The following is a 57671-nucleotide window of genomic DNA, read 5'->3' as shown; positions in this document are numbered from 1 at the left end:
AGATCGACGCGCAAGCCCTGCTCGGCGGCTCGGACCTGCTGCCTGCCGGGTTGACCGAGCGGCTGCATGCCTTCGCGAGCGCCGTCCGGCTGGCCCTGCCCGCCGCAGGCACCGCCGCCCCCGACCTGGTCGCCGCTGCACAGCGGGCGCTCGGCCCGGTCGAGCAGCACCGCGCGGGAACACCCGGCCGGATCGAGACCGCGCGGATGGCCGTACGGCTGCTGCGCTGGCTGTCCGACCCCGACGCTCCCGCCCCGCCGACGCTGCTCGCCGCACTCGACCGCCAGGTCATCGACGACGGCTGGGTCGACCGGGCACGCCTTGACCTGTTCGCCGGCGACATCGATCCGCACGTCGCCGACGCGTACCGGCAGCTGCACCAGGTCGTCGACGCACGCCGTGCCCGGCACGACGAGCAGTTCGCCCGGCTGCTGGCCGCCGACACCGCCGCCGATGCCGAGCCCGGCAAGCTGCTGCGTGTCGAGGATGTGCTGGACAAGGTCGTCCAGCCGATCATCGCCAACGGGCGCAGGGTGCTGCTGCTGGTCCTCGACGGTCTCAGCGTCGCCGCCTCCACCGAACTCGCCGAGTCCCTGACCCGCTCCGGTTCCTGGCTGGAACTCACCGACGCCGGCGGCGCCCGCACCGGCGTGCTGGCAGCGCTGCCCACCATCACCGAGGTCAGCCGGTGCAGCCTGTTCTCCGGCCGGATCGCCGTCGGCGGCCAGGCCCAGGAGCAGGCCGCGTTCCGGCAGCGTTTCCCGAACGGGGTTCTGCTGCACAAGGCCGACCTGCGCGCCGGTGCCGGCGCGGCCCTCGACGCCGAGGTCGTCACCGCCATCGGCGACGCGTTCACCCCCGTCGTCGCAGCTGTGGTCAACACCGTCGACGACGCCCTCGACCGCAGCGACCCCGGCGTGATCGTCTGGGGCGAGGACACCATCCTCGCGGTCAAGGACCTGCTCGCCCTCGCCCAGGACCGGGTCGTGGTGATCGTCTCCGACCACGGGCACGTCATCGACCGCGGGCCCGAGGCCGTCGTCCGCACCACGGCGGACCGTGACAACCGGTGGCGCGTCGCCGACCAGGCGCCCGGTGACGGCGAGATCGCCGTCACCGGCGCACGCGTGGCCAAGGGCGGCGGCAGTGTCGTGCTGCCCTGGCGCGAGCAGCTGCGGTACGGGACGCGCAAGGCCGGATACCACGGTGGTGCCGCACCCGCCGAGGCCGTTATCCCGCTGATCGTGCTCGCCACCGACGAGACCGCGGTGCCGGGCTGGTCCGGGGCGCCGGTCGCCAGCCCGGCCTGGTGGCGCGAAACCGTGCCGGACCTCGAACCCGCCGCACCCGTGGCGCCCACGCGGTCGCGCGCTGTCAAGCCCTCGAAGCAGCCCGTTCAGGACACAGCACTGTTCGACCTCACCCCCGCCATGGCGCCCCTGGCAGCGGCCCCAGCCGAGCCGCCGGCAGCACCGGTGTCCCTGGTCGAGCAGCTCCTGGCCGGCAAGGTCTACCAGCAGCGCAAGGACACCCGGGCGCCGCTACCCGACGAACGCGTCGCCGCCCTGCTGAACGCCCTGCTCGCGGGTGGCGGCCGGGCCACCATGGACACCCTTGCCGCCCACGCGGGCGTCCCCGCCCACCGCATCAACGGCACCGTCACCGCGCTGCGCAAGCTGCTGCAGATCGAGGGCTACCCCGTCCTCACCGTTGACGCCGACGGTCAGACCGTCAAACTTGACACCGGGCTGCTGGCCGAGCAGTTCGAGCTGGACCAGCCGTGAACCCGCAGCACCAGGAGCCCGTGCCATGACCGCAGACGTCTCCGCCCGGCGCAGGCGCGACATCATCGATGCGCTGCGCCGCGGCGCCGTTCCCGGCAACGGGCTCGACGTCCTCGCCGTCGGCCTGGACCGGTTCACCGCCGCCACCGACGACGACCTCGACCGCGCCGCCGAGGGCGGAAGCGTCTTCAAAGCCGTCCGCGGGGAGTACGGCGCCGGCAAGACGTTCTTCACCCGCTGGCTGGCCGAACGCGCCAAACGGCGCGGCTTCGCCGCCGCTGAGGTGCAAATCTCCGAGACCGAGACGCCGCTGCACCGCATGGAGACCGTCTACCGCCGCCTCGTCGAGCACCTGTCCACCGAGCAGTTCCCGCCCAGCGCCCTGCGGGCCGTCCTCGACGGCTGGATCTTCGCGCTCGAAGAGGACGTCCTCGGCAGCGGCGCCGCTACCGAGGACGACGCGGAGGGGCTTGACAAGGCAGTCGGCGAGCTGCTGGAACGCCGCCTGGCCGACATCTCCCGCAGTACCCCGGCTTTCGCCGCCGCGCTGCGCGGATACCGCACCGCCAACTCCGCAGGCGACCAGCCCACCGCCGATGGCCTGGCTGCCTGGCTGGGTGGCCAGCCCCACGTCGCAGCCGCCACCCGTCGCTACGCCGCGGTCAAAGGCGACCTCGACCACTTCGGCGCGCTCAGCTTCCTCCAAGGCCTGCTCACCGTGCTGCGCGACAGTGGCCACCCCGGCATGCTGCTCGTGCTCGACGAGGTCGAAACTCTCCAACGCGTGCGGTCCGACACCCGCGACAAAGCGCTCAACGCGCTACGCCAGCTCGTCGACGAGGTCTACTCCGGCCGCTTCCCCGGCCTGTTCCTCGTCATCACCGGCACCCCCGCCTTCTACGACGGGCAGCAAGGCATACAGCGGCTCGCCCCGCTCGCGCAGCGGCTGGCCACCGACTTCGGGTCCGACCCGCGCTGGGACAATCCCCGCGCCACGCAGATCCGCCTTGCTGGCTTCACCCCCGACACCCTCGTCGAACTCGGCGACAAAGTCACCCGCCTCTACGCCGACGCGTACGCCAATCCGAGAGTCGCCCAAGTCGTAGACACCGCCTACATCGCCGACCTCGCCACCGCAGTCACCGGCAAACTCGGCGGGCAAGTCGGCATTGCGCCCCGGGTGTTCCTCAAGAAACTCGTCGCCGACGTACTCGACCGCGTCGAGCAGTTCTCCGACTTCGACCCCCGCCGCGACTACGCCCTGACCGTACGCGGCGACGAACTCACCGACGTCGAGCGCAACGCCACCACGGCCGACGACATCCAGCTCCCGATGTGAGCGCCATGCCGCTGGACAGCCTCGACCCGGTACTCGTACATCACATCGTCAACTCGCTCGGCTGGTCCGACCTACGCCCCCTCCAGAAGGCCGCGATAGAGCCGCTGACCGATGGTGGCGATGCGCTGCTGCTCGCACCAACCGCCGGCGGCAAGACCGAAGCCGCGATATTCCCGTTGCTGTCCCGGATGACCGGACAACGCTGGCAGGGCACCTCCGTGCTCTACCTCTGCCCGCTCAAGGCCCTGCTCAACAATCTCGAACCGCGGCTTGAACGCTATGCGGGCTGGCTCGGGCGGCGCGCGGCCGTCTGGCACGGCGACGTTCGCGGCAGCGCCCGGCGCAACGTGCTCACCGAGCGCCCCGACATCCTGCTGACCACCCCCGAGTCGCTGGAGTCCATGCTCGTCAGCGTCAACGTCGACCACCGGACGTTCTTCGCCGGCCTGCAAGCCGTCGTTGTCGACGAGGTGCACGCATTCGCCGGCGACGACCGAGGCTGGCACCTGCTCGCGGTGCTTGAACGTCTCACCAACCTCGTCGGCCGGCCGCTGCAACGTGTTGGCCTGTCGGCAACGGTGGGCAACCCTGGTCAGCTGCTGGAATGGCTGCAGGGCTCCAACGCCGGCCGACGCTCGGCAGCAGTCGTCGCGCCGGACCTTGCCGCTGCGTCTGCCTTGCCTGCAACGGCCAGCCCGCCACCAGGCGACATCGAGCTGGACTATGTGGGCACTTTGGCCAACGCCGCCACCGTCATCGCGTCGCTGCACGCTGGACAGAAACGGCTGGTCTTCTGCGAATCCCGGCAGACCGTCGAGGAACTCGGCCAGCTGCTGCGCGAACGCGGACTGACCACTTTCCTCTCCCACGCTTCGCTGTCCGCCGATGAACGGCGCCGCTCCGAGCAGGCGTTCGCCGATGCACGCGACTGCGTCATCGTGTCCACCAGCACGCTCGAACTCGGCATCGACGTCGGCGACCTGGACCGGGTCATTCAGATCAACACTCCGTCGACCGTGGCGTCGTTCCTGCAGCGCCTCGGCCGCACCGGGCGGCGGCCAGGCAGCACACGTAACTGCCTTCTCCTGGCCGTTGACTCCGGTTCGTTGGTCAAAGCCGCCGCACTACTGCTGCTGTGGGGTAGGCACTGGGTTGAACCGGTCGCTGCGCCGCCCGAACCACGGCATATCGTGGCCCAGCAGATTCTCGCCCTGTGCCTGCAGCAGCACCGGATCGGCGACCAGAGCTGGCAGCAGTCGTGGAACGGCCTGGCTCCCTTCGGCCCAGGTGCCGCACCGATCGTGCGTTACCTGGTCGACAACGATTACCTCGACTGTGACGACGGCATGCTCTTCATCGGCCCAGCCGCCGAGCTGCGCTTCGGGCGCCGCAACTTCATGGACATGACCGCCGTGTTCACCGGACCGCCGGAGTTCAGTGTGCTGACCGGGCGAACCGAGCTCGGCCGGATCGACCCCAGCCTGCTCACCGAGGAGGTCAAGGGCGAGCGACGGCTCCTGCTCGGTGGGCGCAGCTGGACAGTTACCTTCATCGACTGGCGACGCCGCCGGTGCTTCGTCGAGCCGGCCGACGGCGGCGGCCGTGCCCGCTGGATGAACCTCGGCTTGGCAGGGCAATCCTTCGAGCTCACCCGTGCCATGCGTGACGTGCTCCTGGGTGCGGACCCCCCGGTCCGGCTGACCAGACGTGCCGTGGACCGGCTCAAGGTCGCACGTGACGAACAGTCTTCCGTCGTGCACCCGGGCGGCAACGTTATCGTGCGCGATCGACAAGGCGACGACGTCCGATGGTGGACATGGGCCGGCTACCGCACCAACGCGACCCTCGCCGCCACCCTGGGCGACATCGTGGACCCTGCGCAACGCTTCGACGACCGCCAGGTGCGCCTACGAGAGGATCTCACACCTGAGATGTGGCGTACGGGCATCGCCGACGCCGCGGACAGGATCTGTCTGCCCGAGGTGAACGAGAAGGCCTTGGTGGGCCTCAAGTTCAGCGATGCATTGCCGAAACGCTTGGCCATCGCGACGCTCGCAGCCCGGCTGGCCAGCACAGAGGGCGCCAAGTCTGTGCTGGCCGAGCACCACCGCTACGTTGTCAAGCATGTCAGCTGACCCGCAAGGTCACCGGTCACAGCCTGGATGATCGGCCGGTCCCGCAGTCTGTGCGGTGAGATCATCCGCGACGAGACGCTAGCCGTACCTTTCGACCTCGGGGTACGCCCGCCACGGCGGCAGAACTCGCCCGTGACCGTCGAGTTGCGCGCGAACGGCTGCATCGAGGATTTTCCGCGTCCGGTCGGCCACGATCGGCTCGTGATCACGACAACGGCACCACTCTGGAGCATCGAATCTACCGACGAGCACGCGCCGCAAACCGAAGAAGCCCATCTGCAGCAGATGCGAATGAGCTTCGTGGGGTATTTACGTGTCCGAGGGGCTACATGAACCCTAAGTACATGATCACGATGGCCGGTGAGCTGCTGCTGTCATGATCGTCACGGCCGCGTGGCTGGGGACAGCGCCATCCCCTGCACGGCTCGCCGCAGTTGCAGCTTGCAGCCTCCAAGTTTTTCCTGGCCGCACCGAGGTCGCCGCCGTGGACATCGCTACAGCCCGGGGCGATGTCCTCCTCCAGCCCTGCGCTCACGCCCGCAGAATCCGAACAACCGTGTCGGTCACACCGGCGAAGTCCGCCTTGAGCACATCGCCGCCCTGCTTCCGCAAGACGGACGGTGCCCCGCCGCGCGTGACGGCGGGACACCTCTCCCATGGCTCGCAGGCTAACCTTAAGCGACCAAGTTAGCCGTAGGCCAGGCCCGGGCGTCGGCCGGCTCAGCACCTAGCCTCACCACGCGCGGGCCTTCTTGCTCGTGATGTGCCATGCGCCGGGATGGTCGGTGAAGCATGGATGGATCGCTCGGGCCTTCTGGCCTAATGCACGGAGTTTCGTGAGAGCTCGCGTCGCGAGCCAGCGGTCGGCGTACGGAATCTTGGTGCACATGGCGCCCTCCAACAGATGCGACTGATTGGAGTGGCGCCTCACCTCTATCGGCGAACGACACGACGGCGGTGTGCACTGATGTGCCCGACTCACCCGCATTCCAAGGTCCACGGAGCCGGAGGGACGTCTTGAAACTAGCAGAGCAGGTCGAGCCGACGGGCCGGTGCCGGACGGCACAAACCCGGCCGACACGATCGCCGGCAACCCGGAGGACTTCCCGCCGCACGTGCAGGCGGTCCTGGAGGCGGCGGGCTGGACGTGCGGCGTTCCCCCGGCACTCGCGCGCCAGGCCGGTCACGAGTTCCTCCGCACCGGTGAGCGGCCCCGCCGAATCCTGCGGATCACAAACCCTGGCCGTGGGATACGCAGCGGACGTCTCGCCGGCCTGCGCCGCGTCAGGCGGTGCCGCCGGGCGAGCACGCCGACCGCGAGCGCCGCGATCACACCGGCGACCAGCAGCGTCATGGCCGGTCGCCTACGGGCGGACGCGGCTTGCGGGGCGGCCGCGGTTTGGGGCGCAGCACGTGGGATCGTCTGGGGTATGCCCTCGGCGGCGACCCGAAACGAGACGGGGCAGTAGCCCACGCCGGGGGCGGCGACGTCCACGGTCAGCGACCAGCCGCCGGGGCCAGCGCCCGCGGGCAGACTGGATCCACCGGTTAGGCCAACGCCCGTAGCCTGCCCGCATGACCACGGAAGTCAGTCGAGCTCAGGTTCCTGATCCACACACATTGCTCAGAGACACAGCATGGGGCTCTATCGGTCACGCGATGGGATCAGCGGACGACACTCCGTTGGAGCTGGTCAAGCTACTGAGCGAGGACTCCCACCGCATCGACGAGGCAGTCGATCACATCGAAAGAGTGGTCTCACACCAGAACAGCATCTACGAGGCAACCGCGCCGGTCGCGCTCTACATCGCCGGAATCCTGCCCGATCCTCGCCTGGCAGCTGCGACGACGCGGGTTGATGCCGGCCAGGCCCGCCCGTTACGTGCTGTGTTGCTGAACTGGCTCCTCAACACCGCCGACGACGCCACAGACGAGGTCGTCACCATCAACGAACGCGCCGGATTCCCACTGGACGGCTACGCGGCAATGAAGGAGCTTCGATCCTGGCGTCCGGCGATCTTCCAGACGGTGTCAGCCTTCCTGCACGACCCTGACCCCGACATCCGCCATACCGCTGTCATCGCCGCAGTCGTCCTCCTGGACTCGCCTGCCGCAGTCAACCGACATGGACTGGTCCCCATGGTGACGGAGGCGCTTCAGACCAGCACCAATCAATACCACCGCCGTCTAGCCACCGAGGCTCTCAACGGCCTGTACCGGTAGCGGCACTCCCCGCTACCGGTACAGGCAAAACGGCCGAGGGTAGCGGGTAGCTGCGTGCTGGGAGGGGGCCGGATTTCCGGGGCGTACACGCGGCCGCCGTGTAGGCGCCGACCCCTTGCACATCGCCCGCCACGGTGGCTGGGCCGACGACTCCCCCTGCTCAACTACGTCGAAGACGTCGACTGCTGGAATGCTAACCCGCTCATCGGTGTCGGCCTCTGACAAATCCGGGCCTGCCCCCGGGCAGCCTCGGGATGCGTGCGCGATGTCCTGCGGGGGCCAACGCTCGCGTTGCCGTCGTCACCGCATCAGAGGCGCGACCTCCCCATCTTCCGCGCGACACGCGGGCCAGCCGTGCCGCAAACACGCTCGGCGACGGCGGTCTGCCGCGCCTCAGGCCAACGCTGACCGGCGCCACCAGCTCAGCCATGGTTCTGTCGGTCGCCGATGCCACAATGCAGCGCAATTGACCTTGAGGAGGACAGCGTGGGGACCTGGGACAGCGGACCGTTCGACAACGACACTGCCGCCGACTGGTGCGGCGACCTCGACGACGCCAGCCCCGACGAGCGCCCGACACTGATCCGCGCCACCCTGACCCGGACCGCAGACGAGGACGACTACCTCGACTCCTCCGACGCCTGCGAAGCGATCGCCGCAGCAGCCATCGTCGCCTCGCAGTTGCCTGGAGGCCAACCGATCACCTCCGCGTACGCGCCCGACTTCCTACTCGACGGCGGCAGCCTTCACCTGCCCGAAGACCTAGCGGCACTCGCGGTAGCCGCCATCGACCGGATCATGGCCGACAACTCCGAATGGCACGACCTCTGGCATGACGCCGCCGGCACACACGCCAACGCCGCATTCGACAACATCCGCAGCCTTCGAGCAGTGCTGGCACAACCGCGCAATGGCGAGCAGATCACCGACACTCCCCCACCCCTGTTCTAGGCAGCGAAGAACTCAGCGCTGGGCACCCCCTGTTCCGCGGCGCAGCAGCAGCGACCCACTCGCCCAAAACCTGCTCAGGCAGTCGAAGGCTGCCCACACTTCGAGAAGTCAGCCGAGACGCACCCCGAAACGCGCCCTCCAGATGGCCGCCGACCAGGATAAACAGCTTCGAGATGAAGTCTGGAGTCTCCGGAACTACATGAACCCTAAGTACATGATCACGATGGCAGGTGACCTGCTGCTTTCATGATCGCTCTCGGCGGGCGGCGGTCATCGCGCGGTCGCTGCCCTGCCAGCGTGGCCACACGTTGTCGCACGCCGCCATTGCGGCGCTACTGGTGGTTATCGAGCTTGAGGGTCCTGCCGGAGGGTCACAGCATTGCCGCCCGCTGATCAGCGGCCTTGGCTGTTGGCCTGCGGCGAGCACATCGATCACCACCAGGCCGATCGCGCACGGTGCGCAGCTCCACTCACATTACGAACCCGGACCCATGGCCAGTCGTTAGGTGTTCCGACCTCGAGCAACGCGCGGGTTGTAGGTGCCCTCCAGGAAGGCGATGAATCGCTCGGGATGTTGAACGTACGTCCCGATGGTGCTTGGGGTGTGGTTGCCGGCCGCCACGAGTTCGCGATGGTAGCGATGAAGTTCGTCGCGAAGCTCCGCGGTCGTGTAACTGCGCTCAGTCATGAGGTCATGATGTAGGTACTGGGATAGTCGGCGGCATCGGTCATTTACCCAAAGTCTCCAGCCGAGGTTGAGGTGCGGGTCATGTATGTCCAGTACACACCGGCGGACATGAACCGAGACATGATCACGATGACCGGTAACCTCCTTTTCTTATGATCACACGGGCGGCGACGGACGTCTCCCATCGCCGCCGGACCGACCCGGGCACTACAGTAGCAGCGGTGGGCTGCTTGGGTCGTCAACTCGTACACCACGCGCGCCTGGACATAACCCCGGCCGGTAGCCCTTGGCTGACGCAATACAGCCAAGGGCTACAGCCGGCTTGCGATTCATTGAATGCGAATGGCCTATGCGGCCTCCGCAAGGTGGTGCGCTGGCACTACCTCGCGGTGATCATACTGAAGATCCACGCGAGTGCGGCATGGACCGCACCAGTGACCGCGCCACGTACTACTGCCGCCCACATGAACGTTCGTCGATCGAATGCCGTCTGTTCGCTGCGTTCGGTCATTGTTCCTCCTGGATTCGCTGTGAGGCCTGCCCACCTCCAGAATGAGTGACAGCTGGAGCACCCGATCGATATCTGACACTCATTGCCGATGTCTGACAAGATTTGGCGACTATCGACAGGCGCCCCGGAACAAGCGACCTTGGATCTGACGGTGCCCAACGATCCTGTACGGAGTTTGAGGACTCAGCCGGAAGCCGGCTGGAAGAGCCTTGGATCTTGAATTATTCTGAGTTCTCCAGTGAATATCAGGGTTCTGCCTAGACCCCGACGCCTCCACACGACAAGATCCTTAGGGTTGGTATGAGGGACACATCTGCGCCACAGAGCGATTTGGCACCAGGGCCGCTGCAAGAGCTCACCCTCGCGGTTCAAGCGCTGCATTTGCGAGCAGGAAAACCAGGCGCGCGCCGAATCAGCGATGCAATCGCAGAGGGCGACTACATAGACACGGTCAGCCATGACACGGTCTTGTCGATATTGCATGGCCGTGGCGTTACCCGATGGAGCAAACTTCAATGCGTTGTACAGCAACTGGCACAGTGGTCGATTGATCAGCCCGATCCCGATACGGTTTCACGTCGGATGCACACCCTTTGGGTAGCTGCCGAGCGGGAAAGCCGCCAATCGTCCGAAGGAACCCGATTCAACCCTCGCGTGCCCGCCGAGGTCAACGAGCCGACACTCAGCCGCGCGGCGGCGCGCGGCGCCCTCGATGATCCGCCTAGCGTCCCGGCACCCCGTGGGCCCAGGTCTCCCGGGCACTACCCTAGATTGTTCGACGGAACGGCGGGAGCCAGGAGTCGATGGGCATCAGACGAGATGATGCCGACATCGACAGTCGGCCTGGCAATAATATTTACCGCATATGGAACGCAGGCTGGCGCGAGCTACGTTCTGGACCGCGACCGGATGTTCATCGGGCGCAACCACAGTTGCGACATCGTGCTTGATGACAACACAATCTCTGGCACTCATGCGCAACTCGACTGCGACGAGGGAACGTGGTTCATCAGAGATCTTAATAGTCTTAATGGTACGTACGTTAATAGAGCGCGAGTTCAGCTAGCGCGGCTCTCTCACAATGACCAAATCCATATAGGCAGCATGACGTTCGTGTTTCTGGAACACACGGCGAAACACAGGCAGGATGAAACTCAGCCTAAAAAGCATCAGAGGCGGCGATCCCATGATTGACTTCGTTGGCTCTTTGGATAATTTGAGAGCTGGCCCGATTGCTACCTTGCCGATTCCCTGCTAGACACTACCTCTGCCACACCTCCGGCACCGCCTGCCAACTGGCCGGTACGAAGCGGCAGTCACCGCGAGTTCGTCGTCTTCCGTGGCGCAGCAGCAGAACCAACGCTCGGACTCGCTCAGGCAGTCGAAGGCTGGCTGCTCAACTTCGAGAAGTCGGATCACGATGGCCAGTGAGCTGCGGCTTCCATGATCGCCAAGGCCGGGTGGCGGCGGACAGCGTCAGGTCGTCGCCCGGCTAGTCTGGCCGTGCGGCCTCACATTGGCGGTCTTCGCTCATACCGTCACCTGCCGGCCGTCGCGGCGTATTACCTGGCCGAGGGCCTCATGCAACTCGGCTTCGACCAGGTCCAGGAGGTTGCCGCCGAAGACGCACAGCGACGGCTCCCACGGGTGGCCAAAAGTGCCGAACCGGAAGTCCTCCGCGAGGTAGACGAAGTAGTCGCCGTCGGGATATGGCGACAGCGGCCAGCCTGGTCCGCCGGGTGGGTCGATGTTGTCAGGCCCGACGAGGCTGGGCCAAACGCGGTAGCTGGGATGCTGCCAGTCCAGGCACAGGATCGACCCGTCACCGACCAGCGCGGTGAGCCCGGCGTGCAAGGCCTCGACCAGCCGTGTATAGCCGGGATCATCGTCGAGGCTGCTCAGGCTCCAGGTGACCGACGGAGTGGGCTCGGTGATCGCCGGATAGCGGTGCATGCTGGGCCTGAAGTCGAACTGTGCATAGAAGCGGTCCCACACCGCCGCTTGCTCGGTGCCCAGGTCCTGGTATGCCCTCGTCGCCACCGCCGCACACTACTCGATCAACGGTCAGCGCCCCGACGCGATATCGCTGCTGGCGGCAACTACGAGTGCGCCCGGCGGACGAGCGGCCGGGGGCTCATGATGGCCCGGTGCTGGCGGTCTTCGGCCGCTTTATGCCGATCAGCACGTCCTTGCCTAGGTGTTCCTTGATGAGGTGCACCAGCCGCGGACCGTCGACCAGTTCGATGCGTCCGTGCTCACGGGCCTTCTGCCACCCCCCAGCGGTGAACCACGATGTTGTCACCAGGACGCCGTGTCCGGCCTTTTTCTCCTCCATCGCCCCGGCCAGCTCGCGGATGTGGTTCACGCCAACGACGTCCTTGTACCGCTTCGCTTGAACGATGGTGAGACCGCCGACGAACGGCGTGGGATTGAAGACCACGCCGTCAACGCCGTCGTCCTTGCTTGGCGTCGTCGTCCAACCCTGCATGCCCATCGCCTCGAAAACCTGGCGTACCAGGTGTTCGAATTCACCGGCACTCAGTTGCATCAGGTCGGGTCGCGAGTCGAGCATCGCTACGGCGTCCATGCCCTCGACAAACGCATACTTGCTGCGCTCGAAGTCCAGGATCGGGGTGATCCCCTTGAGCTCGTACGGGTGCTGCGAGACCAGCGCATTCAAGTGCCGCAGGCAGTCCTCCGGATTGACCTGGCGCAGGTTCAACGAGCTGAATCGATCCCTGTCCACGGTCAGGCTGATGAGGCATGGATACACGCTCTGCCCCGTGGCGGGATCAACGGTGTCCACGTGTCCGTTAAAGCCGACCTCCCGCAGCATCTGGTCGGCGTCGAACAGGTCGCGGGTCACCAACAACGCGACCTGCGCGATCGTGGCACGGTAGAGCTCGGCAACTTCCTTCGCCGGCCGCGGTGCCGGTCTGATCTCGTCCTTCGACTGGATGTAGCTGTAGCCCTTGACTACGGGAACGACGTCACGACTCGGCAACTGCAGCTTGACCACAACCTGCTCGGCGTGCGGGCTGTAGATCACTTCGCTGCGGCGCGTGAACGCGGCTGGCAGGGGCATGCGGCGCAGCACTGTCTGCAGGTACTTTTCCACCGCGTCTTTGCGCCTGCTCCGAACGCCCGACGCCAATTCATCGATCGTCCTGTTGTGAGCGTCTGCCGCCTGTTGCTTGGTGGCCAGCAAACCGAGGTGCTCCCGCCTCAGCGCCGCGAGCTGTTCGAGCCGGACATGCTCGCTCTGCTCCCATGACCGCTGGGCTGCCTCGTACTGCCGCTTTGCAGCGAGCTCCCGCTGTTCCTGCCTCGTACGGCCTTCGAGAACTGACTTGATCATTCCTGGACGCGAAGGTGCAAACATCTCCCATGACGGACGCTGCGCCGGCACACCGACTGCGCCCGGCGCGAACGGCGGGTTCTCAGGCGCCTTCTTCAGAGACACGAGATCGACGCGCGCTGAACGCCGCAGACCGACTTCCAGCAGACTCTGCAGGGAAAGCACCCGCTGCTGGACTTCATGGGTCTTGTTGTCCGCCTCGCGGCCTCTGCTCGCAAGGTAATTCTCCCGCTCCGCGCGCTGCGTCGCCTTGGCCGCGTTCTCTGCCGCTCGCTGCTGCCGGGCGGCCTCCTTGGCTTGAGCCTGTTGCCGGCGGTGGTACTCGGCGGCACTTGGCGATCTCTTCGCCATCTACTCCCCCAGACGGACCACCAGGCAAATGGACGGGCCCAGTCATGCTACTGAATGCGAGGGCCTCAGTCGAGAGATCCGTAACGGAGACATGACGATGAGTGACTATGGGATGAACCCGTCCAATCTCGCTCCACCAGCCACGGAAACGTCGTCCCCGGCTCACGTGGCGCACCGTTCCAGCAGGTCAGCGGTGATGGTGAATCCTCGGTGTCGCTGACATGTGAGCGCGACACCAACCGACATCGACAGGAATTCGATCAGGTCCGCGACCCTTCTGGGGGATTGCCTCTAATCGAGCCAATTGATGATTATTTGCTCAATGTAGCGCGAAGCTCTCCCGAAGGGAGCCGCCGCATGGCTGACTCGGTTCAGCCCGGTGGACCAGATCTGCTGGGCTGGTGGATCCGTCAAGCGCACGGTGCAGCCCGGGCGCCGCGCATGAACCGTCGCTCGTCACCTTCGGCCGGCGAACTCCGGTTCGTGTTCTACGGCCGGATCTCCACCACTGGCTTCCAGGACTGGATATCGTCCGCCCGGTGGCAGCGCGACTTCGCCGCGGATCTGATCGAGGGGCGCGGCACGATCGTTGCCGAGTTCTGCGACGTCGGCTGCTCGCGCCGCCTGGAATGGAGCGAACGGCCGCAAGCTGCGCTGCTGCTGGAAGCCATCGCTGACCCGCAACGGCCGTTCGACGCCATCGTGGTCGGCGAGTTCGAGCGAGCCCTCTATGGTGACCAGTTCCTACGCTTGGCGCCGTTGTTCGATCGCTACGGAGTGCAGGTGTGGCTACCGGAGCTCGACAGGCCGGTCGACGTCGACAACGAGCTGCACCTGTCGTTGCTGATGCTGCTGGGCGTGCACTCGCGGCGGGAGGTGCTGCGCTCCCGCTTCCGGGCCAAGGCGGCCATGCAGGCACAGGTCGCGTTGCAGGGCCGACATGTGGGAGGCCGCCCACCTTACGGGTATCAGCTCGTGGATGCCGGCCCCCGCCCGAACGCGAGGCATGCCCGATGGGGTCGCCGTGCGCACCGGCTGGAGCCGGATCCGGTCACCGCGCCGCATGTGCAGTGGATCTTCGTGCAGCGCTTATCGGGCCGTAGTGTCGCCGGCATCGCCCGGGAACTCAATGAGCTGGGCGTTCGGTGTCCGTCTGGTGTCGACCCGGTCCGTAACCCGCACCGCAGTGGCGCGGCCTGGACCCTACGGACCGTGGCGGCGATCCTGGCCAACCCGCGCTATACCGGTCGGCAGGCATGGAACCGGCAGCGCACCGACTATGCTCCGCTGTCGGGAGCCGATGATGTGCTCGGCCGGTCAGAGGCCCGTCGCTGGAACGCGATCCAGCAGTGGGTGATCTCCGAAGACGTCGCGCATCCACCGCTGGTCAGCGAACAGGACTTCGTCGCCGCCCAGCAGGTCAACGCGGTTCCGGAGGGCGCACCCACAGACTCGCTACTCGCTGACCGGCCTGATCAGATGCCACCTGTGTGGCCGGGTCCTGGACGGGCACCGGGTGCATGGCCGGGCCGCGTACCGGTGCCGACATGGTCGACGCAGCAGCAGCCAAGCCGACTCGGGCCTGCCACGCAATGTCTACGTGCACGAGCGCAAAGCCGTCACGGAGGTGGCGGCCCAGCTCGGCCTGCCCGACGATCCCAACACCGTATCCGCCTACCTGCGGGCGCATCAGTTTGTGATCATGTGCGGACTCGGCGGTACCGTCACGATCGAAGACGCGAATCCCCCAGTCGTCCCGACCGCTGCGAACATCCCACACCAGCGCCGAGCAGCAGAAACCCCCACCGAGGCAACCTCGCGTGGGGGTTAACGTGTCCGAGGGGCGAGTTGAACCCTACGTACATGATCAGCATTGCGGCTGAGCTGCGGTTATCCTGAAACGGCGGACCGCAGGCATGCCTGTTGATGATCAACCAGGCTCGCGTTACACGGCGTCGCGCACCCGGTGAGCGAAGCGGGTCACGTTGCATCCGGCGAGGCCGTCGAGAACGTCTTCCACCGTGAACTTGGTGTGCCCGTGTCGCCCGTCGCGTCGGCCTGCTGGTGCAGGATCTGCACGATGCGGCGGGGCGACAGGTCCAGGAGGTCGCACAGGAAGTCGTCGGGGTGCTGTGCTTCGATCGCGTGCGGGTCGAGTGCGTGGACCGGGAAATCGCGCAGATTCGCGGTCACGACGAAGTCCGCGCGGGCTGCCACGGCCGCTGCCAGCACGTGCCGGTCCTTGGGGTGGTTGGTCATCTGGTCCACGAGGTCCTGATGCCCGTCGACCTCCGCCTCGGGGAAGAACGCGCGCATCGCCTGGATCCGCCGGTCCGCAGCGGCCGCGCTGACCGACTGCGGCAGGTTGCGCCGCACCTCGTCCAGGATCTCAGCGGACCACAGGGGCCGGTAGTGCTCGTCTTCCGCGCATCGCAGCAGCGTGTCGGCGAGGACGCTGGGCACCAGCACGCAGGCGTCGAGAACTGCGCTGATCATGCTGCGGCGTCGTCGCTGCCGCGAGCCTTGCCGATCGCCTGGTCGTATACACCCATGTCCACGGCTTCGGCGGTCATCTCGTCGAGCGCTTCGCGCCTTTGGCGGGACCGCTGCTCCTTGTATGCCAGGACGTCGTGTAGTGCGATGCGCCGGCTGGAGTTGGGACGGCTGAACGGCAGGACGCCGTCCTCCATCAGCTTGACCACCGTCGGCCGGCTCACGCCGAGCAGCTGCGCCGCCTCACCCGTGGTCAGCTGGGTGTTCTGCGGCACGACGAGCACGGGCCTGCCCTCGCCCAGGATCGCCACGACCTCAGCGAGCGCCTCACCGACCGCCTGCGGCATGTCGACCGGCGCCTCATCGTCGACGACCAAGCGCAGACGGCGGCCGCGAAGCGCGCGGCGCGCGAAACGACGCAGTTCCGCTGCATCCGGCACAGCCCCACCCATGGGTACTACGGTCACGACGGCCTCCTCCGTCAACCAGCTTACCGCGTTAAAGCGAAAAAAACGCAAGGCGGTCGTCGGGCGATTTCGTGGTGCGGCCGTCGGTCCCACACCGTCCGGATGGTGTGGCGGTTCGCTGTGCCGGTCATGCTGCAATGGCTGGGCATCGACGACGGTCGTGACTTCGACCCGGCCCGGTTCGACGTGGACGAGGCCGACCGGCGACTCGACGCGACGGTGCGCGACCTGTCGAGCGCCGCCTGAGATGCCCGCCCGGCCGGGCCTCCCGCTCGCGTCGCGCGGCACAATGCAATGATGCGGCACGAGACTGCGGTGCGCCGGCTGCGCACCATCACCGACCGGTGCGAGCAGGCCAGCGGCCTGTGGGACGAGCGGTTCATCCTCGGCGCGTACGCTTTCGGCACCGTCCTGAACTCCCGCTCCGATCTGGACGTCGTGCAGGTTGCGTTCGTGCTCGACCTGCCGCCGGACGACCTGACCTGGCAGGCGCTGCCCCCGTCGTGCGTGGGCCTGGCCCGCCTCCTCGACCTCGACAAGACGCCGGTCGAGTGGCACCTGAGGCCGTCCGTGTGGCCGGTGTCCAACCACGTCATCCGCCGGCCGTTGCGTATCTGGTCCGCCGACGGACCGGATGTCGCCGCCCTGGACGCGCTCGGCCGCGGCGACGCTGAGCCGCTGCGCCTGCCGGAGCCCGACGATGCCACAGCCCGCGAGCAGCTGGCCGCCGAGTTGGCGGCGAGCCTCGCCCACCTGCACCGGGTGGAGCAACGCTACTGGGAGCCCGACTGGCGCAGAGAGCACCGCGGCTCAGGACTGCATCCAGAGGACCATCTCTGGCGGGCGGTCCACGGTCACCTCGACCTGCTGGCCGCCGACCGGGAGCTGCGCGGCCACGCCGCCTGACGCACGGAAGCCGCCAGCCGTCAAGCGGTTGCAGCACTCAGGACGGCCGCCAGTTCACGGTCGGGACTGATGTTGCGGCCGTATAGCGGACTGCACGGCGTCGTCGCCAGCCGTAACGCCAGGCCCAGCAGGTCAGGATGCGGCTCCGCACGGTAGATCTCGGCCAGCCGAGCAAACTCGACCATGACACCCACGACGCTGCGATTCACGGTCACACCGAGCCGACAGTCCCGCATCCGGCCTACTTCCGCATCAACGAACGCCTGCGGCGCTCGGTGCGCGCGCAGGACGGTGGCGACCTCATCGGCAACCCGTACCGGGAGCGTGGCAGCGGGTGCCAGCGGCATCAGGACCGGCAGCAGCGTCGACTCGTTGACCAGCGGCACAACCCGGGGGCGCCAAAACAGCGCCGTGGCGTACCACTGACCCAGCAACGTGCTGCCACGCTCACCGTCACCGGCGGATGGACGGCCGACGAGCTTGAGCAACTTCGCTGTCGCGCGCACAATGAGCACCCAGCCATTCTCCTCCAACTCGGTGAACCGGACGGCCAGCAGCGGCCCGCCAACCTGCAAGTCGCCAAGCACTGTCAGAAGACGGGTTCACGCCCCGAATCCGACCACACCAACCCCGATGGCAGCTCTCGGCCGTCACGTCGTCGCCTGGATCGCAGGTCAAGCCGTCGGCGAAGGGCACAAGCAGGGCACTCCAGCGAGTGAACTGGCAGCCTTTGCGGTCATCGCCCGCATGCCGTGCGGTCTACCTCCCAGAAGTACAGACGACTGTAGGGCGGTCCGGATGGCAGGCAACGAAACTCTCCAGCAGGAAGCACTCGGCACGTGGGTTCGTACCCATGGCGAGCGCCTCCCTCGTCAGCGCGGCCACCGTCAGGGCGTCCCTGTCCGGCGACGGTTCGCGTTCTACGGGCGGATCTCCACCGACGGCTACCAGGCTCCGGACTCGTCGCACGAATGGCAGAGACGCGCGGCGGTGGAGTTCCTCGCCGACCGCGGGGTGATCGTCGCCGAGTACTTCGACATAGGCCACTCGCGGCTGGAAGAGTGGCCCGACCGACCACAGGCCGCCGCGCTGCTGGCAGCAGTCGTCGACCCGCATCGCGGGTTCGAGGCGATCGTGGTCGGCGAGTATGAGCGCGCCTTCTGCGGCAGCCAGCTGCTGCGGCTCATGCCGCTGCTCGAACGGCACGGCGTGCAGCTGTGGCTACCCGAACTCGACGGCCCGTTCCGCACCACTGACGTCGAGCATCGCGCCACCATCCGGGCACTGGGCGCGTACTCCTGCCGGGAAATCCTGCGGGCGCGGTTCCGCACCAGCTCGGCGATGCACGCCCAGGCCCGCCTACAAGGCCGAAACCTCGGCGGCCGACCGCCATGCGGCTACGGGCTCGTCGACGCCGGACCAGACCCCAACGTCGTGCACGCCGAGTGGGATTCCGCATCGGTTGACAACCCGGCCAGGACTATAGATCACCCGCATTCGATGACCTCTGATGGTCAGCGGACCTCGAGTTCGTAGAGCGAGTATCCGTACTGGCTGTTGCGCGCTGTGCCGACCATTCGCACATACCGGGCAGTCCTACCTCCGACTGGGATGGTGACGGTGCCACCGCTGCCCCGGTCGGTCGAGTAGGCGGTAGACCACATCGAGCCGTCGCGCGACAACTCCACTCGGTACGCCGTGGCGTGCGCGGCCTCCCAGCTCAGCCGGACTTCGGTCACCGTCCAGTAGCCGCCGAGATCGATCGAGATCCACTGCGGGTCCGTCCCGAACGCGCTGCCCCACCGGGACAGGGGGTCTCCGTCGACGGCGAAGGCAGCCGCCCAGGGTTCGCTCTCGATGCTGGACGCCTGCGCTGGACGCCTCAGCGCGAGGTTGCGGCGCGTCGGGTTCGGCTGGCCGTCTGCGGCAGGCGATGCCGGTTCACCCGACGCAACTGGGCTTCGATCGACCACTGAAAGGCTCGGTGCCGGCCGGGCCGCCGAGGGCGTCACCCGGCTGGTGGGCCCGGCGGCGGGTGTCGGTGTGCTGCCCGAGGTGGCGGTGGCTTGCGGCGTCGTGGCAGCTGCCGTGCCCGCCGACGGCGTGTCATGGGTGCCCGCCTCGCTCGGCGACAGCGCCGACCCGATGCCCACGCCGAGCGCGACCAGTACGGTGGCTGCGCCGGTGAGCAGCGGCGTGCGCCTGCGGCGTCGATGCACGGCGATCCGGGCTCCGGGCGGTTCGGTCGTGGCGGTGGGCGAGACCGGGCTGGTCCCTTCGCTCAGGCCAGGTGTGGTGTCGCGGGTAGCGGGGACCGGCGTGGGCGGTGCGGCGAGTCCGGTCCTGGTCCGCGCAGACCTTGCCAGCGCGGGCAGGGCGGACCGAGCGGGCGGGCCGTCTGGCCGGGTGCCGGCGTTCATGCTGTTGAGCGCGCGGCGTAGCAGCGCTGATGCCTGTGCCTGGTTGATGCGTTCGGCAGGGTTGCTGCGCAATAGGCCGTCCAGGGCGGGAGCCAGTGCGCCGGCTTGCACGGGTCGCGGTGGTGGCTGGCTCGTCAGCGCGGCGATCGCCGCGGCGGGCGTGGGGCCGTCGTACACCGGTCGTCCTTCAACCGCGGTGTACAGCGTCGCGCCGAGCGCCCACAGGTCTGCGGCCTGGTCTCCCCCATTGCCGTCGACGTGTTCGGGCACGAGGCCGAAGTCGGTGAGCAGCACCCTGCCGTCGGCGGCGACGAGCACGTTGGAAGGTTTGACGTCACGGTGTGTGATGCCGACCCGGTGGGCCGCGGACAGCGCGCCCAGCAGGGCCAGGCCGATGGCAGCAGCCTCCTGCGGCGGCATCGGTCCGGCGTCGGCGAGCACCTCGTGCAGCGACTGCGCCGGCACGAGTTCCATGACGATCCAGGGTCTGCTGTCGGCGGTCAGGACGTCGAGTACGCGGATGACGTTCGGGTGGTCGAGCTGTGCGACTGACCGTGTCTCCCGCAGGATACGTTCGCAGGACGCGGCCTGTTCTTCGCCCCTGGGGTCCGACGGCGCCGAAAGTTCTTTGACCGCGACGAAACGCTGCAGCTGCTCGTCCCTGGCACGCCAGACGCGTCCCTGACGGCCCTGGCCGATGACTTCGAGAAGCCGGTAGCGGTCGGCGAGCAGTTTTGGTAATGAGTCGGGCACCAGACGGAGCTTACCGGCAGGCTTTGCTCGTACATGCGCTGTTCTTGGCGATGTCGCTCATTTGTGGACATGATCACATCGTGCGTCAACCGTGGCGGAACGCGGGAGGAACAGCGTTTCAGCGGGCCTACTGTGGACCCGGAACCGGCGACCGCAGCGCGGCGAAACGTCAAGTGGCACAGCCGCAGACGGCGGGCACGCCACTTCGTCGGGACTGGTGTGTGGCACCTGCGCCGTGTGGCCAATACGATCTGGCGGGCGCTCGGGCAACGATCAACGGAAGAATTTTCGATGAGGCGAAAGGACCCCCGGGTCTGGATGGTCGGCGCGGCGGCCAGCACGGTTGCGGGAATCGCTGTGCTGGCCGTACTCGTGAAGACCGACGGCGAGCAGCCGACCACCCCGCCGGGGCTGGCCGCCGCTGTGCCGGTGAGCGGCGTGCCGGCGGTGGCCGTCGCCCCGTCACCGGTCTTGCAGACGCCTTCCGCGCGCGTCACTGCCGTCGCGTCGCTGCGGCCGTCGGGCACACCGAGCCCGCGTCCCGCGGCTTCCGCCCGGCTCGCCGCCAGGGCCGGGCTTGCCGGCCCGAAACTCAAGGACGTCGCGATGCAGTTGGTGTCCAGTGCGACCTGCTGGAGTTCCCGCCGCTGGATCCCGAGGCCGACGATGCCGGCGAAGTCCTCGCCGAGGTCGATGGCGCCGTCGAAGCCCTCGCCCCCGCCGAGCGGGCCACGGACGCTGTCCGGGAGCGGTGGGCGAACTTCGGCGTCGCCGCTGAGGACTACTTCGATTACGTGCGGTCCGGTCGGCTGCCTGATCCGCTCACCAGGAGGCCGCGACCGACGTGGTGCGCACGCTCCTTGCCACCGGTGGCGGCGACGAGCGAACGGTCTGCTGGTGGTTGGACGGCCTCGCGCGTCGTACCGGGCCCGTGCTCACCCGGTCGTAGCAACTGATCTTGTGTGTCGTTGGTCCTCTCGGCGAGGGATCGTCGAGAGGACGGTGGAGTGTGGCTGACCGGCAGCCGTTGCGCGACAGGTGAGGCTGGGCAGGTGGCTGGCGGCTTGTGCCGCCAGCCACCTGCGACGTCGTTCCCAGCCTCGACGTCGTCAGACGGCGTCTGCGCTCATGTCTGCCACCTACGCCGGTTCGAGAACTTGGCGGTGAAATGCGTGTGCAAGTCGTCGTCCATGGCCATGTACTGGCCGACAGCCAGGACGCGCTGCTCGCCGATGGCATCCGCTACTTCCCGGCTGAGGCGGTGGCCTGGCACCACCTGCGGCCAAGCGGTCGGCGCAGCGTCTGCCCTTACAAAGGCGTCGCTGAGTACTACACGGCGGACGTCGGCGTGCAGCTATGCCGCGATGCAGCCTGGGTGTACCGGTGGACGTGGCCCTGGTCCGACCGGCTTCGGCACCGGGTGGCGTTCTGCCCCGACCTCGTCGTCGAGTCCGCATCATGACCAGCCCAATGACGCCGTCGAAGAAGAACCTGTTGGAGGAGGTGACCGGCAGTGAGCGGTGAACCCGCGGTGGCGTTCCTGGTGAGCCGGGAAGGCATCGAACAAGTAGAGCTGACCGAGCCCTGGCGGGCGGTCGAGCAGGTCGGCGCGACCCCGCGGCTGCTGTCGCCCGAGCCTGGCAAAGTCCAGGCCTACCGACACCTCGAGCCGGCCGACACGTTCGCCGTCGATGAGGTCGCCGACGACGCCGATCCAGCCGCGTTCGCGGCACTAGTACTGCCCGGTGGGGTCGCCAACGGCGACCTGCTGCGCTGGCAGGAACCGGCCCGCGAGTTCGTCCGCGGCTTCCTGGCCACCGGCGGACCGGTCGCGGTCATCTGCCACGGCGGCTGGATCCTCATCGACGTAAACGCGGTCTCCGGACGCACGATCACCTCGTGGCCCAGCATGGCCGCCGACTTCCGCAACGCTGGAGCCGAATGGACCGACCAGGAACTGGCCGTGTGCACCAACGGCCTGTTCCCACTCATCAGCAGCCGCAAGCCCGACGACCTGCCCGCCTTCTGCACCCAACTCGTCGCTTCACTACCACGTTGACGCGCCAACAAAAGCCGATCATGCAGCGAGGCTGGACGAGCAGGGACCAGCCCAGCCAGCAAGACTCGTGCTGACGCGCCAGCGGCGAGCTGACGCAGGCGTCGGCCCTGGCCAGCTGCAGTGTGCCGCTACCACCGGCACCCCGCACGTACACCATCCAGCCCACACGTAGCAGCGCGGGCTCACGCTGCTGTCCAGCAGTACGCCGTCGGTCACATCGTCATCGCTGCGGTATCCCAACGTTGAACATGTACGGCGCTCATCACGCCTGCTGCCGAGCGATAGGGCCACTTCTCATGATCACCTCTGATATCAGCGCCCAGGCGACCGCGTTTCTGGCCGAGCACACGGCTACATTTCACGCTGCGGTTGCCGACGCGACCGCGGCTGCTGGCGCAGGGCGGCTTCGGGAGGTGTCGCTGGCCGCCGAGCGGCTGCGTGACGGCGGCCAGTACCTGTTCATGGCAGTCCTGGAGGACGCGCTGGCCGCGGGGATGGACTGGTGGGCACTGGGCGACATGGTCTCACTGCACCCGCAGGCAGCGTGGGAGCAGTACGGCAAGAACCGCACGGCGCCTGCCGCCGCCCCTGCGCGTCAGCGTCCGCACCTGGCGATCAAGCTGACCGCCGGCCTTTCCGGAGTCCACGAGCACTCCGCAGAATACGGCCCTGACATCGCCGACCTGGGCACGCCGTGCAGCTTCGCGTTCGACCCGACCGTTGACCGGATCCGCCGGGCCGCCCAGACGTTGGGCGAAGACGTGTGGATCGCGGTGAACCTGCCCGACCGTGCCCGTCCGGCGGCCGAGCCGATCGACGGCGTCGATGCGGTCAAGCAGTGGATCTCGGTGCTGACCGACGATGACGACGTGGCCTGGCTGCGCGAAGTCCTGGACGTATACGCCGTGCAGTATGACAGCGACGAAGATCTACCCGTCGGCTGACCCCGGTAACCGATCCGGTTCATCAGGAGCCAGCCCGCGGCAGCGGCACCGGGTTTGCGGGGCGCTCACCACATACTCGACGTTCAGTTACGAGACTGTGCGGCTCATCCAGGACGGCTTCCGCCGGCTGGCACTGCTCAACGTCGTCGGCAGCGTCGCCACGGGCCTCGCCGGCGGAATGCTGGGCTTCGTGCTGGCCCGTACCCTCTTCGGTTGACCCGTGGCCCACCGTTGGCGGCCAGGTCGACACGGGCCTGAAACACCAGACGTGTCCCAGGCCCTGCCGACCGTGTCAGCGCTGCCGGGTGACCGTCTTGTGCTCGACGTATCCCGTCAGGCCGACCGCGCCGTACTCACGGCCCAGGCCGCTGGCCTTGTAGCCGCCAAACGGTCCGTCGAAGCTCATGGGCGAGCCGTTGAGGGTGACAGTGCCCGTGCGCAACCTGCGGGCGACGCTCATGGCTCGATCGGCGTCGGCTGACCAGACACCTCCCGACAGACCGTAGTCGCTGTCGTTGGCGATGTTCACGGCGTCGTCCTCGTCGTCGTAGGCGATCACGACCAGAACCGGGCCGAAGATCTCCTCCCGCGCGATACGCATGCCATTGTCGACGTCGGCGAACACGGTGGGTGTGACGTAGTTGCCGCTTTCCAGGCCCGGCGGCACCTCGGGGCCGCCGGTCACCAGCCGGGCGCCTTCCTCAATGCCCAGCTTGATGTAATCGATCACACGCTGCTGCTGGTCCCGGCGGATCATAGGGCCGATGAACGTATCCGGCGCCGACGGGTCGCCGACCCGCAGCGACTCCACCATCTCCTTGAGCGCCGCGACGACCTCGTCATAGTGGCTGCGCGGTGCCAGGATCCGGGTCTGCAGGATGCAGGCCTCACCGTTGTTGCCCAGCGCGCCGAAACGTAGCCCCTGCATCACGTCCGCCAGGTCCGCGTCATCCAGGATGATCGCGGCGGACTTTCCGCCCAGCTCCAGGCTGACCCGCTTGAGCCGCTCACCGGCGATCGAAGCGATGCGGCGACCCGCCCGAGTCGAGCCCGTGAACGAAATCTTGTCGACGTCCGGATGCGAGACCAGGTACTCGCTGGTCTCCCGGTCCGCCGGCAGGACGCTGAGCACCCCGTCGGGAAGACCGGCCTCGTGGAAGAGGTCCGCCAGCAGCGCCATGCTCAGGGAGTTCTCCGGGGATACCTTCAGCACCACCGTGTTGCCCGCAAGCAGGGCGGGGGCCAGCTTGGCCATCGCCGCGGAGAACGGCGAGTTCCACGGGATGACCGCGGCGACCACACCGATCGGCTCACGCCTGACGATGGTGTCGAAGGCGACCGACTCATCCGACGGGTCGACGACCGTCTCCCAGCCGAACTCCTCGGCGGCCTTGAGGTAGGCGTTGGCCTGCCGGGTCAGGAACGGCTGACCGGCCCTGGTGAACCAGCCCGCCGATCCGTTCTCGGCGGAGATCGCCGCGGCGACCTCGTCGGCGCGGGCCTCGCGCAGTTTGTTGAACCGCCGGATCACTTCCTGGCGCTGCCCGGGGTCGGTGCGCGGCCACGGACCGCTGTCGAACGCCAGGCGGGCGGCGGCAACGGCCGCGTCCACGTCGGCGTCGGCCGCCTGGGCTGCCAGGCCCAGCACGGACTGGTCGTGCGGCGAGCGGATCTCCAACAGGTCGACGTTGCTGGGCGTTACCCAGGCACCGCCGATGTACAGCTTGTCACGAACGATCATCAGGGGCTTCCTTCTTGCATGATTTGACGGCAGGTGCGCAGCAGGCGCACCGCCAGCGGAGCGGAGAGGGTCAGAGGAGAGGGCCCAGAAAGGTCAGGGACGTACCAGCCGCGCGACCGGGGTGTGGGCGAAGTCGCCGAGTCCGTCAAGGTCCGTGGACAGACTCACGTCACGCCATACGGCGTCTTCGGCCGCGCGGGCGTGGGCGATCAGCGGTGCGAGCCAGGCTGCGTCGGACCCCAGGAGCAGGCGCACGGGAGGGTTCGGTTCCGTGACGACCCGCAGGATCACCTGCGCCATCTTCAGCGGGTCACCGCGCTGTACGTCCGGGTTTTCGTTGTAGGTCCGGACGAAGGTCCCAACCGTGGTGTCGTACTCGTCGTGTAGCTCTGGCATGGGTATCGGTGTGGCCGCCCACGGCGTGCGGATGCCGCCTGGCTCGACCAGCGTGGCCCGGACGCCGAGAGGCTGGACTTCTCGAGCGAGGATCTCGGTGAAGCCGCCCAGCGCCCACTTGGCGGACTGGTACGCCGCGAGCCCTGGCTGGGCGCGCCGGCCACCGATCGTCGAGACGTTCACGATGTGGCCGGAGCGCTGCGCGCGCATCACGGACAGCGCGGCCCGCACCATGTTGACCACACCGAAGAAGTTGACGTCCATACTGGCGCGGAACGCCTCGTCGGGCATGTCCTCGATCGATCCGACAGGCCGCCGGCCCACACTATTGATCAGGACATCCAGGCCGCCGAACTCGTCGACTGCCCACTGCACCGCCGCTCGGGCGGAATCACCCGAGGTCACGTCGAGCGCGCGCACTCGCAATCGGGCATCGTGCCCGGAAGACATGGCCACAACCGGAGGTTCCAGATCGGCCGCCAGCACGTTGTGTCCGGCGGCCAGAGCGGCCGCGACCAACTGCTGACCCAAACCACCAGCAGCTCCGGCTATCAATAGGGTCTTCGTCATCGGTCACTCACACTCCATCCGGGTCGGCTCTGCGGCCGCTGCCGGCTGCGTCGCGGTCCTTGCGAGCACGCGACGCGGCCCAGCCTGCGGAGCCGGACCGGCCGCGACGGCGGACGGGCACGTTCAGGCCCCGGCCGGATGGTCCGTGGACCGGCTGACCGCAGCCCACTTCGTGGCCTCAGCGATCCGCGCCTGCTCGGCGTTCAGGGCGATCTCCAGAGCGTCGCTGCCCAGCAACAGTCGGCGCGGAGGCTCGGGCTCGCCGACAACGTCGATGATGGCTTTGGCCATGCGTGCGGGGTCGCCGGGCTCGTTGCCGCTGTAGGCGGCGAAGCGCTCGAGCCACAGCCCGACGGTCGGGGCGTAGTCGGGATTCATGCTCCCGGAGGCGCTCGCAGCACCAGCGGCCCAGCCCGTGCGGATGCCCCCGGGTTCGACAATGATCACCTTGATCCCCAGCGGGGCAACCTCGCTTGCCAGCGCCTCGGAGAAGCCCTCGACGCCGAACTTGGCCGTCTGGTAGGCGCTGAGTCCGGGTGTGCCGCCGACCCGGCCTCCGATGGATGAGACCTGCACGATGTGGCCGGAGCGCTGACGGCGCAGGACGGGCAGCGCCGCCCGCGTCACGTTGATCACCCCGTACAGATTTGCATCGATCTGTGCCCGGAACTCGTCCTCCGGGAAGTCCTCAACCGAGTTGCTGGTCGCGTAGCCGGCGTTGTTGACCACCACGTCGAGCGCGCCGAACCGATCGACCACCGCTGCGACCGCTTCCCGGGCCGAGGCGGGCGACGTCACGTCCAACTGCAGGGCCTGAAGCCTGTCGGGAAAGGCCTGCTGCAGTTCATCCAGTGTCTGCGGCTGCCGGGATGCCACTGCTACGCGGTCGCCCGCGTTCAGCGCTGCCACCGCCAAGGCCTTGCCCAGACCCTGCGAACCACCGGTGATAAGCCACGTTTTCATACCACTTCTCCGATTTTTGTGATCGCTCCCCGAGTCCGATCTTGAAGGGGTCACCGGGAAGCAGGACTTAAATGCAACACCAACGTAGCACTTCTGGCCTAAGGTGCAGCGTGATTGACGTCATCAAGGGCTTGAGTGCCACCTGGTGGTAGCATCTGCGCATCATGAGAGCCGATGCCGCCCGCAATCTCGCCGTGGTGCTGCGCACCGGCGCCCGACTACTGGCCCAGGACCCTAGGACCTCGCTGGCCGCCATCGCGACTGCGGCAGACGTGGACCGCACCACGCTGCATCGCCATTTCGCTACACGCAAGGCCCTACTCAGCGCAGTCTTCCAGGCGAAACTCGACTCGTCAGAGAAAGTCCTCGACGAAGCCCGGCTGACAGCGGCACCCGTGGCGGTCGCACTGCACCGCTACGTGGAAGGCATCATCCCGGTCAGCCGCGAATGGCCGGTCGACACACGGCACATGATGCAGCAGGACCCGGCCGCCAGCGTCAGGCGTGACCAGCTCAGCGCACGGGTGGACGCGTTCGTCCAGCGCGCGGCCGACGAAGGTCATCTGCGGAGCGACATCCCGCTGTCCTGGGCGAGAGCAGTGCTTGATCAACTGGTGGACACCGGCGCTCACCGGTTTCCGGAGATCGACGCCGCTCAGGCGGCGGACCTGGTCGTCGACACCTTCCTCAACGGGCTCGGCAACCGCTGAGTGCCCGACTGGTGATCTCGATCCGGCCGCGATCGACGCGATCTCCTCGCTACCGGCGGCGTCCGGCATCCGTGGAAGGTGCGAGCACGGATGCCCGATCGGAGTAGTCATCATCTGCCGTCGCGAACCGCTACGTGCTCGCACCTTCACCTGCGCAGGCGACAACCGTGCAGAACATCAGCGCCAAGTGCCTGCCAGTCGACGGCATCAAGCGCACGTACCCGCTGGCGGGGCTGCTGCGATGCGCCTTCTGCGGTCGCAGCATGGAATCCCAGTTCAGCCATAACAACGTCGCCTACCGCTGCCGCCACGGCCACACCAGCGCCCAGACTACCGCCATGCGCCAGGCCAGGAACCTCTACCTGCGTGAGGACGTCATCCTCGGCCGGATCTTCGCCCAGCTGAAAACCATCACCAGCCGGGATCCCCGCATCGTGGAAGAGATCACGAAGCTCCAGCAGAACCGGAACGTCCCCGACCTGACCAGGTTCCTGGGCACCTACGGCATCACGGTCGAATGCCGTGCGACGTGCATCTCGCTCGAACCCGATCAAGAGAAGTCGATCACCGCTAGAGCGCTCGCCAACGGCTCAAGACGAGGGTCGGGGATCCCCCGACAACGGACCCAGCAGCAGAAACACAAGCGAGGCATCGTCAATGACTGATGCCTCGCGGGGACTTGCGTGTCCGAGGGGGGACTTGAACCCCCACAGAAAGCACCCGTGCGTAGCACGGGTGTTCATGTGCCAGACGCTACCTCAAGATCGCCACAGGCGTCAACTTACGTGACCGCTGTTCCCCCTGAGGTGCACAGACGGTAGCACGGGACCCAGCTCTGGTTCACCCCTAGGGTCCAAGTACCGGATATCTTATTTGATCTTCGGTCGACGCAGCCTCGGAAGCCTGGGCAGCTCTTGATCACGGCGGCACGGCCGCGACGCTAGGTTCGCACATCACGCCGCGTTACCGGCCAACGCCCCTTCACGGACCTCCGCGACACGGGAAGGCGCCGTCGGATGCTGAATGCATCTCCGCCTCGATCTGAGACCTGCAGTGACACCCCGCCTGCCGGACCGCGGCGATCGAGCATCCCAGCCTCGGCGCATGGCCGGCTGCCGAACTCGCAACCTCCCGTGTCCGCCCATCAGGCCGATCAACTGCGTCCAAGCACGGCCGTCGCGACCACGTCAACTACCGCGAGAACACGCGAACACGACGAACAGGTCCAGCGATATCGGTGAAGATGCTCGGCGTCAGCAACCAGGTAACGCTGATGGTCTAGGTGTTCAGTGGACAAGCGGTCCAGCGCGCTCCAGAACGGCGGTAATGCGAAACGTTCCGCAGTGATCGTGACATGCGGAGCATGAGCATCTGCGGGCTGGAGGTCGTCGGGCCGACTCACAGCAACATTGTCTCGCTGGGCGCTGCGGTCGTGATGCCACTCGCCGACTCGGCCCTGAGCCCTGCGCGATCTTGTTGGCTGGCCCAGGCGGGTGCCCGTCACATTTGGCCACTTCGCCGGATGGGTGTGCGTGGTCGCCACCATACGCATTCGGAGCCACTAGGTCGTCAGCCGCGTGGCCTCGGGTTGGCCCGGGACACAAATCAAACGGCATAGCCTAACTAGAGGTGCAATCATCGACCGGTGCTTGTTACGCCGACACGGAACGTCGATAGGCTTCGGCTGCGAAAAGAGTTTGACCTGCTGGAGATCGCAGTGTCGAACTTGCGTGGAACGCCCGGCCCCGGCCACCTGCGCCTTACGGCCTACCTGCAATGGGTAGCCACCACCGCCCGGCAGCTACGCCCCATCATCCGAACGGATGATATCGACCGACTCCTGTTCACCCAGCACTACAAGGCTCTGCTGGAGCTGGCCGGCACCAAGGTGCCGCTGACCGAACAAGGAATCGTGAACGATCTTCTGGCGCTGGAACTCGACGCCCTGGAAACCTCGATCCGGAACGCGGCCGATGCGGTCGCCCGACTGATCGAACGCTGGCTCGATCCGGCAGTATTCATCGCCTGCGACGCTAATTTTTTCCTGCATCACGGCAGAGAACTAGGGTTCATAAACTTCCATGACATGATCAAGGAAGCTGGCGGATACACCGACCTAGTCGGCAATCAGAACAGGGTAAACCTTCTCGTGCCAAGCAGAGTGATCTATGAGCTGGATAAGGGCAAGACGCACAGCAACAAAGAAGTGCGGAAAAAGGCTCGTCGCGCCCTGATTACCATCGATGACTGGTTTGAGGATCCACAGAAGGTCCACTGGGAAGAGCCGCGCAAGACTACATCACCCTGGCCCGACGTCTTCTCTGCCGAGCTTCTGCTCGACCCTATTGGCCACCTACCGATGCCCAGCCCCGACGACGAGATCATTGATCGGATACTGGCGGTCGAACCATTCGCAGCTCGACGCGTCACGCTTATCACGTACGACACCAACATGGCGACCCGGGCACGTGCCACAGGACTCAAGGTCATCAAGCTAAAGCACTTACCAGAGGACGCCGCCTAAGTGCCGGGTCAAAGGAAACACACGCGATGATGTCGTCCGAGTGGCCCGTCCACCGAGCGTCAGAGCTCGGCGATGGGCTGCTGAGTGGGTCGGCTCGCCCTATATGACAACCGTGCGCCAACACTCGGGCGCCAACTTCGCGGCCAACCTTGCACGTGGCTGCCGCGTCCCGGCCAGCTGGCCGGGACGCGGTGACTCGCTGACGGCCGCTCACTTCTCGGGCTGAGCAGCAGCGACCGCGACCTGGCTGGCTAGACCGAGTACTGCCGTGGTGTTGGGCGGTTGCCCGGCACGACACCTACGACGATGAACCGGTCGACTGCAGAACCGGAGGGCCGGTGGGTCGCTACCCACGCCAGTTCTGATAGATGTTTGACGCCGTCCGGCTTGGGCGTGAGATCCAGGACGACCAATTGGCCGAGCTGGGCGTTCGTGCCCGAGTACTCGGCGGCTTGCGTAAGGTACGACGCCTCCAGCGCGGCTCTGGAGGAGTCGGAGGTCTCTCGTTTGACTTCGAGGAAGAAGCGGACCGTGCCGAACCCTACCTGGATATCGACTCGGCCGGTTGCGACGTTGGGGACCTCGACTTGGATGCGGCCACCCAGTTTGCCTCGGCGCAGCCAGTCAGCGTAGTCGCTTTGCAGTTTCGCTTCGCCGGGCGGTGTCCCGGTGAACGTCCTCAGATACCCGAGGGAACCGCTTCTCTGAAGGTCGTGGCGCGCCTCGAGGAAGGTGACCAGTTCCCAGGTGAGCGCGTCGAAGTATGCTCGCACTTCCCCGCTGTAGGCTTCGCACCCCTCAAGGCCTGATCGGATGGCGCCGAACAGCTCGCTGACTACAGGGGTGGAGGCGCTCTCGATCAAGAACCGGTGCGCGAGGCCCTCCACGAGATCGAGGTTGGGTGCGTCGAGCGACTTCGCCAGGCCCATGGCCTTCTGCTCGCCGAGCAAACGAAGTGTTGCAGGAGCTCTGGTTATGAGCCGGGCGCGGGCCAGTGAATCGGCCTCCGAGCTGTCGCCAGGTTCGCGGCCGGCTTGGGAACTTCCAGGCTTGATGATCATCGCCTGGACTCGGTGTTGAGTGCCTTCAGCTGTGCGGCAGGTATCAGGGGCTCATCGGCATCGCGGGCCGACTCGAAGGCGCGGTTCAGTGTGGCGATGAACGCCTGCTGGGTGACGATCCGTTCCTCGACGACTGGCTGGATCAGGACGTCGAATCCCGATGCCTCCGACAAGCCCGGGACCGGCACATATCCTCGGTCCAGGCGCCATGCCCGCAGAACCGCGTCAAGTGCGGGCCATGCGTCCAGCCACGCGGTCTCGCTCAGGTACTCGTCTGCAGAATGAAGAATGATCAAAAGGCTGCCCCAGGCCCGTTCTGCGTCACGCCGCGGCCGTCGCCAAGCCGGCTGGTAGAAACCGCTCAGCCAGGCCTCTCTGCGGTTGAGGAGCCGGGCGATCTCTTCGCGGGAGGCCGCCAACAGGCCGCTGTCTGCTCGGGTGAAGGCGAGCACGGCATCGATTCCGGCGGCATACAGTGCGGCATCGTCACGAGCCTCTTCAGCGGCCGCTGCGTTGCCCATCTGCTCACGCGCGCTCAGCAGCAACTCGAAGGCTGAGGCGTCGTGTGCGGCTGCGGTCTGCCGCAGCAGGTCCAAGCCGTGCTCGAAGGTCGCGTCTGCTGCGGCATCGGGCAGGTGCTTGAGGCTGATGAGCGATTGCCGGATCGTCTGACTGATCGACGGGTCGTCGGCCCAGCGGTCAAGTGCAGCACCCAGCAGGCGAGGGAGTCGTTCTGCGTAGTCGGAGTCGAGATCTTCTGCGTCGTTGAACTCCAGCGCGCCGAGCACTTTCAGGGGTCGGGCCTGGCTGGCCATCGCCAGTCGGAGCGCGCCCTCGATGTGCCCGGCAGCGATCAACGGGCGGGTCGTCAGGCTGTTGGCATGCCCGGCGAGCATCGCGTCACACAGCTGCTGTCCGAACAGCTTGACGAAGTGGCCGCTGTCTAGGAGGGCGTCGGTGGCCTCCATCAGTGCGAGCAGGCTCGACTGCTGGGTGATGCCGGCCAGTACCGATCGAAGCAGGTCCGGCTCTAGGCTGCCAGTCGTTTCGACTGTCTGAACGCTCGCCCGACATGCGAACGGGGCGAGGGGCCCCGAGGCCGCGGCCAGCAGTTCGCTGGCGTCATCGGGTAGCTGGAGGTCGGCTAGAAGCTCGTGTAGTGGGGGTATGGAGTCGGAGCTGGCGGCATCGGCGAGCCGCTGCTCCAACGCGTTCACTGGGTCCCCTTCCGAGCCGCTTTCCAGCGTTCAGACGAATTGTACCGATTCTGTGGTAGCCAATGCCGACGCGAAGATCACCACAATGGGCCGCCCGGTTCTGCGGGCGCGAAGATCTTGTCATCATCGAGGACGCGCCGCACCAGCGGTTCGTCCACAGTTGTCACCAAGATCTGCAAGCCCGGGGTCTCCTGGGTGAGCTCACTGAGCGCCGAGAACAGCGCGCTCGCATCGATGTCCTGGACTTCCTCCGCTTTGGGACTGTCGATCATGAGCAGTCCGGGGTGGGTGGCGATACCGAACTTGTTGCCGACTCGCAGTAGTGCGATGGCGACGGCGATGCGAAGGCGTAGCCGCTCCCCCGGGCTTTGGTATTTGAAGTACTCCGGCGGGCCGCCCGGCTTGATGATCTTCAGCCTCGCCCCGCGGTCGATCTTCACCTCGCTGAGATCCTTGATGCCGAAGCGCTTGGCAAGATCGAGGATCTCCGCGTTGAGGGCTTCGAACAGGCTCCGTGATGCCTCGACTCCATCGGCTTCGAGGATCTTTGCTGCCGAATCAAGGACCGCATCGATGTCGTCGCGCGGTGAGTCCGCGACCAGGGTCGGCAGCGTCAGCGCGCTGAGGAACCCTTCGAGGCGCGCGATCTCCGCCGTGAGTGTGGCGCGTTCGCTGGACTGAAGCGCCTTCTCCGCGGCCCCCAGCTGCAGCTCGGCCGACCGCAAGTCCTCGCCGGTCTGGGTCACCGCGCGCTCGGCTTCGGTAAGCAGTCGCCTTGCAGCCCTCTCCGCCTTCCTGCTCGCCTCGGTGCGTTCTGATGCCTCGGCGAGCACTTGGCGGCGCAGGTCCTCATCGTCGGCGTCGACCGCGACCGGGGTGGTGCAGACGGAGCAATGGCTGTCGTTCTTCTCTGCCGCTTTGCGCTCACGTGTTACGGGTGCCTCGCAGCGAGGACAAGCCTGCGGGTCAAGGGCGTGGAACAGGGCGCGTGCGGCGGCGCTTTCACGCAGGTTGTTGACCTGGCGTTCGTCGTCTTGGCGCTGGTCGTGCGCGGCGTCGAACGTGCGCTGCGCATCGCGTTTGCGGGCCTCTGCCTGCACCAACTGAGCGCTGAGCTGCTGCACGCGTTCGGCGACTTTCGAAGCCGGCTCAGGATTGTCGTCGGCGAGTTCAGCCAGTCGGAGCTGTCGCTGCTCAAGGACCTCGGCAGCCTCGGTGCGCTGCGAAATCTGCAGAGCTATCAGCCGGACGGCGTCGTCGCTGTCGGCCCGCGCCGAGGCTCGGCGCGAATCGCGGATTGCTTTGACCTTGGTCAGCTGGGCAGCGCTTGGCAGGTCCAGGAAGACTTGAAGCAGACGGCCGGGCAGCCCTCCCATCATCACCTCGCCGAGCAGGGCTCGATCACCGCCTGCGGGCAGGTAGATGGCGCCGAAGTAGGCTGGCCACCCGTGGCGCGCCTTGCCGTCTGCCGACTGACTTGAGGCACTTTCGATGCGATCCAGGTTGAGCAGGTCCAGCATGAGCGCAGACACACCGTCGGCGTACGCCTCTTCATCGGAGACGGACAAGATCTCGCTCACCCCGGGTGCGCCGGGTCCCCCGCGCAGCGATTCAGCTGAAGGCCCCGTCAGCACCCGTCCACGGACAAGCTGGCCTTCGGACAACTCCAGCCGATATCCCAGATGACGTCCAGCGACGTACGCGTCGCATTCGACCTGGCTCAGCCACGAACGGATGATCGCCTGAAGATCGCCACGGCGACTACCGCGGACGCACCAGGTGATCAGCTCCAGAAGGCTCGACTTTCCCTTGAAATTGTCCGCGACGAATGCCGTCGTTCCCGTGCTGAAGGCGAACTCCTGGTCGAACGGTCCGATCGGATCGACACTCCGCTCTCCTACAAGCCGCACCCTGTCAAGGCGCAACGGGCGAGGTAGAGCCGCCGCCGTGACCAGCGGGATCTCGAACTTCTGAAGCACGCCCAAGACCGTCTTACGTTCAAGGCGGGCATCCAGCGCGACCCGGTCAGCGAGGTCGCCCGAGCTGTCACTCATGACCCCTCCGAGACGTGTCCGGCAAGACCACCCCGAAGACTCCGAAGGCGTGATCTTGTCTGGCCGGCGACACTGCCGATCTGCTCGCCGATCGGCGTATTGCGATACTCGTCGTTGAGATACTGGCGCTGCTTCAGTTGAGTCCCACCATGCCCTTCGGTAAGAGCGGCCACCAGCTTCACCCGATCTGCGTAATAGGCGAAGACCGGCTCGGCGGCAACTACGCGCTCTGCGACGTCTTTGCCTTTTTGCGTCAGATAGAAGTTGTGCTGCGTGACCCGCGATGTTGTGCCCTGCTTTCGCCTGACGACCAGGCCCGCGGACCTCAGCACACTCAGCGCCTCGTCCAAGGGCTCCCAGGCGCCGAACAGAAAGCGCATCATCGGGTAGCGCCTTACCTCAGGCTCCTCCGACTCCAAGATCTCTTGAGCGAGCTCCAGCAGATATGGCTCGCCGCTAACCTCGAAGTCATCGAGCAAGGTCGCTGCCAAGTAGTCCGGATTGCGAACCCAGAAGTCGAGCTTCTGCAGTTTGACCTGGGTCTCGACGACGGCAATCGCGTCAGCTAGCGCCGGATCCTCGGACACGGGGCCCGGGAGCGGGGTGGCGGCAGCCGAGATGATCAACAGGATGCGAACGGCATCCTGTTCACGGCTAGTTCTGTCACCCGAAGTGGACACCACGGCATTCTAGGCTGGCACTGCCGAAGATCACTACGTTCTGATCTCCTTCGACTACTGACCGACACCCCAGGACGCTGGGGCGTCCGCGTTGTCCGACCCCACTTGCCGCACCGCCGCCGGCGGGCTCCAACTTCTCCTCGCCACCTCGGCTGGCGCTTGCCTGTGCGTCCAAGTCAAACCCGACGCTCCACGAGCGACAACCTGCACCTCGTCAGGTAGGTGAGGTATTGCCTCATCTATCACCGGCCACTCGGATCACAGGGACCGACGCAGGAAAGCCGGTCAGGCCTCGGCCGCCATGACCGCGCACCCGCCGGCGACGAGGTCCGGTCCGCCAAGGTCCGACCCGCTTGGGCTACGCCATCTGGCCGCTAGCTCGCCGCACCGACACCACCTGATGGTGTCGGTGCGGCGAGGTGGTACGTGCGTGTCGGGCTCCCGGCCGAGCGGGCGTGTCGAATCGGCCGCTCGATCGTTGACGCAAGCGTCTAGAGGTGCTGTCCTGCTGATAGCAAGACAGCGGCGGCCATGGCTATGGTCATGGTTAGGACGCAGAGTCGGGTGGTCCGGCCCCAGCTCCCCAGCGCGTGTCGGACCACCCGAGCCAGTTCTGCAACAGCAGCTGACATCAAGGTCTCCATCGGTTTCACCCCCTTTCAGTAGCGCGAGCGGGCTTCACTTGGCCCGGCTCGTCGGAGCAACGAGTGGGAGGCCAGGTAGGCGACGCTTCTGTCGGAAACGTTGCTGTCCCTGTTCCGCGGCCCTTTGAATCGTTGGGCACTTAACCCCGCCGGAGATCTCAACGCTTGATCGCGTTCGTGGATACGTGGCGCCAATCAGGGTGCCAAAATCGCTGGCCAACACGCCCCAAATCGGACATCGAGTGCCTTTATCCCCTGTTAAGTACAGGAGGGGCGTTGTACTCCGAAACGCTCCGTTTCAATAGCTTTACAGAACTGGGGATTTCTCTCGCTTCGGCGACTTGCCGCCGCGTGTCCGCGCCGGCGTGACGCGGTCCTGTGATACTTTCTCGGGCCCGACATAGGTCGCTTCACACCCGGCGGCCATGGACTCGACCGCGGAGAAGCCGACGTGGACTCGGAGCTACGAGCACCCTCAGGTCCAGCGTCGACGTGGGCTCGCCTTCGTACCTGGGACGGATCGCAGTACAGGGCGTTCGAGGAGTTGTGCTTCCAACTCCGCACCCCGGCGCCGGATGGCTGGCGCACGGTGAAAACCGGCAATCCAGACGGCGGGGTTGAGTGGTATGACGTTTCGCCGAGCGGCTACGTACACGGCTTCCAAGCCAAGTTCGTCGATAGTGTCGACAATCTGATCTCACAGGCCCGTGGAAGCCTCGTCACCGTCGGAGCCAATCGCCTTGAACGCAACATCGTGAAGATGACGTTCTGTGCTCCATTCGATATGCCGGAGCAGGCACCTCAGCAGAGGAAACGAAAGATTCAGAGCGCACGCACGCGCTGGAACAATGCAGTTGAGCGATGGCGGGAAGATATCCCTGGCCTCCAGGACGTGGAGATCGACTTCGTTGAGGGTGGTGTACTGCTAGAGCGGCTCACCAGGCCAGGTAATGAAGGCCGGCGGCTCTTCTTCTTCAATGAGCTGACCTTCGGGCGCGATTGGTGCCGTCAGCAGGTTTCCCGGTCCAGGAACCAAGTCCGCGATCGCTACTCCGAGCGCCACCACATTGATCTGCCGGTCATTGACACCGTCGAGGGCTTGACGGTCGGCAAGCTGTTTCTCGACGACCTGAAGACTCTGGGGCAGCGGCTTGAGCAGGACGTCGAGCGGCGGCTACATGCGGTAGGTCAATGGATTGAGCAGCACGGCAAAATTGCCTGGCAGGCCGCGACGGGGCGTCCCGTTAAGAGCCTTGAGTCTATGGTCGGTCTGACGGCGGCGTGCCTGTCGCAGCTGCAGTCGATTGGTCGCTTCCGGCAGTTCACCTCGGAGAACTTCCCGGCCGACGACCTGCAGCGCGACGTCGTGACGCTGCGGGCTGGCGTGCACACACTCGGCCGGGAGCTGCGCAGTCTGTCCAAGGCGTTGTCGGCTGGGGCTGCCGAGGCCCCGGGATCTGATGACGGAGACTCGGCTGCGTTCCAATCGGGGTCAGGGCCGGACGGCCAAGACGGCCCATTGTCGGCGGCGCAGAGTTCGCTGCGTGATCTCGTAGAAGAGTGGCGGTGGGAACGAGTCAGCTCGGCGGCAGGCGAGCTGCACGAGTTGCTGGCAGGTGACCGGGGGTCGGCTGCCGAGTCGGCGGTGTGGCTGCTGTCAGGGCCGGCCGGGCAGGGTAAGACGCACACGGTCGTTGATGCGGCGCTCAAGCACGTGTCCCGCGGCGGGCTGGCATTGGTCATGCTGGGTGAACAGATGCGTGATGCGGATCCGCTGATGGAGCTGATGCGGATTTGCGGACTGGGCGACGTGCCTTCTGAGGTTGCCCTGCAGGCCATGAACGCCGCTGGTGAGACATCGGGCTCGCGGTTCTTGCTGGCCTTCGACGCCATCAACGACTGTGATGAGCCTCGCCGGTGGCGTACGGACCTACCAGCGCTGATGGACAAGATCAGGGACTATCCCCATGTCGCCTTGGCGGTGACGTGCCGGACCACGCTGCTGGAGGTGGTGCTGCCGCGGAACTGGGAGACACTCGGGTTGGTTCACACCGAGCATCCCGGATTCGACGGGCATGAAGTTGAAGCGTTGGAGCGGTACCTCGAAGGGGTCCCCCACGCTCTGCCCCGGATCCCGATGTTGCTGCCAGCGTTCACCAATCCGCTGTTCCTGAAGCTCTACACCGATGGACTCGCAAAACGTGCCCGGCAGACTGGAGTCGTGCAGGTCAGCGGTACCCAGCACCGCAGCGAGGTCTTCGACGATTTCGTCAACTTCCGCGAGCACGACATCTGCCATGAGCTTCGACTCGATCCGGGCGAGCGCCTGGTGGGTCGTGCCGTAGAGGTACTGGCTGAACAGATGGCCACCAGCGGCGCGGAGGTCCTGCCGCGGGAGCTTGCCAGGAGTTTGGTCGATGACCTTCTCCCGTCACGCACTCAGTGGCCTGACACCTTGTTCGGCAAGCTCGTCTCCCACGGCGTGTTGTCCACTGAGCGGATGTACCGAGATGGGGAGTTCTTCCCCGGGGTCAGCTTTCCTTACCAAGCCTTCAGCGATGACCGTGTCATGCGGGCTCTGCTGCGCCAGCATGGTGGCGAGGTGGAGAAGTTGCGTGACGGCTCCGCGCTTCCAGCTGACTCTGCGCTACGGCGGGTCCTTCTGGAGGTCTCGCCGAACTTGCGGGAAGCCGCGACGATCCTGCTGCCCGAGATCACGGGCGTGGAGCTTGTTGACGCCGTCGGTATGGCTGTCCCGGCTGACGACTCCTCTGTCGATGCGGTGAACCTCGAAGCGCTGCGGGCTTTCGTCGACACTCTGCCGCTGCGATCGGTGGTGAGCGTTTCTGCACGGACGCTGGAGATCTTCGAGGCCCTGCCTGACGGATGGTTCGGCTCAGTGGGCTTGAATGCCCTGCTGACGGTGTCTACCGAGCCCCGCCATCCGCTCAACGCCGATTACCTCCATCGTCGGCTACTGCGTCAGACGGCCGCCGACCGAGATGCCGATTGGGGCATCAAGATCTACGACACGTTGTCTGACGTCAAGTCTTTGCAGCGGCTGCTGCGGTGGGCGGAGCGTCTGCCTACCCCGCAGCGGCTGTGTCCTGGCGGCGCGACGCCGACCTCGGTGCGCGCGCTCGGCGGACGCAGGGCCGGCGGGCACACCGAACCCGTCCCGGCCCAGGCCAGTCTGCCAGCGGAGGTCGTACGTCTGGCCGCGACGGTGCTGACCTGGACGTTCGTGTCATCCAACCGGCACGTACGCGACCGCGCGACCAAGGCTCTCGGCCAGCTACTGCTCGGCTATCCGCAGACGATGATCGGCCTGGTCGAACAGTTCCTCCGCACCGACGCTCTTGCTGTGGACGACTCTTACGTGTTCGACCGGCTGGTATTGGCCAGCTACGGCGTGGTTCTACGATGCGGCCCCGCCTACGCCAAGTCGGACCTGACTGAGCTTGGCCGCAAGGTCGCGCTCTATGTGTACGCCGACCAGGCCTCGCCGACGCACGCTTCCCGGAGCCTGATGTTGTGCAACGCCGCGGCAGGTCTGCTGCAGGAACTGGGCCGCTTAGGCGCTCTAGAGCCCGATGAGGTCGCCGTCGCCACACATCCCCACTTCGCTCCGGAGGTCGGTGACGCTCCGAGTGAGGAGGAACTCGATCAGCGCTATCCCCGCGACGATCCTGAGCAAGGGTGGCTGACGCTGGGACTGTCCCTTCACCCGCAAGGCGACTTCGGCGACTACGAGGTCGAACCGCTGATCAGGCGGATCAGCCAGTTGCCGCTCACCAGGCAGCGACCTACGGCCACGGGACGATGCAGGCGCCAGCTCGCAGCTGACCGTCTCGACCGATTCGCCGCGTCGCTGCCGGAAGAGGTCAGGGCGACGCTCGGCAGCAGCGAAGGTGCGAACAAGCTGCTCGACCGGCTAGCGATCGCGGAGCTGGTCTTGGACGACAACCAGCTTGAGCTGCTCAACGGATGCGTGCTGCCGACTCCGGCGGACGAGGTTCTGTTCGACCTGGACCAGGACGCCGAGTTCGCCAATAGGTGGATCTTCGAGCGGGTTGCGTCACTCGGCTGGACGACAAGAAGGTTCGGGCAATTCGACCGCCACCATGTACGCGGCCGCGGCCGTTCCCCGCACAAGCCTGAGCGGGTCGGGAAGAAGTACCAGTGGGTCGGACTCTTCGAGCTCGGGGAACGGCTGGTCAACCACTACCATCTCAGCAGCGATCTCGATCATGAACCGGATCGGGTCGCGGGCTGGCAGCTGTATCAGCGCGATCTTGACCCTAGCCTGCCGCCGGCTCCTCACCGGCTGCCTGGCAGCGACCGGACGGCTGCCGGCGACGAGACCGAAGCCACCTTCCCCGCCAGCGCCCCTGGATTCTGGGCACCTCCTGCGCCGACGCTACCGCCCATCGAAGAAACCACTGAGTGGATCACTTCCGAACGCGATCTGCCCGACCTCGGGACGTATGCCGAACGCGTCGACGAGCATCAGGCGGCCTGGGTCGTGCTCGACGAGCTCGCCGACGACACCCTCGGCGGCCGCGGCCAGGCCTTCAAGCAGGCCTTGCCGCAGCAATGGCACCACATCAACAGCTGGCTTATCCGACCCAGTCAAATGTCGGCGATGCTGACACACCTCGACGGTGTGTCGCTGGTCCCCCGCTGGATGCCCGACGGTCGCACACCGAGCTACATCTACCTCGGAGAGTTCCCGCACGCCTACGCCGCCCACGACTCGTCCTCAGAGTTCGGCGATGATGACGAACATCAGGTCCGCTACACCGACCACTACGCCCCACAGGTCCCGAATCCTCACAGCCGGGTCGATGCGATGAGGACGTTGAAGTCGAGGCCATCTCTGTCGCGCCTGCTCGCCACCGAGGACCTGGAGCCGGAGGCGAAACTTCGCATGGTCGCCGACCGATGGTTCCCTACCATCGACGCCCAGGATCATGCCGACGAGCAGGAGCCGACGTCAAACGACGCCGATGAGATCGCTATAGACGACATCCTCGACCTCATCGGCTCCTACGCGGGCTCCAGCAACGAGCAGCAGGTGCCGGCCTCGGAGCGCACGCTGCGTGACGAGCACGGAAACCCCATCCTCGCGGCCCCGGCGACTCAGCACTACCACTGGTCCGGGGATTCGTCCGACTGCTCGCTGCACGTTGGAGTAAACGTGGCGCTGCCGGCTAACCCGCTATTGGCCGACGAAGGTCTGCGGCGGCACCCGGACCGGCCAGACTGGTACAGCGCTGCCGGTGATCTTGTGATCACGTACCGATGGGCATCTCGGCCAACCGGCGACGTCCGAACGTTGCTCGTCCGACGGGACTGGCTCCAGCGCCGGCTCCACCAGCTCGGCTTCGGTCTCATCATCGGGCTGTTCGGGGAGCGCCAGGTCACGGTCGAGCGGCCGCCGGTCTGGTCGACGTTCAGTCAGGCCGCCGGCCTCGATCCCCACCGCGGAGCGATTCAGGTGGGACATCGGGTCTGGCGACAGCGGAACGCGCGGTAGCCCCGTCAACGACTGCCGATCCCATCTCGGGCCAGAGGGCACCATCCGTAAAATCTGAGGGCGGTGGCCCCAAGAGCAGCGTTCAGGCTGTACCGCGCGACCGATCAGGGGCGCACTGGAGGTGACCTGCGACGAGCCGACAGGTGGGCCGCGCAACTCGGCGATCATGAACGAGCGTGGCTTGACCAGCAGCATGAAGCGTTCAGGTACTACGTCCCGCTCACTGCGGATGAATGGGTGGTCAGAACCACCGCAGAGCATCTCCTGCAAGATCTACACGACGGTCGCGCTGTTAACGCAGGGGCATTGGCGAACATCGTCGAGCGGTGGGCGGCATCGATCGCGCGCTGTACGACTTCTGTACGCGGCATGCTGCGTTGCTCGACGATTCCATGGCCATGTTCGATGCCTTCAAGCGCGGTTTGGGTGAGCGCTGACACGGCAGTCCACGCAGGTGATCAACGGCTCAGAAGATCTTGAAATTGCCCGAGAGTGGCTAACCGACCTGGAACAGCTGTTGGTCACGTACGACCCTGATCGAGATTGCTCGACGAGATCGGCCGCGTTCGCGCCAGGCATCCGCTATCGAGGCAGACCCAGAGCAGCCCCGGATTGACGACGCGATCGAAGCCTGGTGCGCAGCGGGTTGCCCCGACCTGGGAGGCTACGAACCGCGCGAGCCGACACGTGCGGAGCTAAAAAATCAAATAGACGCGCTGTTCGCCCAGCTCACCCCGTCACCATGGACGCAACCTGCCACGATCAGCCAATCGGCTGCATGGTTTGCGCATTCGGGGAACGGGTTAGCCTTCCGCGCATCAGTACACAGGATCGATTTCGGCCGAGAACTAGGCGATCGACTGGGTCGCGACGAATTCCGCGAGTTCCTCCGGCTGGCGATTGCCATCAAAGCGCCGCAAAAGACGTATATACTCTTCTTTGTCCAAGTTCCAGTCGTAGACAAAGACTGGGCCATCGCCCTGAGCTGCCACAAACACCAAGTCGGCTAGAAGCCGAGTGGATCGCCCGTTGCCATCGGTAAAAGGGTGGATTCGAACCGTTTCGGCATGAGTCGCGATGCCAAGCTGACGCGCCGTCCAGTCATTGGCGTGGTCCCAACGCCACTGGATGTTGCCCAGGCAGCTCCGCAGCTCGACAGCGATCACCTCTGGCGCCACACCGATGTTTACCTCATGGCGCCGAAACTCTCCGGCCCATTGCCATACATTGCCGTATAGCATTTTGTGCAATCTTCGGACGAAATGATCGGTTAGAAGATCATCAAGACCCAGCTCACCTTCGAGCACCTCGGTCAGCAACTGCTCCGTGACGACCAACTGCTCAGACTGCTCAAGATCATAGATCGCCGCCTTACTGACGGACTCTCCCAGAAACTCGCGCACGGCCGGTATCAGCGCAGCCAGCTCTTCGTCGGGAACCGGAGTCTCGCCGTAGCCTGGAGCCAGCGGCATCAGCTCTGCGACCGACGGCTTGCCATGAACTGTTCAAGGCGCGCTGGCCGAACATAGCCTTCAGGCAGCGTACGACGCTCAAGTTTCGCCGAGGCCAGCGTTGACCTGACCGCATAGCTGCGTACGGCTTCCTTGCTTACTTCACGCCTCTTGCCAGAGCTTTGACGGTCCACGACCCGAGCTTCCCTTCCCGGTGCGCCCGCAGCAACATGCCACAGGACAGGGCACTACCCCATCTCACGTAACGATAAGCCCACGAAGCGCATTTCCGTAGAGACCTCCGAAGCAGTGAGCACCTTAGGAGCAGATCCCTGCTGACCAGGCTATCAGCAGCGAGCCGGCCCCAGCACCTTCGAAGTAGCGCCATAGCCCTCCTGCGAGCAGATGCATAGTCAGTTCGGCCGACCTGGTCGCACCGGGGCCTGCGGGTCCGATGCAAGCATGCACGCCTGCCTGCAGAGCGCAGCCAACCGCGAGGCTCGTCAGAACGGCGTCACAGCAGCAGTAACAGTAGTCACCAGCGCTGCCGCGCCATCGTTAGCCCGCCGGTAGCCGATCTCTCCCAGCTAAGCACGATGATCAAGTAGGCAGGTCGGTCTCCGGCTGGGTGCCGGCCAGCAGATCCCGAGCCAGGCCTCGTGCCCGATCTGCGAAGCGACCGATCCCCGAGACAACCCCATGCACTTCATGACACGACAACAGGCGCGTCGGGCCGTCCACACGTACTTGGCCGTTGCATGCCTGGCCGCCTGCCTCGGCTTGCTCGCGGAGGGCCTGCGCTGGAACGACGCAGTTCGCGTCACGATATTTGCGATCTTCCTGCATTCGGCAGCGGGATGGCTGTGGTCCATGGTCAATGGCTCGGGCTACCGCGCAGGACTTCGGGACACCTCCGCATTTGTAGTGTTTGAGGCCGAGCACCGCGCCCGCCTGAACGCGGCCAGCTGCCTCACACCCGGAGCTTCATCCGAGAGACCAGCGATCCCCTACTAAGAGCGTGACCTGCACGGACAAAGCTCGACGTTGCCGATCTCGCCATGGTGCGGGCGCTTCGGGCCAGCCCGAAGCCATCGCGCTGCCGCCTGCCAACCGACCTGTGTCGGCCGAGCACACCGCACTGGCCATCCCCTCGGTGGTCGACGGCAGAAGAAAGGCGTAATGATCGGATAATGCCTGGTCGAGAACATGGTCGGCCCAGTAAGCACCTTCGTCCACCGCTCGCGTTGATGGCGGCCACGCCGATCGACGTCTGGCCGGTGGGACCGGGATGGCTGGCCGAGCCGAAGTTCGACGGCTGGCGGATGGCACTCTACCGACTGCCGGACCAGGTGATCTTGCAGTCACGACCAGGGCGGGACCTGAGCCGCTATTTCCCGGAGATCGTCGCGGCTGGCATGCGCCTCAAAGCCGGCACGGTTCTCGACGGCGAGCTGGTGGCTTGGAGTCCGGAGGGTCGTACTGATTTCGCGGCACTGCAGCGGCGAGTAGTCCGCCTCGCGGCGATGCCGTCCACGCATCTAGTGGTCTTTGACCTACTCGAGCATCCCAGCGATGGCGTGATGGTCGACCAGCCGCTGTCAGCGCGGCGCCGGGCTCTGGAGTTGCTGCTGCGTGCGCGGCCCGATCCACGGTTGGTGCTCTGCCCGCAAACAGCGTCAATGGCCGCAGCCTCGGACTGGATGGCATGGGGCTCCGCAGGCATCGAAGGCGTGGTCTTGAAGCAGGCCGACGGTAGGTACCGATTCGGCCGGCGCGATTGGGCGAAGATGAGGGCGCGCCATCCGGTTGAACTGGTCGTCGGCGGGGTCACGGGAGCTCTGTCTCGTCCGAGCACGTTGCTGCTGGGCGAGGTCGCTGGCAGCGGGCGGCTGGTGTTCCGAGGACGCACGGGGCCACTGCGTTCCCGGGATCGTGCCGAACTCGGCCAGCTGCTGCCGGTGTTAACCGGCGGCGTACGACCATGGCCGAACCCGCTGCCTGGACGGTGGGCGAACCTGACAGCCCAGCAGCCGCTGCCTTACGAGGAAGTCGAGCCCGTGCTGGTAGTCGAGGTGGATGTTGACGCTGCCTTTGAAGCGGGCCGGTGGCGGCATCCGCTCCGCTATCGGCGGATACGAGCGGAGTTGCTTCCGATGCAACTGCTTCGCATGGCGGGTGACGACTGGGATCAGCCGCTCGAGTGACCATGGCGCGCCGCTAGCCTGGCTCGAATGGGTCATACCGTCACTGACGACGCAATGTTGTGTTTAATGCAACCATGAAGGAGCTGGCCGCCTCGACCGTCGCCCCCAATCTGTTGCCGTCATCGGGAGTTGTCTTTCTCGATCCGGCGCCGGCGGTGCTGGAGGCCATGCTGGAGGGCTGGTCACGGCAGCAGCGGGTGCGGTTTTTGAAGGCGGAGACCATCCGGCGACGCGTGGACCTGGTGAGGCGGCTGTCGCGTTTTGCCAATCAGTACCCGTGGGAGTGGAGCGCAGCAGAGGTCGAGGCGTTCGTCGATCACCTGCGGGGTGGCCCGAAGCCAATCGTGTGCTCGACGGCCAGGGCGTACCTCAACGGCATCCAGTTGTTCTTGGAATACGTCACCGATCCGCGCTACGAGTGGCAGCAGCTGTGCGAGGAGCGGTTCGGGCGTGCTCCGCGGCAGGTTTTGGGCGAGTGGAACACCATCGCGCACGTCTCAGAGTACGAGGGCCGGCCGGGTCGGCGCCCGCTGACCTATGACGAGGTCCAGGCGTTGTTCGATGCCGCAGATGGGCGGGTCGAGGTGATCAGGTCCCGGGGCCGCAAAGGTGGCCTGGCTGCGCAGCGGGACTCGGCGATGCTCAAGACGGTGTATGCGTTCGGTCTTCGGCGCCGCGAGGCGTGGGGTCTGGATCTGGCCGATCTTCGTCGCAATCCGCGGGTGCCGGACTTCGGCCAGTTCGGCGCTGCGCTGGTGCGCTGGGGCAAGTCGTCGCGGGGCAGTCCGCCCAAGCGCCGCACGGTGTTGCTGGTGCCGGAGATGGACTGGATCGTCGCGGTGCTGCAGCAGTGGCTGGACGAGGTGCGGCCCAGGTTCCAGCCTGCCGGCCACGCCGCGTTGTGGGTCAACGAGCGCCATGAGCGGGTGTCGTGGCGCAGCCTCAACGACGCGTTCGTCGCCGCCCGGGAGGCGGCCGGCCTGGACCCGGCACTGGACCTGCACTGCCTGCGGCACTCCTACGTCACGCACTTGATCGAGTTCGGGTATCCCGAGCGGTTCGTGCAGGAGCAGGCCGGCCACGCCTACGCCTCCACCACCGCGTTGTACACCGGGGTGTCCGACGAGTACCGCAACCGGCTGTTGACCCGTGCTCTGCAGACACGCGGACCGAATCTGTGGGAGGCGTTGTGACCAGCGGACTTGCCATCGCATGGCATCTGCGGCTGCGGATGGCGGAGAAGGGCATGTACGCCACGACGGAGCTGGTGCCGCTGCTGGCCGAGCGCGGCGTTGACTTGTCCCGTGAGCAGGTTTTCCGGCTGGTGACCCAGCCTCCGCAGCGGCTCAGCATGGACACCCTGGCGGCGTTGTGCGACATCCTCGGCTGCACGCCCAACGACCTGATCGAAGTGCAGCCGGTGCAGGCTGCGGTGCGTAAGGCGGTGGACGAGGTCGACCGGTCCGGTCCGCCGCCAGTGCGGCGGACCGCCATTCGTCGACCGGCAGCCGAATGACCAAGGAGGCACTCGTTGGCGCGATGCGCCAGCGGGTGCTCGACCGGCTCAGTGCCTGCCTGCCCGGCCTGGCCCAGGTTGACGCCGTCCGGCTGGTCGCGGCGGCCAACGCGGACAAGCGCCGCGGTCTACGAGAGCTCGACGCGTTTCTGCAGCGCGGGCTCGACGTCCTGGTGTCGGCATCGTCGGACACGCCACCGGGCGCGTTTCGGCTTCTGGTGCTGCTGGAGGGCGAGGGCCATCCAGTACGGGTGCCGGTGTGCGCCGAGTGCGGCCTGCGGCGGACGCATCTGCCTGGGCGCGGCGGTCGTGGTCGCGTGTGCCAGAGCTGCGCGGCCAAGGCACGGGCCCGCCCGTGCGCGCGGTGCGGGCAGACCCGACCCGTAGCCGTGATCGAGCCGGAAGGTCCGCTGTGCCATCCATGCCGTGACCGGGATCCGCGTCGGCACGAGCCGTGTTCGCGATGCGGTCGAGCCCGGCGGGTCAACGGTCGACTTCCGGATGGGTCGCCGCTGTGCAGCACGTGCCATGGCAAGCCGGTCCACATCTGTGCTGAGTGTGGGCGGGTCGATAAGGTCGCACGTCGCGGGCCGGACGGGCCGTTGTGCCCGCCCTGCTACGAGCGCGGCGGGCGGCAGCCGCGCCGTTGCGGCCGCTGCGGCCGGACGGGGCGGATTTCCGTGCGCGGTCGCGACGGCGGCCCGGACCTGTGCCGGCGCTGCAACCGGCAACCCGTGGTGGAGTGTGCTGGTTGCAAGCGGCTTCGACCCTGTGCCTTCGTGGCCACGGCGCGGCCGCTATGCGTGTCGTGCCGGCCGAGACGAGCCACGCCATGTGCCCGGTGCGGCACAAGCTGCCAGCCCGCCGCCCGTTGGCCCATAGGTGGGGTCTGCCGCCACTGTTACCGCCACGCCCGCGCCAACCCGTCGCCTTGCCCTTCCTGCGGCAAAGTACGCGTGCTCGTCGCGGCCGACTTCCGAGGCCGCGACGTGTGCGGGCCGTGCGCCGGTACCACGATCGACTACACATGCCGTACCTGCGGGCAAGCCGAGGAACGATACCGGCACGGCGAATGCGTCCGGTGCGTCGCGCGATCAAAGCTGGAAGACCAGTTCCGCAGGCCCGACGGATCTGTTCCGGCGGAGCTCACGCCGCTGCTGGCGGCGCTTGCCGCAGCGCATCGGCCGCGTTCGGTGCTGGCATGGGTCGAGCGTGGTGACGGCAGTGCGGCACTGCTACGTGACCTCGTGCGATCCGGTTGCGCTATCACGCATGAGGCCCTCGATGCCGCAACGCGGCAGCAAGCCGCTGCCGCACTACGTGAGATGCTCGTCCACGCCGGTGTCCTGCCCCGCCGCGACGAGCAACTCGAGCGGCTGGCTCCCTGGCTGAGCCGGACGCTGGCCACCGCACCCGCGCATCACCGGCAGGTGTTGCGCGCCTACGGCAACTGGTCGGTACTGAGGCGTGCCAGGCTGCGCGCGGACAGGACCCGGTTCACCGCCGCCAGCGCCCGCAACGCCCGCCTCAAAGTCTCCACAGCTCTGACGTTCCTGCGTTGGCTCGACACGACCGACCTCACCCTCGAGCGGGCTCGCCAGGCACACGTCGACACATGGATAGAGGACGGCGGCCTCAATCGGCGGCTTCTCGGCGACTTCCTCACATGGGCCAGCCGGAGAGGACTGCCCCAGAAGCTGTCCGTCGCCGCGATCACCCCGTCTGGGCCCGACCTGTCCATGACCGAAGACCAGAGGTGGGCGCTGCTCGACCGCCTCCTGCACGACACGGCGATCTCCGTCGACGTCCGGACGGCCGCGTCGCTGCTGCTGATCTACGGCTTGCCGGTCACGTTCATCGCGACCCTGACCACCGACAATGTCACCACCAGCGGCGGCAAGCACTTCCTGCAGGTCAAGGAACATCGTACGCAGCTGCCGCCCGCCGTCGCCGCCCTGATCACGCAAGCCGCGTCCGCAGCGCGCACCTCGTCGCTGGTCGGGCGCGCTGTGCCCGGCACCCCGTGGCTGTTTCCCGGTCGCCTGGCGGGTCGGCCCATCTCGGCAGCCGCCCTGTGCCAAAGACTCCGCCAGCACGGAATCCGAATTCGCCGTGCGCGCAACTCCGCACTGATCAGCTTGGCTGAGGACCTGCCCGCGCCGGTATTGAGCAAGATCCTCGGGATCAGCATCACGGCTGCGATCAGATGGACGCGCTACGCCAGGCGGGACTGGCTCCCCTTCGTCGGCGAACGCGCTGCGTCGGCCGCGAGCCGGTCACAGCGATGACCACCTCCCACACAACCGGCTCGAGCCGTGGTGTGTTGACCGCTGACGACCCGCACCGGGCCGCACGGGCGTCTGCTGCAGGCCGAGGACCAGTGACCAGAGGAACGGGACAGGCGGCAGGGCGGGGCGAGCGCCCCACCCTGCCGTTGAACTTAGCCGACCTGCAGGGTCACGTCGTCCAGCACGAAGCTGGTCTGCAGGTAGGCGTCCTCGGTGCCGGTGAAGGTCAGCGTGACCGTCTGGCCGGCGTACGCGCCGAGGTTGACGGTGCGCTGCGTGTAGCCCGTGGCAGCGTTCATGTTGGACAGCGCCGCCACGGTGGTGCCGTTGGCCTTGATCGTGAACACGTCGTAGGCGAGCGCCCCGTACTCGTTCGTGTCGATGTGCAGCCAGTAGGTCAGTACCGCACTGGTGCAGCCCGACGGGATGGTGACGGTCTGGCTGATGGCCTCGGTCGCGGTGTAGCCGTAGCCGCTGAGCCACGCGTACCGGGTGCCGCTGCGCGGCACCTGCCCGATAGAGGTGCCGATCGCGCCGGTGGAGCCGGTCCACGGCGAGGTGCCGCTTTCGAACCCGCCGTTGAGGATCAGCTGGGCGGCGGTGCAGCCGCCCGGCCCGCCGGTCACGGTCAGCGTGTACGTGGTGCTGTGCGACACCGCACCCGTACCGGTGATCGTGATGGTGTACGTGCCGCCGGCCACCGACGAGCCGACCGAGATGGTGGCCGTCGACGAGCTGCCGGAGGTCACCGACGACGGGCTGAACGAGACCGTCACGCCCGTGGGGGCGCCGCTGGCGGTCAGGTTCACCGTCTGGGCGCTGCCTGAGGTGGTGGCGGTGCCGACGGTGGTCGTGGTGCTGGACCCCGCGTTCACGGTGCCCGACGCGGGGCTGGCCGAGATCGAGAAGTCGTTGGTCGGCGTGGACGTGCCCACGGCCCGGTTCCACAGCGTGTAGGCGATGCCGTCGGCCGACCGGTCCAGGCCGGTGGCGTTGATGTTGCTGGTGGTGTCGCACGACGAGTGGTAGCAGGAGTCGTAGGCCTGACCGGCCGTGCCGCCCCACTTCGACGCCTGGGCCGAGGTCTTGGTGGCGCTGGCGCCCATCGCGTAGCCGGAGGTCGGGATGCCGGCGTTCTGGAACGAGTAGTCGTCGGAGCGGCCCTGGCCCTCGACGTTCTCCTCCGGCTGCAGGCTGAGGGAGTCCCAGTAGGCCTTCATCGGCTGCGACGCGGTCGAGGTGATGTTGTTGATGAAGTAGCCGCCGTTCTTCGACCCGATCATGTCGAAGTTGTAGTAGGCCTTGATCGCGGTCCGCTGGGTGCTGGTGAGGGAGTTGACGTAGAACTTGGAGCCGTTGAGGCCCTGTTCCTCGTCGGTCCACCAGCCGAAGCGGACCTTGTTCAGCATGGTCGGGTTCTGCGCGGCGAGCGCGAGGGCGACCTCGAGCAGCGCCGCCGAGCCGGAGCCGTTGTCGTTGATGCCGGGACCGGCCGAGACGCTGTCCAGGTGGGCGCCGAACATGTAGACGTTGCTGGCGTTGCCGCCGGGCCACTCGGCGATCAGGTTCGGGCCTGCACCGCTGGTGCAGCCGGAGGTGCAGGGCTGCTCGGTGACGGTGAAGCCGGCGGTCTGCAGCTTGCCCTTGACGTAGGCCACCGACTGCAGGTAGCCCTGGCCGGTCGAGCGGCGGGTGCCGCCGTTGTTGGTGGCGATGGTGTTGAGCTGTGTCAGGTGCGCCTGCACGTTGGCGACGTCGATGTCCGGCGCGGTGCCACCGGGGGTGCCGCCGTTGACCGTGAGCGTGTACTGCGCGGTGTGGGTGATCGAACCGGCGCCGGTCACGGTGATGGTGTACGTGCCCGCAGCCGCACTGGACGTGGTCGCCACCGTCATCGTGGAGCTGTTGCCCGACGTCACCGACGTCGGGCTGAACGACACGGTGACCCCCGACGGGGCACCCGAGGAGGTCAGCGACACGGTCTGGGCGCTGCCGGAGACGGTCGCGGTGTTGACCGTCGCGGTGACCGAGGAGCCCGCGTTGACGCTGCCCGAGGTGGGGCTGACCGAGACGGAGAAGTCGGTGCTGGAACCGGTGCAGGTCGGGTCACCGGTCTGGGCCGGGACCGCGACCGCGTTCCACGCGTCCTTGGTCCGATTGAACAGGACGCACGAGGAGTCCAGGTTCTTCGCGGCGGTCAGGGTCGCGGTGCGGTACTTCTTGTGGGTCATGCCGGAGGTCTTCAGCAGCATGCCGCCGTAGAAGATCTTTCCGGCGGACTGGATGCCCACGCCGGTGACCGACGACGGGCCGCCCGAGCAGATGGGGCTGTTCGGCTTGCCGCCGCCCGGCGCGCTGCCCTCGGCGAGCAGGTAGAACCAGTGGTTGAGCGGACCTGCGGCCGCGTGTACCTCCGTGTTCGGGATCGACGAGGAGTAGCAGTTCGGGTGGCCGCCGACCAGCGACGGGTTGTACATGTTGCGGATCGGGCCGTCGCCGACGAGGTCGATCTCCTCACCGACCAGGTAGTCGGGTTCGTCGTAGGCGCTGGACTGGTTGGCGTATGCCTCGGTCAGGGCGCCGAAGATGTCGCCGGTGGCTTCGCCGAGGCCGGCCTCGGAGCTGGTGCCGCCGGGGGTGTTCTGGTCCATGCCATGGCCGAACTCGTGACCCACCACATCCATCGAGGAGATCCAGTTGCCCGCCTGGTTCTTGCCGATCGTGATCGTCGAGCCGTCCCAGTAGGCGTTCTGCTCGTTCAGGCCGACCTTGATCGGCCAGCTGCCACCGTTGCCGTTGTGCCCGTTGCGGCCCAGCCAGCCCGACAGCATGTCCCATTCCTTCTGCGCCGAGTACACCGCGTCGACGCAGCCGGTCTCCTTGCTGGTGCCCACCCCGTTGCCCCAGCTGTCGTCCGCGCCGGAGAAGACGGTGCTGGTGCTGTAGTCCTGGCAGTTCAGGCCGGTGCGCGTGGTGTCGCGCAGGTAGTACGTGCTGCCCGACTGCGACGTGGTGATCGACAACGGGCTGGGCCCGTTCCACTTGCCGGTGCCGGAACCGGCCGCGGCGTCCTCCTGCTTGGCCAGCACCTGGCCGGTGCGCGCGTCCACGAAGACATGCAGGTGGCTGGGGGCCGAGGCGGTGCGCCCGGCGACGACGACCTCCCACGCGAGTCGCGCGGTGCTGTCCTTGACGTGCACCACGAGGGTGCGTGACTCGACCTGGTCGACCTTGGTGAGCAGGCCCTTGGCGGTCTGCTCGGCGCGGTCGGCGGCGACCGTCGGCACGACGGAGACGTTGATCTTCGTCTTGGTGGCGGCCGAGATCGCCCGGATGGCGCCCCGGCCGTCGGCGAGTACGGCGGCGTCGCCGCCGACCACCGGCAGGCCCCGGTAGGTGCGCTCGTAGGCAATGGAGAACAGGCCGTCCACCCACGGGATCACCATGCGACGGTCGTACTGCTCGAAGGGGCCTTTCGCCAGCGCGTCGTGACCGCCGTCGGCAGCGCGGTCGGCTGCAGAGATCGCCAGCGACAGCGGGCTCTGTGCAACCGTGGGTGTAGGGGGCGGGGTGGCTGCGGTCGACTGGGTGGCCACCCCGGTCACGGTGCCCAGGGTAAGCGCAACCGCGACAGCGGCCGCCATAGCAGTTCTTCGATACATCGTAATCCTCCCGCCGAGATGGGTTGAGGGGTGTGGCAGCAGGGCCCGTGTTGATGGGATCTCCGGCAACCGGTGACAGCTCGGCTTTGGCGATGACACTAGGAACGGCGGAGGCTGGCCGAAATCAGGGCAACCCCTTGTCCTGGCGCACAATGCACCTTGGGTGCATCATGATCCGATGGCAGACTTCCCGACGGTGACGAGTGCGTTCCAGGAGCCGCCTGGCAACCTGCTGCCAGTGATACCGGCCGAGGTGTACCGCACCCGACGGGTCGTGCTGTTCGGGCCACCCGGGATCGGCAAGACCACCGCAGCCGGTGTCCTCGGGCAGCAACTGAAGCTGCCCGTCGTGCGTCTGGCCCCAGGCCCGCAAGACAGCCGGATCCCCCACGCCGCACTGCTCGAACTCGCGCTCGCCCTGCAGCCCCAGCCTGGCGCCCAGAAGCTGGCGGCAGGGCTCGACGACGCCGCAGAGCCCGGCTCGGTCGATCACACGAAGACCGCCCTGCGGCTGCGCCGGCTGACCGCCGCACTGCTGCGCGACACACCGCCCCTGACGCTGCTGGTGGACAACGCCCAGTGGCTGGACCCGGCCAGCGCGGCCATCTTGCGCTGGGCCCTGCGCATGGCCCCGAACCTTCCCGTCATCGCGGCCGAACGCACGTGGCATCCCGGGGCCGCAGGCCACTGGTGCGGGGAGGACCCATGCACCGTGCGCATCCCCGCGATGACGGCCGAGCAGATCGCGGCCCTGCTGTCGCCGTACCGGCTGTCCGCCAACCAGGTCACCGAGGCCCACACCCGCAGCGGCGGAAACCCGGCCCTGGCCCTGGCACTGGCCGGGGCCCACGACCGTACCGCGAACATGTCGGCCACTCGGGGTCCCGAAGGCGACCCGTTGCTCCCCTCGGCGGCCCGAAGACTGGTGGGCGAATGGCTGGGAACCGTGTCGGCCGACGTCCAGCACCTGTTGACATTCGCCGCGCTCGACGATCAGCCCGACCTCGTACTGCTGAGCCGCCTCGCCGGTCCGGCCGCCGAGAGCCTCCTGGCCGAGGCCGAGGCAGCCGGACTGATCGACATCGGGCAGCCCGACGGGAAGATCCGGTTCACCGCCGCCGCGATCGGCGCAGAACTCGCGGCCCGGCCGCCAGCGGCCGCACGCAGGCTCCTGCACACCCGCCTGGCCGAAGCCAGCCACGACAGCGTCCGCCGCGACCGTCACACCACGCTGGCAGCCGACACCACCGACCCGCAGTCGGCCTACCACGCCGCCCGCGCCGCCGCCCGCGCCAGGCTGCGCGGACAACACGCACTAGCGGCCGAACTGTCGCTGCTCGCCGCCGAACGCACCCCGCACGCCGACACCGATCTGCTCACCGAACGGGCGCTGACCGCCGTCCGCGACGCCGCGCACTGCGGCGACCTGCTCCGCGGCCAGATCGCGGTCCGCCTCGTCCTGCACCACGACAGCAGCCCCGCCCAACGCGTCAACGCCCTCATCACCCTGATCGACTCAGGCGGACAGCACCTGCACAGCGCCGACGAACTGTTCGCCGACGCACTCCACGAGGCGGCCGACCAGCCGGACCTGACCGCGCAGATCCTCATCCGCCAGGCGATCTGGGCCAACGTCAACGAAGGCAACCCCGGCCGGGCATGCGCCCTGGCCGCCCAGGCCGCCAGCCTGGCCCGGACCGCCGGCGACACCGCCACCACCGCCATGGCCCTCACCATGCAGGCCCGCGTCCAACGCATCCTCGGCCACCCCGAAGCCGAGACAACGCTCCGCCACGCCCTGTCCCTGCCACGCAGCACACACATCCCCGTCAACGCCACACCCGAACAGCTCAGTGCCCGCCACGCCCTCTTCGACGACCACCTGGACGAAGCCCGCAACGCCCTGCTGCCACTGCTTGTCGAAGCGGAGCGGTCGGGAGACGCCGAGGGCACCGTCGACATCCTGCGCAGCCTCGCCGAAGTCGAGATCCGCGCCGGACGATGCGCACGTGCCCTGAACTACGCCGACCGAGCCCAGTCGCTGACAGGCGGGGCTGGCCTGGACCCCGGACCGGCGTGCTACACCTCCGCACTCGTCGAAGGCATCGCCTCGCACACCGACTCCGCCCTCGCGCACGCACGCCGCGGGGCCGACACCGCCCGCCGGGAGGACAACAAGGTCTTCCTCTCCCGGAACCTCTTCGCCCTCGGACACCTTCTGCTGGTCACCGGCCATCCGAAAGAAGCCCTGCAAGCGCTGGAGGAGGTCCGGACACTCGAGACCCGGCAGCAGGTCCGCGACCCATCCGTCCTGCCCTGGCACGCCGACCTCGCCGAAGCCCTCATCTGCCTCGGCCACCTCGACCAAGCCCGAGACCTGCTGACCGAAACCCGGCGCACCGCTACCGACCTGGGGAGAAGCTCCGTCCTGCCCGCGCTCGAACGCTCCCAGGCACTCCTGGACGCCACCCTGGGCGACTATAACGCAGCCGCCCAGCGCCTCACCGACGCAGCCGACCACCTCCACCACCTGCCCATCGAACGCGGCCGGACCCTGCTGGCACTCAGCCACACCGAACGACGCGGGCGCCGCCGCGCCAGCGCCCGCACCGCCGCGCAGAGCGCCGCCGAGCTTTTCAACACCCACCAGGCACACCCCTGGAACGAAGCCGCCATCCGAACCCTCCACCGGCTGGACCCCGCCCGCACGCACCGCGACACGCTCCCGCGCCTCACCACCGCCGAACAGCGCTGCGCGGAGCTCGCCGCCAGCGGAGCGAGCAACCGCGACATCGCCACAGCCCTCACCATCAGCGTCAAAACAGTCGAAGCGAACCTCACCCGCGTCTACCGGAAACTCGGCCTCCACTCGCGCATCCAACTCGCACACGCTGTCATCCCCGGCACATAAATAACGACCTATCGCAACGGCTCCCAGAGGAACCCGCGTCCGATCCGGGACACGCACACCCCGCCACGTTCACCGCGGCGCTGGTCGGCACCGCGGCGGCAGCCCGGCAGGGCAACCGCGCGACGCCGCGTGCAGGCCGACACTGTGCGCAAGGGGGGCCGCCACCGGTGCTGGACAGTGGTCGTCGACGGCCTGGCTGCCGGGATGGACTGGTCGACGCTGCGCGACATGGTGTCGACGCCACGCAAGCGGCGTGGGCCGAGTTCGGCAGCCTCGTCGAGGGCCGGCTCACCCCGCCCAGCAGCACCCCGACCATGCGATGGTCCTGACGGCGGGCCTGGCCGGGATGCACGACCTGGAACGGCCTACGGCATCGACGCCGACGACCTGGGCGACAGTTCCAGCATCGGCGCCGAGCCGAAAATCCGCGCGCCATCCGGAAACCGTGCAGCTGCTCGGCGAAGACGTGTGGATCGCGGTCGCCTTGCCCGGCCAGGCGCAGGGTTGCCCCACCGAGGGCGTCGACGTCATCGCCCAGTGGATGTCGGCGGCCGACGACACCGCGACCCGGACTGGGTACGCGAAGCCATCGCGTCCAACATCGGCAACGGTTTACCACCACCCGGGCGACGACCTCGAGGCGCTGCACTGATCGGCGGAACCGCCGCCCGCCCGCCCCGATGGACCGAAACCTAGACCGGCTCGGCCACCGAATGCGCCACCGGCGCGCCGAGCCGACCGCTCGGGTGCCTCCAATGCAGGTAGCCAGGGCAAAGGCTATCGCGCCACCGCCGGGCGCGCCCGTCCGGCAGGCGTGCCGCGACAGTTACGGCCGCGGCGGCGGCGTGCTTCCGTGGAAGCACCCGATCGGAGTGCCAGCTCCGCCGACAGCCAGGAGCCCGGCAACTGGGTGGGCCCGGACATGACCACCCTGTCCGCTCTCGCACCGGCAGCGACCTTGGCTCCGTGGCGATGATCGTCCCGCTCGCGGCGATGTCAGCGCCTCCAGGCTGCTCAACCATACTGACCCGGCCGCATTCTCGGATGCATACACGTTGGCCGCTGCCCGACAGAGGCGTTCAGGACGGCAGCGTGTTGGCTCTTGAACAAAGCTTCGCCTTCCTCGCCCGAGACCGACACAAGTTCGACACGATATGCAACCGGGTGAAGTCGTCCTCGGACGAGGACCGACCGCTGCTCGTCGGCGGACGCCACGGCCTGCGCTCTGGCGACGGCAAGCCTTACCCGCCGGCCACCGCAACCGCAATTCCCGGCATCCGGAGACGCCCGGTGCTCACGGGTTTTATCGTCGGCAGCGCGGGTCTCGCAGACGCCAGCACGGTCCGCTCATGTGGATGGCGAAAGGGCGCGTTGTGTCCAGTCTTCAGGAGGTCATAGCGGCGCTGATCCCGGGCCGCCGTAGCAGGGCACTCCTCACGATCTCGCGACCGGGCATCAAGCAGGTGAGCCTTACGCCGGAGGTCGGGACGGGACCTGGAATACCAGCGGCAGATATCCCATCTAGTGAACGCCGCGCTGAGCCTCTGCGCCAGCCTGTTCGCGCCGGTGCCGTAGGCGGCGTGAGTGAGCCAGGCGAGGGCGACCTGTGCGCGCAGGCCGAGGGAATACCGCAGATTCCGAATATATACGCTCCGCCAGCTATACGAGCGGATCTCATGCTGTAGGTACCCGGTTGGCGCGCTTCCAGCCCGCCGTGCCCCGCCGGATGTGTGCTGACGGTGGCGAGCGATGCCGCATTGGCGTTTGCGTATTTCGAGCACGGCGGATTTGCGCCTCGGTTCTGGTGTCGGCCGCCGGAGCTTTGATAAGGCGTGCGCGCTGTCCAGCCGAAGTGCTTTGGCCAATTTTGACCTAAGCCACGCCGAAGACATGCAACGTTGCGCGTATGAGTGAACAGGTACGACGAGCGGCAAGGGTCGTGCGTGTGGTGACTCCGATCGGCATGTTGCTCCTGCTGGCGGGGCTGATCTTGCTGGCCCCAGGCTGGTGGGCCAAGACGTCGGCAGACGTAGGCGGCGCGTTGGCGCGGCACTGGCCAGCAACGCTCTTGATCACCGCTGGAATCGCCGCCATAGTGACTAGCCTCGCTCTTTCGCGAAGGTTCGCCCGCATAGTAGATCTTGAAAGCGAAAGTGCC

The 57671-nt window shown here is 66.9% G+C and carries 42 protein-coding genes and 1 pseudogene (1 of these 43 running past the window's edge); 27 read left to right on the top strand and 16 right to left on the bottom strand.

The window, feature by feature from the left end; all coding sequences use genetic code 11:
- The 6 genes from pglZ to ACFQO7_RS31160 form a co-directional block, all read left to right on the top strand.
- Nucleotides 1–1784 carry the 3' portion of a BREX-2 system phosphatase PglZ gene (gene pglZ, locus ACFQO7_RS31185; protein WP_376809740.1) on the top strand. 922 nt of this gene lie to the left of the window's left edge, so the window shows 1784 of its 2706 coding nt (coding positions 923–2706); the start codon falls outside the window, past its left edge; its stop codon occupies nucleotides 1782–1784.
- Between the two features lie 25 nt (nucleotides 1785–1809).
- Nucleotides 1810–3123 carry a BREX system ATP-binding protein BrxD gene (gene brxD / locus ACFQO7_RS31180; RefSeq protein ID WP_376809739.1) on the top strand — a complete coding sequence of 438 codons (1314 nt, stop codon included), beginning with the start codon at nucleotides 1810–1812 and terminating at the stop codon, nucleotides 3121–3123.
- Nucleotides 3124–3128: 5 nt separating this feature from the next.
- A complete protein-coding gene (locus ACFQO7_RS31175; protein ID WP_376809738.1) occupies nucleotides 3129–5258 on the top strand; it encodes a DEAD/DEAH box helicase in 2130 nt (709 codons plus the stop codon).
- 132 nt (nucleotides 5259–5390) lie between these two features.
- Entirely contained in the window at nucleotides 5391–5591 is a 201-nt protein-coding gene (locus ACFQO7_RS31170) for a hypothetical protein (RefSeq protein ID WP_376809737.1), read from the top strand.
- A gap of 1242 nt (nucleotides 5592–6833) precedes the next feature.
- Nucleotides 6834–7481: a hypothetical protein gene (locus tag ACFQO7_RS31165; protein ID WP_376809736.1), complete on the top strand. Its 648-nt coding sequence runs from the start codon at nucleotides 6834–6836 to the stop codon at nucleotides 7479–7481.
- Nucleotides 7482–7967: 486 nt separating this feature from the next.
- The gene (locus ACFQO7_RS31160) at nucleotides 7968–8432 is read left to right on the top strand and encodes a DUF4259 domain-containing protein (RefSeq protein ID WP_376809735.1); all 465 of its coding nucleotides are present in this window, start codon (nucleotides 7968–7970) and stop codon (nucleotides 8430–8432) included.
- Nucleotides 8433–8934: 502 nt separating this feature from the next.
- On the opposite strand, the gene ACFQO7_RS31155 is transcribed toward ACFQO7_RS31160, so the two are convergent.
- Nucleotides 8935–9120 carry a hypothetical protein gene (locus ACFQO7_RS31155; protein WP_376809734.1) on the bottom strand — a complete coding sequence of 62 codons (186 nt, stop codon included), beginning with the start codon at nucleotides 9118–9120 and terminating at the stop codon, nucleotides 8935–8937.
- 811 nt (nucleotides 9121–9931) lie between these two features.
- On the opposite strand from ACFQO7_RS31155, the gene ACFQO7_RS31150 reads away from it, so the two are divergent.
- Complete coding sequence (locus ACFQO7_RS31150) at nucleotides 9932–10825, top strand: FHA domain-containing protein (protein ID WP_376809733.1); 894 nt, start codon at nucleotides 9932–9934, stop codon at nucleotides 10823–10825.
- 336 nt (nucleotides 10826–11161) lie between these two features.
- Here ACFQO7_RS31150 and ACFQO7_RS31145 read toward each other — a convergent pair whose 3' ends face one another.
- Nucleotides 11162–11671 carry a DUF2716 domain-containing protein gene (locus tag ACFQO7_RS31145; RefSeq protein WP_376809732.1) on the bottom strand — a complete coding sequence of 170 codons (510 nt, stop codon included), beginning with the start codon at nucleotides 11669–11671 and terminating at the stop codon, nucleotides 11162–11164.
- Between the two features lie 94 nt (nucleotides 11672–11765).
- Nucleotides 11766–13340: a restriction endonuclease gene (locus tag ACFQO7_RS31140; RefSeq protein WP_376809731.1), complete on the bottom strand. Its 1575-nt coding sequence runs from the start codon at nucleotides 13338–13340 to the stop codon at nucleotides 11766–11768.
- A gap of 357 nt (nucleotides 13341–13697) precedes the next feature.
- Here ACFQO7_RS31140 and ACFQO7_RS31135 point away from each other — a divergent pair.
- Nucleotides 13698–14699 (top strand): annotated as a pseudogene (locus tag ACFQO7_RS31135) (recombinase family protein); the annotation flags it as partial.
- 16 nt (nucleotides 14700–14715) lie between these two features.
- A complete protein-coding gene (locus ACFQO7_RS31130) occupies nucleotides 14716–15171 on the top strand; it encodes a recombinase zinc ribbon domain-containing protein (RefSeq protein WP_376809745.1) in 456 nt (151 codons plus the stop codon).
- Nucleotides 15172–15320: 149 nt separating this feature from the next.
- On the opposite strand, the gene ACFQO7_RS31125 is transcribed toward ACFQO7_RS31130, so the two are convergent.
- The gene (locus ACFQO7_RS31125; RefSeq protein ID WP_376809730.1) at nucleotides 15321–15836 is read right to left on the bottom strand and encodes a PIN domain-containing protein; all 516 of its coding nucleotides are present in this window, start codon (nucleotides 15834–15836) and stop codon (nucleotides 15321–15323) included.
- Entirely contained in the window at nucleotides 15833–16300 is a 468-nt protein-coding gene (locus ACFQO7_RS31120; protein ID WP_376809729.1) for a helix-turn-helix domain-containing protein, read from the bottom strand. Before ACFQO7_RS31120 ends, ACFQO7_RS31125 begins: the two co-directional genes overlap by 4 nt.
- A gap of 105 nt (nucleotides 16301–16405) precedes the next feature.
- On the opposite strand from ACFQO7_RS31120, the gene ACFQO7_RS31115 reads away from it, so the two are divergent.
- Both ACFQO7_RS31115 and ACFQO7_RS31110 read left to right on the top strand, forming a co-directional pair.
- On the top strand, nucleotides 16406–16546 hold the full coding sequence (locus tag ACFQO7_RS31115; RefSeq protein WP_376809728.1) for a hypothetical protein: 141 nt from the start codon (nucleotides 16406–16408) through the stop codon (nucleotides 16544–16546).
- A gap of 51 nt (nucleotides 16547–16597) precedes the next feature.
- Complete coding sequence (locus ACFQO7_RS31110; protein WP_376809727.1) at nucleotides 16598–17206, top strand: DUF7711 family protein; 609 nt, start codon at nucleotides 16598–16600, stop codon at nucleotides 17204–17206.
- 20 nt (nucleotides 17207–17226) lie between these two features.
- Here ACFQO7_RS31110 and ACFQO7_RS31105 read toward each other — a convergent pair whose 3' ends face one another.
- On the bottom strand, nucleotides 17227–17793 hold the full coding sequence (locus ACFQO7_RS31105; protein WP_376809726.1) for a DUF6933 domain-containing protein: 567 nt from the start codon (nucleotides 17791–17793) through the stop codon (nucleotides 17227–17229).
- A 211-nt stretch (nucleotides 17794–18004) separates the two neighbouring features.
- Between ACFQO7_RS31105 and ACFQO7_RS31100 the strand changes: the two genes are divergently transcribed.
- Nucleotides 18005–18742: a recombinase family protein gene (locus ACFQO7_RS31100; protein WP_376809725.1), complete on the top strand. Its 738-nt coding sequence runs from the start codon at nucleotides 18005–18007 to the stop codon at nucleotides 18740–18742.
- On the opposite strand, the gene ACFQO7_RS31095 is transcribed toward ACFQO7_RS31100, so the two are convergent.
- Entirely contained in the window at nucleotides 18721–20379 is a 1659-nt protein-coding gene (locus ACFQO7_RS31095) for a protein kinase domain-containing protein (RefSeq protein WP_376809724.1), read from the bottom strand. The two genes, ACFQO7_RS31100 and ACFQO7_RS31095, sit on opposite strands and share 22 nt — an antisense overlap.
- A gap of 1174 nt (nucleotides 20380–21553) precedes the next feature.
- Here ACFQO7_RS31095 and ACFQO7_RS31090 point away from each other — a divergent pair.
- The 4 genes from ACFQO7_RS31090 to ACFQO7_RS31075 all read left to right on the top strand — a co-directional run bounded on the left by ACFQO7_RS31090 (nucleotide 21554) and on the right by ACFQO7_RS31075 (nucleotide 23599).
- Nucleotides 21554–21841, top strand: coding sequence for a DUF427 domain-containing protein (locus ACFQO7_RS31090; RefSeq protein ID WP_376809723.1), 288 nt, complete (start codon nucleotides 21554–21556; stop codon nucleotides 21839–21841).
- Between the two features lie 51 nt (nucleotides 21842–21892).
- Entirely contained in the window at nucleotides 21893–22438 is a 546-nt protein-coding gene (locus ACFQO7_RS31085; RefSeq protein ID WP_376809722.1) for a DJ-1/PfpI family protein, read from the top strand.
- A gap of 242 nt (nucleotides 22439–22680) precedes the next feature.
- Complete coding sequence (locus ACFQO7_RS31080) at nucleotides 22681–23382, top strand: hypothetical protein (RefSeq protein ID WP_376809721.1); 702 nt, start codon at nucleotides 22681–22683, stop codon at nucleotides 23380–23382.
- Nucleotides 23300–23599 carry a fluoride efflux transporter FluC gene (locus ACFQO7_RS31075; RefSeq protein ID WP_376809720.1) on the top strand — a complete coding sequence of 100 codons (300 nt, stop codon included), beginning with the start codon at nucleotides 23300–23302 and terminating at the stop codon, nucleotides 23597–23599. Before ACFQO7_RS31080 ends, ACFQO7_RS31075 begins: the two co-directional genes overlap by 83 nt.
- Before the next feature lie 75 nt (nucleotides 23600–23674).
- Here the strand turns inward: ACFQO7_RS31075 and ACFQO7_RS31070 are convergent, their stop codons facing one another.
- The 3 genes from ACFQO7_RS31070 to ACFQO7_RS31060 all read right to left on the bottom strand — a co-directional run bounded on the left by ACFQO7_RS31070 (nucleotide 23675) and on the right by ACFQO7_RS31060 (nucleotide 27052).
- The gene (locus ACFQO7_RS31070) at nucleotides 23675–25123 is read right to left on the bottom strand and encodes an aldehyde dehydrogenase (protein ID WP_376809719.1); all 1449 of its coding nucleotides are present in this window, start codon (nucleotides 25121–25123) and stop codon (nucleotides 23675–23677) included.
- A gap of 93 nt (nucleotides 25124–25216) precedes the next feature.
- Entirely contained in the window at nucleotides 25217–26089 is an 873-nt protein-coding gene (locus tag ACFQO7_RS31065; protein WP_376809718.1) for an SDR family NAD(P)-dependent oxidoreductase, read from the bottom strand.
- Between the two features lie 123 nt (nucleotides 26090–26212).
- Nucleotides 26213–27052, bottom strand: a complete 840-nt coding sequence (locus ACFQO7_RS31060; protein WP_376809717.1) for an SDR family NAD(P)-dependent oxidoreductase — start codon at nucleotides 27050–27052, stop codon at nucleotides 26213–26215.
- 164 nt (nucleotides 27053–27216) lie between these two features.
- On the opposite strand from ACFQO7_RS31060, the gene ACFQO7_RS31055 reads away from it, so the two are divergent.
- The 3 genes from ACFQO7_RS31055 to ACFQO7_RS31045 all read left to right on the top strand — a co-directional run bounded on the left by ACFQO7_RS31055 (nucleotide 27217) and on the right by ACFQO7_RS31045 (nucleotide 30286).
- On the top strand, nucleotides 27217–27762 hold the full coding sequence (locus ACFQO7_RS31055) for a TetR/AcrR family transcriptional regulator (RefSeq protein ID WP_376809716.1): 546 nt from the start codon (nucleotides 27217–27219) through the stop codon (nucleotides 27760–27762).
- Nucleotides 27763–27929: 167 nt separating this feature from the next.
- Nucleotides 27930–28427: a recombinase zinc ribbon domain-containing protein gene (locus ACFQO7_RS31050; protein ID WP_376809715.1), complete on the top strand. Its 498-nt coding sequence runs from the start codon at nucleotides 27930–27932 to the stop codon at nucleotides 28425–28427.
- A 980-nt stretch (nucleotides 28428–29407) separates the two neighbouring features.
- Nucleotides 29408–30286, top strand: coding sequence for a PIN domain-containing protein (locus tag ACFQO7_RS31045; protein ID WP_376809714.1), 879 nt, complete (start codon nucleotides 29408–29410; stop codon nucleotides 30284–30286).
- 251 nt (nucleotides 30287–30537) lie between these two features.
- On the opposite strand, the gene ACFQO7_RS31040 is transcribed toward ACFQO7_RS31045, so the two are convergent.
- The 4 genes from ACFQO7_RS31040 to ACFQO7_RS31025 all read right to left on the bottom strand — a co-directional run bounded on the left by ACFQO7_RS31040 (nucleotide 30538) and on the right by ACFQO7_RS31025 (nucleotide 35298).
- Complete coding sequence (locus ACFQO7_RS31040) at nucleotides 30538–31347, bottom strand: hypothetical protein (protein WP_376809713.1); 810 nt, start codon at nucleotides 31345–31347, stop codon at nucleotides 30538–30540.
- A complete protein-coding gene (locus ACFQO7_RS31035) occupies nucleotides 31344–32564 on the bottom strand; it encodes a hypothetical protein (RefSeq protein ID WP_376809712.1) in 1221 nt (406 codons plus the stop codon). Before ACFQO7_RS31035 ends, ACFQO7_RS31040 begins: the two co-directional genes overlap by 4 nt.
- A 77-nt stretch (nucleotides 32565–32641) precedes the next feature.
- Nucleotides 32642–34618, bottom strand: a complete 1977-nt coding sequence (locus ACFQO7_RS31030) for a hypothetical protein (protein ID WP_376809711.1) — start codon at nucleotides 34616–34618, stop codon at nucleotides 32642–32644.
- A complete protein-coding gene (locus ACFQO7_RS31025; RefSeq protein WP_376809710.1) occupies nucleotides 34615–35298 on the bottom strand; it encodes a hypothetical protein in 684 nt (227 codons plus the stop codon). The genes ACFQO7_RS31030 and ACFQO7_RS31025 overlap by 4 nt, the downstream gene beginning before the upstream one ends.
- A 1233-nt stretch (nucleotides 35299–36531) precedes the next feature.
- Here ACFQO7_RS31025 and ACFQO7_RS31020 point away from each other — a divergent pair.
- Nucleotides 36532–41481, top strand: a complete 4950-nt coding sequence (locus ACFQO7_RS31020; RefSeq protein ID WP_376809709.1) for an NACHT domain-containing protein — start codon at nucleotides 36532–36534, stop codon at nucleotides 41479–41481.
- Between the two features lie 848 nt (nucleotides 41482–42329).
- On the opposite strand, the gene ACFQO7_RS31015 is transcribed toward ACFQO7_RS31020, so the two are convergent.
- The gene (locus ACFQO7_RS31015) at nucleotides 42330–42953 is read right to left on the bottom strand and encodes a Fic family protein (protein ID WP_376809708.1); all 624 of its coding nucleotides are present in this window, start codon (nucleotides 42951–42953) and stop codon (nucleotides 42330–42332) included.
- A gap of 1226 nt (nucleotides 42954–44179) precedes the next feature.
- Between ACFQO7_RS31015 and ACFQO7_RS31010 the strand changes: the two genes are divergently transcribed.
- The 4 genes from ACFQO7_RS31010 to ACFQO7_RS30995 all read left to right on the top strand — a co-directional run bounded on the left by ACFQO7_RS31010 (nucleotide 44180) and on the right by ACFQO7_RS30995 (nucleotide 48940).
- A complete protein-coding gene (locus ACFQO7_RS31010; protein WP_376809707.1) occupies nucleotides 44180–45136 on the top strand; it encodes an ATP-dependent DNA ligase in 957 nt (318 codons plus the stop codon).
- Between the two features lie 74 nt (nucleotides 45137–45210).
- Nucleotides 45211–46329 carry a tyrosine-type recombinase/integrase gene (locus ACFQO7_RS31005; RefSeq protein WP_376809706.1) on the top strand — a complete coding sequence of 373 codons (1119 nt, stop codon included), beginning with the start codon at nucleotides 45211–45213 and terminating at the stop codon, nucleotides 46327–46329.
- Entirely contained in the window at nucleotides 46326–46652 is a 327-nt protein-coding gene (locus tag ACFQO7_RS31000; protein WP_027343943.1) for a helix-turn-helix domain-containing protein, read from the top strand. The genes ACFQO7_RS31005 and ACFQO7_RS31000 overlap by 4 nt, the downstream gene beginning before the upstream one ends.
- A gap of 956 nt (nucleotides 46653–47608) precedes the next feature.
- The gene (locus ACFQO7_RS30995) at nucleotides 47609–48940 is read left to right on the top strand and encodes a site-specific integrase (protein ID WP_376809705.1); all 1332 of its coding nucleotides are present in this window, start codon (nucleotides 47609–47611) and stop codon (nucleotides 48938–48940) included.
- 152 nt (nucleotides 48941–49092) lie between these two features.
- On the opposite strand, the gene ACFQO7_RS30990 is transcribed toward ACFQO7_RS30995, so the two are convergent.
- Nucleotides 49093–52584 (bottom strand): M28 family peptidase, encoded by a 3492-nt coding sequence (locus ACFQO7_RS30990; RefSeq protein WP_376809704.1) that lies wholly within the window; start codon nucleotides 52582–52584, stop codon nucleotides 49093–49095.
- A 196-nt stretch (nucleotides 52585–52780) separates the two neighbouring features.
- On the opposite strand from ACFQO7_RS30990, the gene ACFQO7_RS30985 reads away from it, so the two are divergent.
- From ACFQO7_RS30985 to ACFQO7_RS30975, 3 genes are all read left to right on the top strand, one after another.
- On the top strand, nucleotides 52781–55513 hold the full coding sequence (locus ACFQO7_RS30985) for a LuxR C-terminal-related transcriptional regulator (RefSeq protein ID WP_376809703.1): 2733 nt from the start codon (nucleotides 52781–52783) through the stop codon (nucleotides 55511–55513).
- A 319-nt stretch (nucleotides 55514–55832) separates the two neighbouring features.
- A complete protein-coding gene (locus tag ACFQO7_RS30980) occupies nucleotides 55833–56165 on the top strand; it encodes a hypothetical protein (protein ID WP_144127973.1) in 333 nt (110 codons plus the stop codon).
- Nucleotides 56166–57419: 1254 nt separating this feature from the next.
- On the top strand, nucleotides 57420–57671 hold a 252-nt coding region (locus tag ACFQO7_RS30975; protein ID WP_376809702.1), incomplete at its 3' end, for a hypothetical protein.

The organism is Catellatospora aurea (genome assembly GCF_042663325.1).
GTDB lineage: Bacteria > Actinomycetota > Actinomycetes > Mycobacteriales > Micromonosporaceae > Catellatospora > Catellatospora aurea.
Note: the sequence above shows the minus strand (reverse complement) of the source record. Positions and strands in the feature narration are given on the sequence as shown.

Bases quoted from the DNA above. Each gene is read 5' to 3' on its own strand.
- brxD (WP_376809739.1), top strand. From the start codon at position 1,810: ATGACCGCAGACGTCTCCGCCCGGCGCAGGCGCGACATCATCGATGCG.
- ACFQO7_RS31175 (WP_376809738.1), top strand. From the start codon at position 3,129: ATGCCGCTGGACAGCCTCGACCCGGTACTCGTACATCACATCGTCAAC.
- ACFQO7_RS31165 (WP_376809736.1), top strand. From the start codon at position 6,834: ATGACCACGGAAGTCAGTCGAGCTCAGGTTCCTGATCCACACACATTG.
- ACFQO7_RS31155 (WP_376809734.1), bottom strand. From the start codon at position 9,120: ATGACTGAGCGCAGTTACACGACCGCGGAGCTTCGCGACGAACTTCAT.
- ACFQO7_RS31150 (WP_376809733.1), top strand. From the start codon at position 9,932: ATGAGGGACACATCTGCGCCACAGAGCGATTTGGCACCAGGGCCGCTG.
- ACFQO7_RS31140 (WP_376809731.1), bottom strand. From the start codon at position 13,340: ATGGCGAAGAGATCGCCAAGTGCCGCCGAGTACCACCGCCGGCAACAG.
- ACFQO7_RS31125 (WP_376809730.1), bottom strand. From the start codon at position 15,836: ATGATCAGCGCAGTTCTCGACGCCTGCGTGCTGGTGCCCAGCGTCCTC.
- ACFQO7_RS31110 (WP_376809727.1), top strand. From the start codon at position 16,598: ATGCGGCACGAGACTGCGGTGCGCCGGCTGCGCACCATCACCGACCGG.
- ACFQO7_RS31100 (WP_376809725.1), top strand. From the start codon at position 18,005: ATGGCAGGCAACGAAACTCTCCAGCAGGAAGCACTCGGCACGTGGGTT.
- ACFQO7_RS31075 (WP_376809720.1), top strand. From the start codon at position 23,300: ATGACGACGTGGCCTGGCTGCGCGAAGTCCTGGACGTATACGCCGTGC.
- ACFQO7_RS31070 (WP_376809719.1), bottom strand. From the start codon at position 25,123: ATGATCGTTCGTGACAAGCTGTACATCGGCGGTGCCTGGGTAACGCCC.
- ACFQO7_RS31065 (WP_376809718.1), bottom strand. From the start codon at position 26,089: ATGACGAAGACCCTATTGATAGCCGGAGCTGCTGGTGGTTTGGGTCAG.
- ACFQO7_RS31060 (WP_376809717.1), bottom strand. From the start codon at position 27,052: ATGAAAACGTGGCTTATCACCGGTGGTTCGCAGGGTCTGGGCAAGGCC.
- ACFQO7_RS31055 (WP_376809716.1), top strand. From the start codon at position 27,217: ATGAGAGCCGATGCCGCCCGCAATCTCGCCGTGGTGCTGCGCACCGGC.
- ACFQO7_RS31040 (WP_376809713.1), bottom strand. From the start codon at position 31,347: ATGATCATCAAGCCTGGAAGTTCCCAAGCCGGCCGCGAACCTGGCGAC.
- ACFQO7_RS31030 (WP_376809711.1), bottom strand. From the start codon at position 34,618: ATGAGTGACAGCTCGGGCGACCTCGCTGACCGGGTCGCGCTGGATGCC.
- ACFQO7_RS31015 (WP_376809708.1), bottom strand. From the start codon at position 42,953: ATGCCGCTGGCTCCAGGCTACGGCGAGACTCCGGTTCCCGACGAAGAG.
- ACFQO7_RS31010 (WP_376809707.1), top strand. From the start codon at position 44,180: ATGGCGGCCACGCCGATCGACGTCTGGCCGGTGGGACCGGGATGGCTG.
- ACFQO7_RS31005 (WP_376809706.1), top strand. From the start codon at position 45,211: ATGAAGGAGCTGGCCGCCTCGACCGTCGCCCCCAATCTGTTGCCGTCA.
- ACFQO7_RS30990 (WP_376809704.1), bottom strand. From the start codon at position 52,584: ATGGCGGCCGCTGTCGCGGTTGCGCTTACCCTGGGCACCGTGACCGGG.
- ACFQO7_RS30985 (WP_376809703.1), top strand. From the start codon at position 52,781: ATGGCAGACTTCCCGACGGTGACGAGTGCGTTCCAGGAGCCGCCTGGC.
- ACFQO7_RS30980 (WP_144127973.1), top strand. From the start codon at position 55,833: ATGGTCCTGACGGCGGGCCTGGCCGGGATGCACGACCTGGAACGGCCT.